Annotated in this window: 63 protein-coding genes (2 of these 63 only partly in view); 23 read left to right on the top strand and 40 right to left on the bottom strand. The window is 34.8% G+C overall.

The window, feature by feature from the left end; all coding sequences use genetic code 11:
- The 21 genes from LS70_RS03400 to LS70_RS09920 all read right to left on the bottom strand — a co-directional run.
- Positions 1 to 862, bottom strand: the 5' portion of a protein-coding gene (locus LS70_RS03400; protein WP_138109330.1) for a radical SAM protein. It extends 146 nt beyond the left edge of the window; the window shows 862 of its 1,008 coding nt (coding positions 1-862); it begins with the start codon at positions 860 to 862; the stop codon falls past the left edge of the window.
- A complete protein-coding gene (locus tag LS70_RS03395) occupies positions 859 to 2,949 on the bottom strand; it encodes a hypothetical protein (protein ID WP_201273956.1) in 2,091 nt (696 codons plus the stop codon). Before LS70_RS03395 ends, LS70_RS03400 begins: the two co-directional genes overlap by 4 nt.
- A gap of 181 nt (positions 2,950 to 3,130) precedes the next feature.
- On the bottom strand, positions 3,131 to 3,367 hold the full coding sequence (locus LS70_RS03390; RefSeq protein ID WP_034291471.1) for an acyl carrier protein: 237 nt from the start codon (positions 3,365 to 3,367) through the stop codon (positions 3,131 to 3,133).
- A 3-nt stretch (positions 3,368 to 3,370) separates the two neighbouring features.
- Entirely contained in the window at positions 3,371 to 4,288 is a 918-nt protein-coding gene (locus LS70_RS03385) for a 3-oxoacyl-ACP synthase III family protein (protein ID WP_034291469.1), read from the bottom strand.
- A 3-nt stretch (positions 4,289 to 4,291) separates the two neighbouring features.
- Positions 4,292 to 4,897, bottom strand: coding sequence for a hypothetical protein (locus tag LS70_RS03380; protein WP_138109329.1), 606 nt, complete (start codon positions 4,895 to 4,897; stop codon positions 4,292 to 4,294).
- Entirely contained in the window at positions 4,887 to 5,519 is a 633-nt protein-coding gene (locus LS70_RS03375) for a hypothetical protein (protein WP_034288157.1), read from the bottom strand. Before LS70_RS03375 ends, LS70_RS03380 begins: the two co-directional genes overlap by 11 nt.
- On the bottom strand, positions 5,512 to 6,402 hold the full coding sequence (locus LS70_RS03370; RefSeq protein ID WP_034288160.1) for a hypothetical protein: 891 nt from the start codon (positions 6,400 to 6,402) through the stop codon (positions 5,512 to 5,514). The genes LS70_RS03375 and LS70_RS03370 overlap by 8 nt, the downstream gene beginning before the upstream one ends.
- 28 nt (positions 6,403 to 6,430) lie before the next feature.
- Positions 6,431 to 7,156 carry a polysaccharide deacetylase WbmS family protein gene (locus tag LS70_RS03365; protein ID WP_138109328.1) on the bottom strand — a complete coding sequence of 242 codons (726 nt, stop codon included), beginning with the start codon at positions 7,154 to 7,156 and terminating at the stop codon, positions 6,431 to 6,433.
- Positions 7,157 to 7,244: 88 nt separating this feature from the next.
- The gene (locus tag LS70_RS03360) at positions 7,245 to 7,607 is read right to left on the bottom strand and encodes an acyltransferase (protein ID WP_138109327.1); all 363 of its coding nucleotides are present in this window, start codon (positions 7,605 to 7,607) and stop codon (positions 7,245 to 7,247) included.
- Positions 7,576 to 7,770 (bottom strand): hypothetical protein, encoded by a 195-nt coding sequence (locus LS70_RS03355; RefSeq protein WP_138109326.1) that lies wholly within the window; start codon positions 7,768 to 7,770, stop codon positions 7,576 to 7,578. The genes LS70_RS03360 and LS70_RS03355 overlap by 32 nt, the downstream gene beginning before the upstream one ends.
- Positions 7,763 to 8,437: a formyltransferase family protein gene (locus LS70_RS03350; protein ID WP_034291431.1), complete on the bottom strand. Its 675-nt coding sequence runs from the start codon at positions 8,435 to 8,437 to the stop codon at positions 7,763 to 7,765. Before LS70_RS03350 ends, LS70_RS03355 begins: the two co-directional genes overlap by 8 nt.
- 24 nt (positions 8,438 to 8,461) lie before the next feature.
- Positions 8,462 to 9,463: a peptidoglycan bridge formation glycyltransferase FemA/FemB family protein gene (locus LS70_RS03345; RefSeq protein ID WP_034291434.1), complete on the bottom strand. Its 1,002-nt coding sequence runs from the start codon at positions 9,461 to 9,463 to the stop codon at positions 8,462 to 8,464.
- A 37-nt stretch (positions 9,464 to 9,500) separates the two neighbouring features.
- Positions 9,501 to 10,442: a sulfotransferase domain-containing protein gene (locus LS70_RS03340; protein ID WP_138109325.1), complete on the bottom strand. Its 942-nt coding sequence runs from the start codon at positions 10,440 to 10,442 to the stop codon at positions 9,501 to 9,503.
- 9 nt (positions 10,443 to 10,451) lie between these two features.
- On the bottom strand, positions 10,452 to 11,327 hold the full coding sequence (locus tag LS70_RS03335; protein ID WP_138109324.1) for a methionyl-tRNA formyltransferase: 876 nt from the start codon (positions 11,325 to 11,327) through the stop codon (positions 10,452 to 10,454).
- Positions 11,324 to 11,941 carry an acyltransferase gene (locus LS70_RS03330; protein ID WP_138109323.1) on the bottom strand — a complete coding sequence of 206 codons (618 nt, stop codon included), beginning with the start codon at positions 11,939 to 11,941 and terminating at the stop codon, positions 11,324 to 11,326. The genes LS70_RS03335 and LS70_RS03330 overlap by 4 nt, the downstream gene beginning before the upstream one ends.
- A gap of 3 nt (positions 11,942 to 11,944) precedes the next feature.
- Positions 11,945 to 13,027, bottom strand: a complete 1,083-nt coding sequence (locus tag LS70_RS03325; protein WP_034287329.1) for a DegT/DnrJ/EryC1/StrS family aminotransferase — start codon at positions 13,025 to 13,027, stop codon at positions 11,945 to 11,947.
- Positions 13,024 to 13,995, bottom strand: coding sequence for an NAD-dependent epimerase/dehydratase family protein (locus tag LS70_RS03320; protein WP_034287327.1), 972 nt, complete (start codon positions 13,993 to 13,995; stop codon positions 13,024 to 13,026). The genes LS70_RS03325 and LS70_RS03320 overlap by 4 nt, the downstream gene beginning before the upstream one ends.
- Positions 13,979 to 14,947, bottom strand: a complete 969-nt coding sequence (locus LS70_RS03315) for a Gfo/Idh/MocA family protein (RefSeq protein ID WP_034287325.1) — start codon at positions 14,945 to 14,947, stop codon at positions 13,979 to 13,981. Before LS70_RS03315 ends, LS70_RS03320 begins: the two co-directional genes overlap by 17 nt.
- Positions 14,940 to 15,440, bottom strand: coding sequence for an acyltransferase (locus tag LS70_RS03310; protein WP_034287323.1), 501 nt, complete (start codon positions 15,438 to 15,440; stop codon positions 14,940 to 14,942). Before LS70_RS03310 ends, LS70_RS03315 begins: the two co-directional genes overlap by 8 nt.
- Before the next feature lie 110 nt (positions 15,441 to 15,550).
- Complete coding sequence (locus tag LS70_RS03305) at positions 15,551 to 16,621, bottom strand: radical SAM protein (RefSeq protein WP_034287320.1); 1,071 nt, start codon at positions 16,619 to 16,621, stop codon at positions 15,551 to 15,553.
- A gap of 91 nt (positions 16,622 to 16,712) precedes the next feature.
- Positions 16,713 to 16,865: a hypothetical protein gene (locus tag LS70_RS09920; RefSeq protein ID WP_161594700.1), complete on the bottom strand. Its 153-nt coding sequence runs from the start codon at positions 16,863 to 16,865 to the stop codon at positions 16,713 to 16,715.
- Between the two features lie 270 nt (positions 16,866 to 17,135).
- Here LS70_RS09920 and LS70_RS03300 point away from each other — a divergent pair, with 270 nt between their 5' ends.
- The 7 genes from LS70_RS03300 (at position 17,136) to LS70_RS03275 (ending at position 25,087) form a co-directional block, all read left to right on the top strand.
- Positions 17,136 to 18,713 carry a flagellin B gene (locus LS70_RS03300; protein ID WP_034291330.1) on the top strand — a complete coding sequence of 526 codons (1,578 nt, stop codon included), beginning with the start codon at positions 17,136 to 17,138 and terminating at the stop codon, positions 18,711 to 18,713.
- 66 nt (positions 18,714 to 18,779) lie between these two features.
- Complete coding sequence (locus tag LS70_RS03295) at positions 18,780 to 20,762, top strand: motility associated factor glycosyltransferase family protein (protein WP_034291332.1); 1,983 nt, start codon at positions 18,780 to 18,782, stop codon at positions 20,760 to 20,762.
- Positions 20,763 to 20,771: 9 nt separating this feature from the next.
- Positions 20,772 to 20,900, top strand: a complete 129-nt coding sequence (locus tag LS70_RS10295) for a hypothetical protein (RefSeq protein WP_268902939.1) — start codon at positions 20,772 to 20,774, stop codon at positions 20,898 to 20,900.
- Positions 20,881 to 21,201 (top strand): hypothetical protein, encoded by a 321-nt coding sequence (locus LS70_RS03290; RefSeq protein WP_161594699.1) that lies wholly within the window; start codon positions 20,881 to 20,883, stop codon positions 21,199 to 21,201. Before LS70_RS10295 ends, LS70_RS03290 begins: the two co-directional genes overlap by 20 nt.
- Positions 21,198 to 22,673 (top strand): sugar phosphate nucleotidyltransferase, encoded by a 1,476-nt coding sequence (locus tag LS70_RS03285; protein ID WP_034291240.1) that lies wholly within the window; start codon positions 21,198 to 21,200, stop codon positions 22,671 to 22,673. Before LS70_RS03290 ends, LS70_RS03285 begins: the two co-directional genes overlap by 4 nt.
- Positions 22,664 to 23,536, top strand: coding sequence for a DMT family transporter (locus LS70_RS03280; RefSeq protein WP_034291238.1), 873 nt, complete (start codon positions 22,664 to 22,666; stop codon positions 23,534 to 23,536). Before LS70_RS03285 ends, LS70_RS03280 begins: the two co-directional genes overlap by 10 nt.
- A 78-nt stretch (positions 23,537 to 23,614) precedes the next feature.
- On the top strand, positions 23,615 to 25,087 hold the full coding sequence (locus tag LS70_RS03275; RefSeq protein WP_034291236.1) for a methyltransferase regulatory domain-containing protein: 1,473 nt from the start codon (positions 23,615 to 23,617) through the stop codon (positions 25,085 to 25,087).
- Positions 25,088 to 25,111: 24 nt separating this feature from the next.
- Here LS70_RS03275 and LS70_RS03270 read toward each other — a convergent pair whose 3' ends face one another.
- Positions 25,112 to 26,434: an MATE family efflux transporter gene (locus tag LS70_RS03270; protein ID WP_034291244.1), complete on the bottom strand. Its 1,323-nt coding sequence runs from the start codon at positions 26,432 to 26,434 to the stop codon at positions 25,112 to 25,114.
- Between the two features lie 208 nt (positions 26,435 to 26,642).
- Between LS70_RS03270 and LS70_RS03265 the strand changes: the two genes are divergently transcribed.
- The 4 genes from LS70_RS03265 to LS70_RS03250 all read left to right on the top strand — a co-directional run bounded on the left by LS70_RS03265 (position 26,643) and on the right by LS70_RS03250 (position 28,639).
- Positions 26,643 to 27,236 carry a DUF4879 domain-containing protein gene (locus LS70_RS03265; RefSeq protein ID WP_034291234.1) on the top strand — a complete coding sequence of 198 codons (594 nt, stop codon included), beginning with the start codon at positions 26,643 to 26,645 and terminating at the stop codon, positions 27,234 to 27,236.
- A gap of 7 nt (positions 27,237 to 27,243) precedes the next feature.
- Complete coding sequence (locus LS70_RS03260) at positions 27,244 to 27,738, top strand: hypothetical protein (RefSeq protein ID WP_034291232.1); 495 nt, start codon at positions 27,244 to 27,246, stop codon at positions 27,736 to 27,738.
- A gap of 18 nt (positions 27,739 to 27,756) precedes the next feature.
- Complete coding sequence (locus LS70_RS03255) at positions 27,757 to 28,272, top strand: hypothetical protein (protein WP_034291230.1); 516 nt, start codon at positions 27,757 to 27,759, stop codon at positions 28,270 to 28,272.
- A gap of 154 nt (positions 28,273 to 28,426) precedes the next feature.
- Positions 28,427 to 28,639, top strand: coding sequence for a hypothetical protein (locus tag LS70_RS03250; protein ID WP_034291228.1), 213 nt, complete (start codon positions 28,427 to 28,429; stop codon positions 28,637 to 28,639).
- A 21-nt stretch (positions 28,640 to 28,660) separates the two neighbouring features.
- Here the strand turns inward: LS70_RS03250 and LS70_RS03245 are convergent, their stop codons facing one another.
- Positions 28,661 to 28,993: an ArsR/SmtB family transcription factor gene (locus tag LS70_RS03245; protein ID WP_034291227.1), complete on the bottom strand. Its 333-nt coding sequence runs from the start codon at positions 28,991 to 28,993 to the stop codon at positions 28,661 to 28,663.
- Between the two features lie 23 nt (positions 28,994 to 29,016).
- On the bottom strand, positions 29,017 to 30,063 hold the full coding sequence (locus LS70_RS03240) for a permease (RefSeq protein ID WP_034291224.1): 1,047 nt from the start codon (positions 30,061 to 30,063) through the stop codon (positions 29,017 to 29,019).
- 159 nt (positions 30,064 to 30,222) lie between these two features.
- On the opposite strand from LS70_RS03240, the gene LS70_RS03235 reads away from it, so the two are divergent.
- Complete coding sequence (locus LS70_RS03235) at positions 30,223 to 30,741, top strand: toxin-antitoxin system YwqK family antitoxin (protein WP_052083399.1); 519 nt, start codon at positions 30,223 to 30,225, stop codon at positions 30,739 to 30,741.
- An 89-nt stretch (positions 30,742 to 30,830) separates the two neighbouring features.
- Here the strand turns inward: LS70_RS03235 and LS70_RS03230 are convergent, their stop codons facing one another.
- On the bottom strand, positions 30,831 to 31,559 hold the full coding sequence (locus LS70_RS03230; protein WP_034289954.1) for a DNA alkylation repair protein: 729 nt from the start codon (positions 31,557 to 31,559) through the stop codon (positions 30,831 to 30,833).
- A 127-nt stretch (positions 31,560 to 31,686) separates the two neighbouring features.
- On the opposite strand from LS70_RS03230, the gene LS70_RS03225 reads away from it, so the two are divergent.
- From LS70_RS03225 to LS70_RS03215, 4 genes are all read left to right on the top strand, one after another.
- The gene (locus LS70_RS03225) at positions 31,687 to 32,514 is read left to right on the top strand and encodes an SDR family NAD(P)-dependent oxidoreductase (protein WP_052083398.1); all 828 of its coding nucleotides are present in this window, start codon (positions 31,687 to 31,689) and stop codon (positions 32,512 to 32,514) included.
- A 132-nt stretch (positions 32,515 to 32,646) separates the two neighbouring features.
- Positions 32,647 to 32,781, top strand: a complete 135-nt coding sequence (locus tag LS70_RS10290) for a hypothetical protein (RefSeq protein WP_268902938.1) — start codon at positions 32,647 to 32,649, stop codon at positions 32,779 to 32,781.
- A 189-nt stretch (positions 32,782 to 32,970) separates the two neighbouring features.
- On the top strand, positions 32,971 to 33,948 hold the full coding sequence (locus LS70_RS03220; RefSeq protein WP_034289952.1) for an aldo/keto reductase: 978 nt from the start codon (positions 32,971 to 32,973) through the stop codon (positions 33,946 to 33,948).
- A 53-nt stretch (positions 33,949 to 34,001) separates the two neighbouring features.
- Positions 34,002 to 34,799, top strand: a complete 798-nt coding sequence (locus LS70_RS03215) for a PhzF family phenazine biosynthesis protein (RefSeq protein ID WP_034289949.1) — start codon at positions 34,002 to 34,004, stop codon at positions 34,797 to 34,799.
- Between the two features lie 23 nt (positions 34,800 to 34,822).
- Here the strand turns inward: LS70_RS03215 and LS70_RS03210 are convergent, their stop codons facing one another.
- The 5 genes from LS70_RS03210 to LS70_RS03190 are packed head-to-tail and all read right to left on the bottom strand — an operon-like array spanning position 34,823 to position 39,320.
- The gene (locus LS70_RS03210; RefSeq protein ID WP_161594698.1) at positions 34,823 to 36,067 is read right to left on the bottom strand and encodes a CDP-glycerol glycerophosphotransferase family protein; all 1,245 of its coding nucleotides are present in this window, start codon (positions 36,065 to 36,067) and stop codon (positions 34,823 to 34,825) included.
- 15 nt (positions 36,068 to 36,082) lie between these two features.
- Entirely contained in the window at positions 36,083 to 37,021 is a 939-nt protein-coding gene (locus LS70_RS03205) for a Ppx/GppA phosphatase family protein (protein WP_034289939.1), read from the bottom strand.
- A gap of 8 nt (positions 37,022 to 37,029) precedes the next feature.
- Positions 37,030 to 38,286 (bottom strand): ATP-binding protein, encoded by a 1,257-nt coding sequence (locus LS70_RS03200; protein ID WP_081949789.1) that lies wholly within the window; start codon positions 38,284 to 38,286, stop codon positions 37,030 to 37,032.
- Positions 38,277 to 38,945 (bottom strand): response regulator transcription factor, encoded by a 669-nt coding sequence (locus LS70_RS03195; protein WP_034289936.1) that lies wholly within the window; start codon positions 38,943 to 38,945, stop codon positions 38,277 to 38,279. Before LS70_RS03195 ends, LS70_RS03200 begins: the two co-directional genes overlap by 10 nt.
- 27 nt (positions 38,946 to 38,972) lie before the next feature.
- Positions 38,973 to 39,320 carry a hypothetical protein gene (locus LS70_RS03190; RefSeq protein ID WP_034289932.1) on the bottom strand — a complete coding sequence of 116 codons (348 nt, stop codon included), beginning with the start codon at positions 39,318 to 39,320 and terminating at the stop codon, positions 38,973 to 38,975.
- 144 nt (positions 39,321 to 39,464) lie between these two features.
- Here LS70_RS03190 and LS70_RS03185 point away from each other — a divergent pair, with 144 nt between their 5' ends.
- From LS70_RS03185 to corA, 5 genes are all read left to right on the top strand, one after another.
- Positions 39,465 to 40,568 carry a flagellar basal body P-ring protein FlgI gene (locus LS70_RS03185; RefSeq protein ID WP_034289929.1) on the top strand — a complete coding sequence of 368 codons (1,104 nt, stop codon included), beginning with the start codon at positions 39,465 to 39,467 and terminating at the stop codon, positions 40,566 to 40,568.
- Between the two features lie 11 nt (positions 40,569 to 40,579).
- A complete protein-coding gene (locus tag LS70_RS03180) occupies positions 40,580 to 40,903 on the top strand; it encodes a rod-binding protein (RefSeq protein ID WP_034289926.1) in 324 nt (107 codons plus the stop codon).
- A gap of 2 nt (positions 40,904 to 40,905) precedes the next feature.
- Entirely contained in the window at positions 40,906 to 41,916 is a 1,011-nt protein-coding gene (locus LS70_RS03175; protein WP_034289923.1) for a sensor histidine kinase, read from the top strand.
- A gap of 71 nt (positions 41,917 to 41,987) precedes the next feature.
- On the top strand, positions 41,988 to 43,196 hold the full coding sequence (locus tag LS70_RS03170; RefSeq protein ID WP_034289920.1) for a phosphoglycerate kinase: 1,209 nt from the start codon (positions 41,988 to 41,990) through the stop codon (positions 43,194 to 43,196).
- Positions 43,197 to 43,274: 78 nt separating this feature from the next.
- Positions 43,275 to 44,231 carry a magnesium/cobalt transporter CorA gene (gene corA, locus LS70_RS03165; protein ID WP_034289917.1) on the top strand — a complete coding sequence of 319 codons (957 nt, stop codon included), beginning with the start codon at positions 43,275 to 43,277 and terminating at the stop codon, positions 44,229 to 44,231.
- A 106-nt stretch (positions 44,232 to 44,337) separates the two neighbouring features.
- Here the strand turns inward: corA and htpG are convergent, their stop codons facing one another.
- The 10 genes from htpG to LS70_RS03110 form a co-directional block, all read right to left on the bottom strand.
- A complete protein-coding gene (gene htpG, locus LS70_RS03160; RefSeq protein WP_034289915.1) occupies positions 44,338 to 46,221 on the bottom strand; it encodes a molecular chaperone HtpG in 1,884 nt (627 codons plus the stop codon).
- A 526-nt stretch (positions 46,222 to 46,747) separates the two neighbouring features.
- Positions 46,748 to 46,936 (bottom strand): hypothetical protein, encoded by a 189-nt coding sequence (locus LS70_RS03150; RefSeq protein WP_034289909.1) that lies wholly within the window; start codon positions 46,934 to 46,936, stop codon positions 46,748 to 46,750.
- 305 nt (positions 46,937 to 47,241) lie between these two features.
- Positions 47,242 to 49,593 (bottom strand): flagellar hook protein FlgE, encoded by a 2,352-nt coding sequence (flgE, locus tag LS70_RS03145; RefSeq protein WP_034289906.1) that lies wholly within the window; start codon positions 49,591 to 49,593, stop codon positions 47,242 to 47,244.
- 73 nt (positions 49,594 to 49,666) lie between these two features.
- Positions 49,667 to 50,956, bottom strand: a complete 1,290-nt coding sequence (locus LS70_RS03140; protein ID WP_081949786.1) for a sensor histidine kinase — start codon at positions 50,954 to 50,956, stop codon at positions 49,667 to 49,669.
- Positions 50,957 to 50,978: 22 nt separating this feature from the next.
- Complete coding sequence (locus tag LS70_RS03135; RefSeq protein ID WP_034289904.1) at positions 50,979 to 51,641, bottom strand: response regulator transcription factor; 663 nt, start codon at positions 51,639 to 51,641, stop codon at positions 50,979 to 50,981.
- Positions 51,641 to 52,225, bottom strand: coding sequence for a metal-dependent hydrolase (locus tag LS70_RS03130; protein WP_034289899.1), 585 nt, complete (start codon positions 52,223 to 52,225; stop codon positions 51,641 to 51,643). Before LS70_RS03130 ends, LS70_RS03135 begins: the two co-directional genes overlap by 1 nt.
- Positions 52,226 to 52,248: 23 nt before the next feature.
- The gene (gene ybeY, locus LS70_RS03125; RefSeq protein ID WP_034289896.1) at positions 52,249 to 52,698 is read right to left on the bottom strand and encodes an rRNA maturation RNase YbeY; all 450 of its coding nucleotides are present in this window, start codon (positions 52,696 to 52,698) and stop codon (positions 52,249 to 52,251) included.
- Positions 52,688 to 53,446 (bottom strand): exodeoxyribonuclease III, encoded by a 759-nt coding sequence (locus tag LS70_RS03120; protein ID WP_034289893.1) that lies wholly within the window; start codon positions 53,444 to 53,446, stop codon positions 52,688 to 52,690. The genes ybeY and LS70_RS03120 overlap by 11 nt, the downstream gene beginning before the upstream one ends.
- On the bottom strand, positions 53,437 to 54,126 hold the full coding sequence (locus LS70_RS03115) for a small multi-drug export protein (RefSeq protein ID WP_161594697.1): 690 nt from the start codon (positions 54,124 to 54,126) through the stop codon (positions 53,437 to 53,439). Before LS70_RS03115 ends, LS70_RS03120 begins: the two co-directional genes overlap by 10 nt.
- A gap of 1 nt (position 54,127) precedes the next feature.
- The gene (locus LS70_RS03110; RefSeq protein WP_034289890.1) at positions 54,128 to 56,677 is read right to left on the bottom strand and encodes a hypothetical protein; all 2,550 of its coding nucleotides are present in this window, start codon (positions 56,675 to 56,677) and stop codon (positions 54,128 to 54,130) included.
- A gap of 163 nt (positions 56,678 to 56,840) precedes the next feature.
- On the opposite strand from LS70_RS03110, the gene LS70_RS03105 reads away from it, so the two are divergent.
- Both LS70_RS03105 and LS70_RS03100 read left to right on the top strand, forming a co-directional pair.
- Entirely contained in the window at positions 56,841 to 57,053 is a 213-nt protein-coding gene (locus tag LS70_RS03105) for a hypothetical protein (protein WP_034289887.1), read from the top strand.
- Between the two features lie 127 nt (positions 57,054 to 57,180).
- Positions 57,181 to 57,671, top strand: the start of a protein-coding gene (locus tag LS70_RS03100; RefSeq protein WP_034289884.1) for a coproporphyrinogen III oxidase family protein. It continues 793 nt past the right edge of the window; the window shows 491 of its 1,284 coding nt (coding positions 1-491); its start codon is at positions 57,181 to 57,183; the stop codon falls past the right edge of the window.

Here is a 57,671-nt window from a genome sequence, read left to right as displayed (position 1 = left end):
CCAATCTATCATCATAAGTAACCTCTTTAATAACACATATTTGTTTGATATTATCGGATTGGTGATAATTTTCTAAAATCGCACCAATTTCTTCCTTATTATCTTCTTGCTTGACAATATTAATTTGCCCATATGTATTTAAATTGCCAATTAATAAGGGGGCTTTGATTGTATTTGTAAAAAGCTTTTCATTTTTACTTCTAATTTTTTTGAAAACTTGATAATCAAGAGTATCAACACTAATTGACAGAATATCAACTCTATAATTTTGTAATTTCTTAACCACTTCTTCAGTCAATAAAGAACCATTTGTTGTTAGAGATACACCTATATTTTTTTGGGTTGTATATGCTAGCAACTCTTCCCAATGAGGATATAGAAAAAACTCCCCTTGAGGAGTTAAACCTATATGCTCCATACCGTATTCCACGATTTCATCAATAATTTTTTTTGCCTTATCTATAGGCATAATCACTTGTTTAAGTTCTGGATTTCGTTTGTAATACTCTTCTTTGAATTCGTTTCCTCTCCCATGCCAAGGACACATTGGACACTCATAATTACAATAAGTCGTTACTTGCAGAGTAATAGTTTTTGGTGTATTTTTAGCAATAAGCCAAGATGCTATCCTATCAATTTTATTTTCATCTAAAAATTTTGGAGGGTCTCCTCTATAATTATTTTCTTCTCTCCAATACTCAACTGATTCAATACACTCTTCAAATGGATAGCGGAAAGAGAGACAAACTCCAACATTTTCAACCAAATCCACACTTTTATTATAATTTTCACTCGTTACACAGAAGGATAATCCTTCTTTACGCCATTGGTCAAATAATTCTTTTAAAATAGGTGGTGTCATAAAAATACTTTCCCTAATATATTTTTAATTTCTTTCAGATTATCTTGTTCTAAAAAATATATCCCAATAGAAACTAAGGCTGACCATGTTAATAATATTTGTTTTTTTGATGTAGATAACAAATCAACGGCAGTTTCAATAGAATGAGAGCATTCTTTTTCATTAAAATACCATAGATTATCCATAAGACAAAAATATTTTTCAAAATCTTCCACATTAAGGTCATTAACAAGACTTCCAACAGCCTCTACATAATGTTTTTTATATTTTTGCAAGTTTTCTCTTCTTTGCTTTATATATTCTTCTCTTGTTATATTTCTATTTAGCATATTGCCAACAATTAACACTCTTCTTTTAAAAGTAGCTTCTGAACGACTCTCCCCTTGGTCCAAAGGGAAAGTATCACAAAATACATCAATAATATGCCCATAAATATGCGCATCTACAAATCCGGGCATAAAGAATCTCTCTGAGATTCCAAGCTTTTCTACCTTTTCTCTAATTACCGGTATATTGCCATTTCCAGCCGCGATAAATATTGTATTTTTATGCTTTTTCATCACTCTAGCGACACACTCTAAAAATTCATCACTATCTACCTTGACAAGCCGCCCAATCACACCAAGCACAACCGTGTCTTTTTTGATAGGATATTTTGCTTTTTCTGCTTCTATGACTTTAGGATCTCTTGGTGGATTATAAAATTTCTCCCTATCTACAACAACAGGGAAACTTAAAAATTTATAAGGAGGTTCAGAAGAGACAAAATGACTTATCCTCTCATCAATCCCAGCCACATCATATCGCCCATTCCCATGACTCCAAAATATCTGTTTAGGCGCACTTCTTGTAGCAAAGAGAAAATCACTACAATCAATCGTTCCTGTGGAGATTAAAATATCAATCCCCTCACTTAAAATGGAATCTCTAATTACCAAAGCCTTTTGCAAATGCGAAACATAATAACTTCTCTCACGCACCATCTTATACGCAGGGCTAAAAACAGATACTCCAATCTGTGCAAAATCTTGCATTACTCGCACATCATCATCACTTTTTTGGATATATGCCATAGAATACACTACAATTTCATATTTCTCTGCAAATTCTTTATCTTGCAGCAATGCCTTGCATAAAGAATATTCCACCTTGTAAGGAGAATTTTCTACGATTCTATCTTTTAAGATTCCAATTTTTATTTTGCGCCCATTTGTTGTATCAATTTTATCTTTACATTTTGGCAACGTTTTGCCATACTCTACAAAATATGGCTCTGTAAGTTTAACAACCTTATCATTATATTCTTGCCAATCCTCTTGTGTCTGCGCGCTATTTCCAAATTTATGATAAATATAAAAGCTCACATACATTGCTAAGTCTAAATTCCCCTGCTTAAGCAAGCGTTCTAAAACTTCAAGCCAAGTTGGAAAATTTTCTTTCCATTTTAAGTTATTATAATAATGTTGCACATTCCAAAAAATATGCATACTCCACAAAAAGACAGATTTTTTATCATCATTTGTCAGCCCTTCATAATACGGACTTTTAAGCGCGTCTCTTTGCGCCTCTAAAACCCATTCAATAGGAATCGCATAATATCCCATAAATGCACTAACAAAATTATTTAAATCTACAATATAATTCTCACGCAAATTTAAATAAATGCTATGTGATAAAAAGAATTTAATCGCGCCATCACTCTCTCCGCTAAGCAAAAGTGCAACACACGCACAATCAATAAATAATAATTGTTCATAATAAGAAATTTCAGTATTTTTTACATATGCTAAACACAAATCCACATAACTTTGGAATCGCGAATCCTTTAAAGCCTCTATCCCCTCTTTTTTTTCAAGATTTTTAAAGATTCCATACGCCCACAAAAAATCTCTATCTGGCACATCACCTTTTGTGAAGATTATTTCTAAAGCCTTTTCTCTAATTAGCCCTATAATCTCCTTAGATTCTTCTGTGCTTAATCCTTCTTGCCACTCTTGTCCAAAAGCTCTAATCAAAGTCATTACCACATTAATTTCTTGCTTATTTTGCGCGACTTTTAAACGTTGCGTTATCTCTTGTAATTGCATTGCTATTCTTTATAATAATCTTAAATTTCCCGATAAATATCGGCAGAATACTAACAAAACTTAAATTAAAACAAACAAAAATTCTAAAAAACATTTATGTGGAATCAAAGCCTTACATAGAAGCGATTAGTAAATCTTGTGTAAAATATAACTCCGCACAACTTAAGCATAACTTTCATAATTATTGTGCTCTTTCTTTTAGATATTCTCTTATTCCATTGATACTTTGCACCAAATGCAAGTCAGAATCAGGTATTTTAATACCAAAATGCTCTTCTAGTTTTAAATATAAATTTGCCATATCCAAACTATCTACACCCTGATCTACAAGCCCTAAATCATCAGATAATTCATCAACTTCACCCAAAATATCAATCTCTTGAAGAATTTCTCTAATTACTTTATTGTTAATTTCCATATTTCACTCCTTTGTTAAAATTGAACTTGCCCAAGAAAATCCTACTCCAAAACCACTCAAAACTATCCTTTTTATATCTTTATTGCAAAGGTAATTTCTCAAGATTAAAGGAATAGATGATGAAATTGTATTGCCATAATCAAAAATTTCATAAGGCACTTTACATTCTTCCACACCTAAGCGTTTCTGGATTGTTTGGACAATATAACGACTTCCTTGATGCAAGATGAATAAATCAATATCTGCAAGATTCAAATTTTCAGCCTCTAAGAGTTGTTTAATCTGCTTTGGGACTTCCGTAGCAGCGAAGCTAAACACTTGTCTCCCATTCATTTCTAATTTTTGATTACGGCAAATCAAAGAATCCCAACCTGCTAAGCCATCAGTGCCAAACAAAGTTCTTTTGGGATAAAATTTTGCATTTTCACTTAAAAGCGTTACAGATGCTCCATCGCCAAAAAGCAAAGCGGTATTTTTATCATTTTTATCCACTATACGAGAATATGGGTCTGCTGTAAAAAGCAATCCTTTTTTAAAGTTATTTGAGTGCATAAAGGATTGAATAATAGACAACCCATAAACATATCCTGAACAACCTAAAGAAATATCAAAACAAGCTGTTTTTTTATCAAATCCCAATTCTTTATGTAATAAAGCAGAAAGGTGGGGAATATTATAATCTGGATTTTGTGTAATTGTTATAATAACATCAATATTTTCTATTTCTATTTTCTTTTGTAAATCCTTAAAAGCTTCTAAACACATGGTCATGGCACTCTCATCTTCACCCATTACAGAATGCTTAATCACGCCTATTTTTTCTTGAATAAAATTTTCTTCTAAACCATATTGTTTGGCAAGTGCATCATTTGAGATTCTATGTGGAGGAATGTAGCCTGCTATCTCTTCTATGCCTATCACTTATCAACTCCTTTTACAAGAAAAATAAATATATCCTATTTCTCTCTTATCAACAAAAACTATTGTCTTCATTAATTGATAATTAAAATGCGATTGATAAAAAAGCTGTATAGAGCTAAAATCTCTTATAAAACCTTCTTTAAGCTCAAGTCGCGAAAAATAAAACTTACCCTTAATATCGTCAAAAATTTTGGAAAGTAAAGATTTATTCAAAGAAACAAGGTGTTCTATAAAAGAATAATTGCTATTTTTTGAAATTATGGCTTGATTATCGCTAAAAGTAGCTTTATTTGTAATTTCATCTTCATTATATGGAATCCGTTTGACAATATTTTTTTCATATTCTGTTGCAAAAATTTTAATTTTCTCTTTTTTATTTTGGCATTTAAGGGTCAAGACAATATCTTCTAAATTTTGTGGTTTTTCCATAGTAAAGCAAAGGTTCTTGCGTGCAAGTTTATGAAACACTAAATCAAGCAACAAATCCCCCCCCCCCCCCCCAATACCACTAATATTGTCTAACAAAAAATCATAAATTGTTGTTCCATGCACATAATCACGCTCTGCCTTAAAAGCAAAATCACTATACAATGAGTTTTCAAGAAACATAATCATTCCTTTTAAGAGAAAAATAAATAAAACCAACACTTATTTGATTAATAAAAATTTCCGTTTTAACGATTTGAAATTCAAACCTAGAACAATATTTGAGTTGGATTTCTTGTATCTCACTTTCATTAATAATTTTATCTAATGTTAATCTTGATAGAAACCATTTGTAATCTTTAATCTCATCTTTGAATAATGTATTAAGCAATTCTTTATTCATTGCAATTACATATCTCACGACAGATATATCTTTTCCTATAAAATGATTTAAAAAGATATTATTCTGATTGATTATTGCAGTTTTTAAAATTTCTTCTTCATCATAAGAAATCCTCTCTTGAATGATTGGAGAATCCTCTTTATGGTAACCATAAAATTTATATTTTTTATCTCTATCTTCTAATTTCATAACAATCTTAATTTCTTTATCTTCTTGCTGCTTGTTAAGAAAAATAAGATTTTTTTGGATAATAGAACGATAAGTAAAATCAAGGTTTGTAGGGGCAGAAAAAATATGTAGGATTCTAGGTAAAAGTAATTCGTAAATTGTTCCGCCTTGAATATAATTGCGGTTGCCTAAATAATATAAATCATCTAATGAAATAGATTGAAGCTTATCCATTTTTGACCTTTATAAAATTACGAATATTTTTAGTATGATTGTAGGCAAAATTTCCAGAAATATCAGAATTTTCAGGGAAACTCTGCACCACAACACTTCCAATTCTAACTCTTGAATTTGAACCTATGCTTATCCCGTCTTTAATCGTTACAGAAGGACCTAAGATTACATTTTCTCCAAGTTTAGCACTGCCTCCTACTAAACAATTTCCAGACATACGAGTTGCTTTACCTATAATACAATTAGCAGCGATATTGCACAAAACGGCAATAGAAACAGAATCCTGTAAATCTGTAACTCCCCATATGGACTTGCTCACCACACTATTATCCATAATATGAACATCATTTGCTATCCTAACTCCCCCATAACGGCGAATCATTACTTTTTCATAACCATTATAGGCTAATTCTAACCCTTGAGCACCTATAACAACACCATTTCCAATATAAGAATTATCACCAATATAAGAATTAGCTGCAATATATGCATGAACTCCAACTTCAACATTATCACCCAAATAAACATTTTCATCAATATGTGCAGTAGAATGGATTTTGACATTACTACCACGATAGCCCTCCACACTATAAATGCGTTCTTTAAATCTTTCTCCATATTGATTATGAATTTTCCAAAAATAAAATCTAGGATTATCTGTAAGAAATATCGTAATTTCTCTTTTGATATAAGATTGCAATTCATAATAAATTTGCTCTGTTGTGAGAAGAATTATAATATTTGGATTGGCAACCGCTTTAAGAAAAAAAGCTTTATTTTCTGCATAGCTCATCGTATTTGACTCCACAGATTCAACACCATCTAGACATTCTATTCCCCATTGCTCTATGGTGATTTTATTCATATTCAAATGTGAAACCATTTTTTATTCTCCTAAATTTGCATTATACTTATGTGCCTAAAAGACTATCCAAGATAGCACGACTACCAAAAGGCGAATTCCCTTGATATTGTTTTAGCAAATTATAATCTTTAAAATAACTCCTAGCACTTTCATAACGATTTAAAGATTCTGTATTCAAAAAGATATGGATAGGGTGGAATCCAAACATAAAATAGCCATTACTCTTAATACTACAAATATCAATTCTTTTTTCATACATACAAGCTACATCATCTGCCCAATGATAAGGGCAACGAATCAATTTATCCCAATTAGAATAAGGCTTCAAAAAGCCCCCCCCCCCCGCACTATTATAGGTCATCATTGGAACTAAAATATTGCTCTCATGTGTAATGCCTAATCTTTTAGCTTCACTCAAGATTCTACTAGAAATTCCAAGACAATGACTTCTCATTGTTTTAGCTTCAGGAACAATATTTAAATAATATTCTAAAACCTTAGCATAATGATTGCCATAACGAAAATCTCCCTCTAGCAAAGGATTAAAATTAGGATGTATGCCAAGCTCAAAATTAGGATTTTCTCTCAACCTATCAAGCAAAGGAGTTTGATGCGTAACAAACCAAGTTACTTTAACATTAGCTTGCTCTAAAATATTAATGCAATATTCTAGCACTGCATCGCTTGCCCAATCAATATCAAAAGTTAAGAAAGTTTTTTTAAAAGAATGCGGTATAGAAGGATTAATCTCACTTACTAATCCAAAATCCATAACTATCACTCTCCCCATAATAAAACATTTTAGCGCGGTATTATATCAAGAATTTCTTAATAAAAATACTCACCATAAAAGCGTAATCTCAAAAATCTTTAAGTTTCCTAAGTTTCCTTATAGGAACTCCTGCATAAACACAATAAGGCTCTGTATCTTTATTAACTAACGCACCAGCTCCTATAATACTACCCTCTGCGATTCTAACACCACCCAAAATAATAGCATTTGCGCCAACCCAAACATCAGATTCCAAAATTACAGGCTTAGAAAAAATACAACTCTCAACACTCTTTAAATCCTTTAAAAGACTATTATTAGGATTAGAATCCGCAATTATACTGATATTTGTAGCAAGCGCACATCTATCCCCTATGACAACTAAAGGCTCATAATTATCGCTAATAATCAATCCCCTATTAATAACTACCCCCCCCCCCGATAGAAACATTGCTCAACCGAAAGAAAAGTTTTCTTACTCTATTATCTGGGTGTTCAGAGCCCAAATAACGCAATAACTTCATTGGCAAATCCTTAACCATATCTTTTATCTCTTCAATAGAGTAAGCCTCCCAATTAAACATAATTTCTTGTATTAGCGCTACTTTATTCATTATTTTCCTTTATTAATAATTGAGAATCTAAGGGATTAAAAAATTTTATCCTCTTACAATCTAAAGTCAAAGAAGGTGTAAAACCCAAAGAAGAATTTACATTAAAACCCTCCAACACTTTAAAATCTTCTCCTAAAGATACTTTGGAAACAAAATCCAAATATAAAACTGCTTGATTAATAAATAATCTATGCGTATAATCGCTTAAATCACTATCACTTCTCTTTAAAGCACATCTTGCTACGATTCCACCACAATCTACTTCTTTTGTTACATAATGAATCGTAGCTCCATAAACTTTATCATGGCTTTCAAAAGAATCTTTTATGGCACTTAATCCAATATATTTTGGGAGCAATGAGGGATGGGTATTGAACATTTTTTTATTATCTTCTCCAAAATACTCCAACAACTCATACTTTAAGATTCTATTGCAGCTCAAAAATACATATTCCACTTCATATTTTAATAACCACTCTAAAGCGTCTTTTTCAAAATCTTTTGAATCAAACACTTCACAAGGAATCAAATCTTTAAAATCCCTAATAACGCCACAATTTCTATCAGAAAATAATAAGATTCTATCAACTCTTTCTAATAAATCCTTATTATGATAAATAAATTTAAAAAACGAACCATTGCCTGTGCAAAAAAATGCAATATTCATAGAATCCTCCTAATTAAAATTAAATTATCCATTTGTTAAATATTTAAAGGGTAGCACATAAAAATAAGGATATTCTGCTAATAATTCTTCTTTAGTAGCATTTAAAATATCTTTTTCATTAAGCAATATATAATAGTAATAGCTCTTATCTTGAGCTCCAAATTTAGATTTGAACTTATAGACTCCATCTAACGAAACCCAAGTTCCACCGAAATTCCACCATTTATAACCCTTATCATAAGCATCATTCATCGCTTTAAAGATAATCAAGGGTAATGCTTGAAATGTGCGATATTCACTAAGCAATGCTGGTGTATAATATTCTACAACATTACCATAATAAAAACATAAAAGCGCAGCAATAGCTTTTCCTTGAAGCTCTGCTACATAAAGTTTATATTCTTCTCTTTCACAGAACTTTGGAATATTCTCAAAAAAATGCTTTTGCTTAGGGATTCCATTAATGCTTGTTATATTTTCAAAATGTGTTTGATACAGAAATTCAAAATCATTGCTTAGCTTAACATCAACACCGCTTCTAAGAGCTTTAGCGATATTTCTTCTCGCACTAGGAGCAAAGCTTTTAAAAAGCATTTCTTCTTTTAGCAATGGAGTGATTTGCCCAATCCTGCTATCCATAAAATCATAGGGCAAAGCTTGAGATATTGTATTATCCAAAAAAGGATTAGTGATATAAGTAGCACTTGCAAAATCTCTTGAGTATTGATTATAAGCTTCTAAAAGTCTATCTTTTGCTTCCATTTGACTTGCCAAAATTCCTCCATTGCTCCCATAAAATGGCAAAGAATTCAAAACTTCTCCATATTTACCTTCCTTTATCATCAAAGGAAGAATCCCATAAACTCTATCTTTATCAGTCGCGATTAAATAATAAGATTTACATTTTAAAGTTTCCTCTAACAATCTTTTAAAAGAAAGGGAGTAATACATCATAGCGCAATCACAACGATTTAAAAATTCATTGTATTGCAAAGTCAGTGTAGAATCTAAGAGGCTAATTTGCATATTAGCCCCCTATTTTTAGCAGTTAAAGAGGTATTATTTACCCCCCCCCCCCCGCAGGGAGATGAATTGGATTTAGCCAATCACTCACATCAAAATTAACAAGTTTTGATAAATCTTCAATATCCTTATAGAAAATATCTTGAAGCAAATTGACGCAATTTTCAGGAATTACTTCCTTGATATTTTTGATATTATTTTTTAATTGCTCATATTTTTCTTTATCTTCTGCTTTAGTGATTAACTCTTCTTCTCTGCGAACAGAATTCATTAATTGTGAAAAAGTCGTATCTCCAAAATATGCTCTAAGCTCTTTTTGTAATTTCGCATTAACCACACTCAAACTTGTATGGCTAGGAGCAAAAGAGGGAACAAAATCTTTTTCTTTTAAGCCCAAAAATTCATAAATCTTAAGCAAAGGAGAAAAATTAGCGTTAGAAAGTGATTCAGATTTAATACATAAAATCTGCTCTTTGGGGAAAAATTCTAAAAATTCTTTAAGCTGTTTAGCGTAAAATCCCCTACCCGTATAATCATAAGGAGCAATTTCTCTCCAAATCCCTTGAGATTCTTTTATTCTTTGCTCTTCTTGTGTGATAGCTTCTTTAAAACTTAATTCTTCCAATCCTTGCAGACAAGTAAAACGATAATTCGCCCAAGTTCTTTGTATAGGATTTCTAAGCATAAAGATAAATTTCATCTTAGGAAAATCTTTTGCGATTCTTTGTGCGACTTTTTTACCGCCATACAAATATGAGCTTGAACGCTCTCCTATTACAATTTTATCGCTAGGCACATCATCAAAATATTGCTTTAAATACCAATCCAATCCTTTGGCATATTCCCAACTTTTATAATAATAATGTGGCTCTGGGATTCTTTGTTGTGGTAAATAAATTTCAGAATGTTGGATAAGAAGTTCATAGAGATAGCTCGTCCCACCTGCGGCTGTCCCTCCGATAATAAAATTTGGAGTTCTCATGCTACCCTCCTATGCCACTTTTTTAGAAGTGGTTTGGAGTGGAGCAAAAAAGCGACTAAATCGCCCCCCCCCCCCCGCAGGGTTGTCAAAACTAGGATTATTAGGAATCCTAGAATCAATATAAGCTTTTTCTATGATTAATCTTTTGCCGTCGCGCGTTTTAATAAACGCTCCGGGATAAGGGAAGCTTTGAGCGCGGATAAAATTATAAAGATCTTCTGCACTTAGATTTAAGTCAATCTCGCCATCTTCAGGATTCCTTGGTGGATAATATTTTGTTTCTCCTTTTTGTTCCGTAAAGACAATAGGTTTGCAAAACAAATCTAAACTCATTTGTATCGCGATTTTTTCTGCTTTTTTCAACACTTCATTAATACTATCTTTAAAATCAATGACAAAACTCTCTTGACTAATAATATCCCCACAATCCATTTCTTCATTCATTTTAAAAAGCGTAACGCCACTTTCTCTCTCTCCCTTTATCATAGCCCATACCAAAGGAGCACTACCAGCGTATTTCGGCAAAAGAGAATTATGAAAGCCAAAAGCCCCCATTTTGCTCAAAGTATAAATTTGATAAGGAATCTTGTAATACCAATTTGCAACTAGAAAAAAATCAACCTCATATTCTTGAATCTTGTCTTTATAAGATAAAAGCGTGTTTGTTGGGCTTTCTACCCAATAAAAAGGTATATTATATTCTCTAGCCAAAGAAGAAAAGTCAAAAAAATTACAATTTTTGACTTTCTCTTGCGCATAAGAAATAGAAAAATATTCTGGGATAGAAAAAATGGCTTTGGGTAAATAACCCTTTTGTAAAAGATTTTCTAAAATAGCTTTACTAAAATGCGTAGTTCCAAAAAAGATATAAGACAACCGCTTCACGCTACCCTCCTATGCGACAAGAGGGTAAGCTTGATAGGATATTCTAAATACCCCCCCCCCCCCGCAGGGTTATTATTATTTTGATTCATAATTCCTCCAATAATTCTTGCTGGACACCCAGCGACTTTTGTATAAGGTGGGACATCTTTATTTACAAAACTACACGCCCCAACAACTGCCCCTTTCCCAATCCTAACACCCATACTTATCACAGAGTTTGGACCAACATAGCAATAATCCTCTATAATCACAGGTGAAAACTCAAGAGGTTCTTTACCTCCTTGATTAGACCACTGCACACTATTATGTGTATAAATCTGCACTCCAGCAGAGATAGAGCAAAACTTACCAATCCTTAACCCACCGCCACCATCAAGAATGCAAAAAGGACCAATAAAAGTATTTTCTCCTACTTCCACATCACCAAAAACATAAACACTATCATAGCAATTACTTCTTTCTCCCCATTTCAAATAATTTGCTTTTTCCCAACGATCATTGAGATATTCATTAAAGGGTAAAACTCTATTATATTCTAACTTTTTATTATCTCTTAATTGAGAAAAAAGATGAGATATTTTTCTTTTTAGTTTTATGATATTTTTCTTTTTCATTATTTAAGCCAAAAACTTTTTTATAATTTTAGAGATATATTCTACATCAACCCCTTGATAGCAAGGAAGTGTCAAAGTAGAATCCTCCAAAAATTTTGCATTTTTTTGAATGTCTTTGTATTTACTCTTACAAAAGCTTGTTCCACTCAAACAATAAGTTCCCAATGTGCTTTCTACACCATTTTCATATAAATAAGCTATCAAGTCATTCCTACAAATATTTTCAGGAACAACAAAAACCATAGATTGGACATTAAAAACCACTTCTTGCCCAATTTTTTGCTCTTGGAATCCTAGAGGTTTTAAATATTGAATATACATTTCTCTAATTTGGTTTCTTTCTTGAATAATTTTATCTAGTTTTTTTAGTTGCTTGATACCCATAACCGCTTGTAATTCAGGAAGTCTATAATTATAGCCAAAATCTACAAAATCAAGTTTTCCTTGGCGGCAAACTGCTCCATGGTTTAATTTAATCTCAAAAAACTTCTCAAAACATTTATGATTAAAAACGACTGCCCCTCCCTCTCCTGTTGTTAAAAGCTTACGAGGATGGAAACTAAAACAACCCAAATCTCCAAAAGCACCAGCTTTTATGCCAAACTCACTACTGCCGATTGCACAAGCGGCATCTTCTATCAATGGAATCTTATAGTGTTTGCAGATTTCTTGAATACTTGAAATTCCACTAGGATTCCCTAGTGCATGCACAAAAATAACTGCTTTTGTTTTATTGGATATTTTCTTTTCAAGTTCTTCTGGCAGCATATTAAAGGTAGATAGACAAACATCTGCAAAGATAGGCTTAATATTTAAATCCTCTAAAACATTTGAAGTAGCTGGAAATGAAAAGTCTGAAACAATCACTTCATCTTGACTTTGAAGATTCAATGCTTTAAGACAAATACTCAAAGCAGTGGTTGCCGATGTTGTCGCATAGGAATATTGAACATTTAAAAATTCACGCAAATCTTGCATAAATTGCTGAATATAATTACCTTTTGTTAGCCAACCTGAATCAAAAATCTTTTCAAAATCCTCTCTAACTTCTTCAAAGCTAATATAAGGTTGGATAAGTTTTATCATCTTATAAATCCTTTATACCATTGTATGCTTTTCTTAAGCCCCTCATCAAATGGAGTTAATTGATAATCAATCAATGATTTAATTTTAGCATTGCTAGCATTATGACACTCCACATCAGAATTTCTAGCAGGCTTTTCTAAAATATTTCCTTGATAGTCCATAAATTCTGCTATCTTATGGATAACTTTTCTGATAGAAATTTGTCCATCTGTTGAAATATTAATACTTTCTCCTTTGGACATTACAGGATACACTTTAATAATCGCATCAACCGTATCTTCAACATAAATAAAATCTCTACTTTGCAAACCTGTTCCATGAATTTCTGGCTGCAGTCCCTTTAGGATTCTATAAATAGTAATTGGAATCACGCCCGCTAAATAACCTTTATAATTTTGCCTTGGTCCATAATTATTAAAAGGACGCACAATAAAAGAGTCCAAGCCAAACATAGAAACCCAGGATTTTAGTGCTATATCTGCGGCTGCTTTACCTGCGGCATAGGTCGTTGTGGGATTAATAGGGTGCTGCTCGTCCATTGGTTCATAAACTGCACTTCCATAAACTTCTGAAGTTGAAAAATGCACAAGAGTTTTAAACAAACATTTTCTTTGTGCTTCTAAAAGATTAAGTATTATATTGCTATTGACACTAAAACTATTTTTTGGATTCATAAAAGAATAATTAAGAGCCTTTGTTGCACAATTAAAGACAATATCTATTTTGTGCCGTTCAAAAATATATTCTACAGAAGAAGCAATTTCCATATCATCTTTATAAAGAATAATTCCTTTCCCAATAGCAGATTGTAAATTCTCCTCACTACCCAAAAAAAAATTATCCACTACAATAATTTGCTTAGCTTCTTCTTTCAAAAGCCTATCAACCAAATGACTACCGATAAAACCAGCTCCTCCTGTAACTAAAACTACACTTCCTTGAATCGGTATTCTAATATGCTGTTTCATTGTGGTGCTTTTTAATTTGAGATTGAATATCACAGGCAATTTCCATAGCCTTTAATGCGTCTTGTGCCGTAGCAAAATCTGTTTGATTTCCTCTGCACAATTCAACAAAATCTATCAATTCTAAAAAGAGTGCTTCTCTAGGTTTCACATCAATTGTCTCTGTCTTAGAAACAATGGATACATTTTCAAGATATTGCTCCAAAGATTGCTTATTTACAAAAACTTCTTTGCTTAAAAGATTGCAATCTATATACATGTTATCGCAAGTAGCACTAATTTTTCTCATGCGCTTTTCTGTAATACGACTAGCAGTTATAGTAGAAAAAACTCCATTTTTATGAGTTATAATGGCTCTTGCAAACTCTATCATATTGTTTTGGTAACAACCATAAGCATAAACCTGTTTAACATCTCCATTTAAGCTTAAAGCCAAATCAATATCATGAATCATCAAATCTAAAACAACATCAACATCTGTAATGCGACTACTAATCTTATTGGTTCTTGTGAAATCCATATTTATAATAGTATTACTATTATCAATAGCTTTTTTTAGAGCCGTTACTGCGGGACTATAACGTTCTATAAAACCTACCTGCAATGAAATATTATGCTGACTAACATAATGAGCAATCTTTTGTGTCATTTCTAAAGTATGTGCTAAAGGTTTTTCAATAAAAATATTTTTAACAAGAGGAGCAATTTTGAAAAAATACTCGCCATGCGTAAAAGTAGGTGTTACAATAATAACACCATCTACTTTTTTTAAATCTTCATCAAGATTATTAGACAAAGGAACTTGATATTGTGTGGCAATATTTCTAGCGGCATCTGTTGCAATGTCATAAATGAAACATATTTCAACATATTTCAACATAGACAAAATACGCAAATGATTCTGCCCCATTCTACCGATACCCAACAAACCAATTTTAATACTTTTGTTATTCATTTGGTTTAGTTTCCACTTTATTGCCCATTTTATCAATGTAACTATAATGTCTAGCGGGATTCCCCATTACAAGACTATAATCTTCCACATTTTTCGTTACTACACTTCCTGCAGCCACCATTGCATATTTGCCAATAGTAATCCCACACACAATCGTAGCATTAGCCCCAATGCTTGCACCCTCTTTAATAAGAGTTGGGACAATCTCCCAATTTTCATTAAAGGCTCTCGGGACTTTATCATTTGTAAAAGAAGCATTTGGTCCCACAAAGACATCATTTTCTAGCGTAACGCCTTGGAATACAGAAACTCCATTTTGAATCTTACATCTATCACCAATTTGAACATTTTCCGCAATATACACATCTTTAGAAATTATACATTTTTGCCCAATGTGGGCAAACTCCCTAATTTGAGCATTTTGCCAAATTTTAGTTTCTGCCCCTATTTGCGCTCCTTTTGCAACATTTGCTGTTGGATGAATAAAAACCATTTGTAAATAAACCTTCCTTGCATCAATAATTTTATTATTCCACAAAATCACTTAAAAAATGCAAAACAAACAACTTGCGATTCTACTTTCTTTCATTTGATAATAAATTTTTATAAAATTTTATCCTGCTTCATTTTTGATACAATGTTATTTTGATACATCCAAGAAAGAATATTATTAGGTATATTTTCTAATTCTTTTGGTATTCTAAAATGAGATTCGGATATTGTTTTTTTAATTATAACATAATTATTTTCAACCGAAATTTGATTTTTTGATTCAAATGCAATTTGATACAAATCACAACTACAACACAACTTCATAACATCTTCATCCTTATTAGCCATTAAAGAATGTTGGTAGGATAATACTTCGCAGATAGAATGCTCTCGCAAAGAAAAGGCATCCAGTTTTGGTTTTATATATTTATAGCGATTAGCAAAACCGCAACATGAAACGAGATTCCCATCTATTAATATTACTAGATTATTATATGCGCCACATAAACCATGGATATATTCTTTTCTTTCTATAGGCATAATTGTTAATTCTTTGTTTTCTTCTGTGTGCAACTCAATCCCAAAAGTCATTGAGCGAATATTTTGCATTTTATAAAAAGAAAAGACTGCATCTTTTTCCCCTCTATTTGGCTTTTGTTGGGTAAAATGCACTTGCACATAAATACCCGCCTCTGTTGCAAGAATAGGAGCTGAAATTGCAGTTTGATAATCTTTCTCTTTTGAGCTCCTTACTTTTGCATAAGTTTCTTGATTAATAGAATCTATAGAGAATATTAGCTCATCAAAACCAATATCTTTTAGTTTTGCAATCACTTCTTTAGTAACAAAAGATCCATTAGTGGTAGCACTAATTTTTAATCCCTTTTGTTTGATATAGCGACTGATTTCCTCCCAATAAGGATAAATAAAAAACTCTGCTGATGGAGACATTGCGACCATATTAGCTCCATAATCAACAATCTTATCAATACATTTCTTTGCTTCATCTAATGGCATATTTTGAGGTTTTAAGCTTGGATTATCTTTAAAATATTTCCCCTCATAGCCACTTCCATGAAATGGACACATTGGACATACATAATTACATTTTGTTGTTATTTGTAAATAAACTACCCGTGGCTTTATATGTCCTACCAAATAAAGTGCGATTTTCTCTATCAATTCTTTAGATAAGAATAATGGCGGCTTTCCATGATAATTATTTCTTTCTTCCCAATACCCTGATGATTCAATCAGATGTGCATAAGGATAGCTAAAAATCCCCCCCCCCCCCCGCAGAAGTGGTGGAAGCAGAATCTTGCTCACCCAATAAATCACTTTTATTATAGTTTTCGCTTGTTACACAAAAAGAAAGTCCCTCTTCTCTCCATTGTTGAAAGAGTGGTTGTAAAATTGATGGTGTCATTTATACCTCACTTATTTTTATATTATTTGCTTCTCCATAATATTATGTCTAAGAATAACAAATATTTATCAATAATCAATATAGATAGCAATCTTCTCTTCCTTAAAATTTTAAGACTTAAAAATATCGGCAGAATACTAACAAAACTTAAATTAAAACAAACAAAAATTCTAAAAACATTTATTTTAGGGATTTCACTAAACAAATTTAAAAAGTGGAACACCATTTGCTTTACACCTTGCAAATTCAAATTTTTGCAAAGGATGCACAATGAGTTATAGGATATACACCAACGTTAATGCGTTAAATGCGCATACTTCAGGAATTGTGAATAACCGCAATATGGCAAATTCACTTGAAAAGCTAAGTTCAGGGCTTAGAATCAATAAAGCAGCTGATGATGCTTCTGGTATGGCGATTGCCGATAGCTTACGCTCTCAAGCCGCAGCTCTTGGACAAGCAACAAGAAATGCTAATGATGCAATTGGTATCATTCAAACTGCTGATAAAGCAATGGATGAGCAAATCAAAATCTTAGACACAATCAAAACAAAAGCAGTTCAAGCCGCACAAGATGGGCAAACCAAAACTACAAGAAATGCTCTCCAAAGCGATATTTTACGCCTTATGGAAGAGCTTGATAATATTGCAAATACAACAAGCTTCAATGGTCAGCAAATGCTCTCTGGTGCTTTTACAAACAAAGAATTCCAAATTGGTGCATATTCTAACACCACCGTTAAAGCTTCTATCCAACCAACAAACTCTCATAAAATCGGACATGTTCGCTATGAAACAGCTGGGGATTTATTGCCAAGTGCTGGTGCTACAAACTTAAGCGAAGTTACACTTAAATTCTTAAATACAGATGGAACAAATAATTATGCTATTGAATCTGTGAAAATTTCAACTTCAGCGGGAACAGGAATTGGAGCATTAGCAGAAGCAATTAATAAAAACTCTGATACATTAGGAGTGCGTGCAACCTATAATGTTATGGGACAAGGTTCTGCACCTATTGCCTCTGGAACAATTCGTGGCTTAGTGATTAATGGAATCTCAATTGGTGATATTAATGATGTGCAAAGAAATGATTATGACGGAAGATTAATCAATGCAATCAATGCACAAAAGGAGCGCACAGGTGTGCAAGCATCGCTTAGTATTTCTGGTGCATTACAACTTACAAGCACAGATGGACGTGCGATTTCTCTTCATGTTGCAGATGGTTCAGAAATTATGACTGGAAAAAATTCTGCTGGAGCAATTGTGCCCGGAAGTTCATTTGATGGTATTTCAGGAACTGCACATGCGATTGTTGGACGCTTAACACTAATCCGACTAAATGCAAGAGATATTCTAGTCTCTGGTATCAATTTCTCTCAAGTTGGCTTGCACTCAGCAGCAGCTTTCCAAGGAGGAACTGGGTTAGCACAATACACTGTAAATCTAAGAAGCGTTAATGGCGAATTTGGCGCAAACATTGCATCGGCAATTGGAGCAAATGCAAATGGTGCAGTTGCTAAAGTTAATTCTAATGGAATTGGGGCTGGAGTTACAAGCTTAACAGGTGCAATGGCAGTTATGGATATGGCACAATCTGCACAAGAACATTTAGATAGAATCCGTGCAGACTTAGGTTCTGTGCAACAACAACTTGTTGCAACAATCAACAATATCACTGTAACGCAAGTTAATGTTAAATCTGCGGAATCTCAAATCCGTGATACAGACTTTGCAGAAGAATCTGCTACATTCTCCAAAACAAATATTCTTGCACAATCAGGAAGTTTTGCAATGGCACAAGCAAATCAAGTGCAACAAAACATTCTTAAACTTCTTCAATAATTTAAGCCCTTTTTTGGGGCTTTTTACCTAAAATATTTCATAATCGCATATTTTTAAGGATACATTATGCAAAATCAAGAATCCCTAAACCCTCGTTTTGATAGAAATATAGAAGCTCTTGCAAAAGTCAATCCCCTACTTGTAGCACAGCTTAAAATACTAGAAGTCAATAAAAAATACGAAGTCTATATCGGCAAAGACCCTCTTAATATCAATATTTATGATAAGGAAAATAAAGTTTCTCTTTATCAAAAAAGTCCTTTAGAAGAAACAACCGAAAAAATTGAAGAATTTGAACCTTTTAAACTCTATCCCTTTTTCTACTTTTTTGGTTTTGGAAATGGTATCTTTTATAGAATCTTACTCAATCAAAACAAATCCATTAAAAAACTTTTTGTCTTTGAACCAGAGTTAGAGCTAATCTATATTGCATTAAATTTTGCAGATTTTTCTGAAGAAATTGCAAGCAAAAAACTTCTAATTTTTTGGACACCTACAACAGATTTTGGAGGGCTTGATGAGTTTTTAGTTGCAGAGGGACAATGGATTTACTCACGCATTTATAGCCTACATCTACTCAATAACTATTATGGACGTTATAGTGAGGAATGTTTAAAAATAAATGGAATCTTAACACGCAGTTTAGAACACCATATCATTTCTGTTGGGAACGATTCCAAAGACGCACTCATCGGGCTAGAACACCATTTACAAAATCTCCCAGAAATGATTACCACACCTTCTTTTCTTAATTTAATTAACAATGCAAAAACAACAGACACTGCTGTAATCGTCTCTACAGGACCTTCGCTTTATAAACAGCTTCCATTGCTTAAAAAACATGCGGATAAAATCACAATTTTTAGCGTAGATGCTTCTTTTCCGATTCTTGTTAAACACGGAATCAAACCCGATGTTGTCGTAACATTAGAGCGTGTAGAACCCACTGCGGATTTTTATATCAAAACACCACAAGACGCACAAAAAGGAATCATTTTTGCAATCACAAGTATCGTGCATAAAGCGACAACAAATGCAATTACGCAAGGCACAAAAAGCTTTAGTATGCGCCCATTTGGCTATACAAGATTCTTTGACTTAAAAGAATATGGCTATGCAGGAATCGGAATGAGTGCGGCAAATATGGCATACGAACTTATTGTGCATAGCAGATTTAAAACTTGTATTTTCATAGGGCAAGATTTGGCATTTTCTGCTGATGGTAAAACACACTCCAAAGACGCAATTTTTGGTGAAAAAGAGGCTCAATACAAACCCAAAGACAATGTTTTAGAAAAAATTTTAGTGCCAGCTTATGGCGGAGAAGGTGTTGTTGAAACAACCAAAATTTGGAGAATGTTTTTGAATTTCTTTGAAAAAGATATTACTGAAACTCCTTATCCACTAGAAGTCATAAACTCCACAGAAGGTGGTGCTAGAATCGCAGGAACAAAAGAGATTCCATTCCAAGAAATCTTAGAATCTCTGCCAAAGGTGAAAAAATCTCCTATCAAGCTCACACCACCCACTAAAGAACAAATTGCTACAAACAAAAAACACATTGAAAAAAAAGTCAAAGAGTTTTTAGACTATGGCTATAAAAGAAAAAAAGAAGTAGAAAAGCTTTTCTTAAAAGTTGTCAAAATGACAGAAGAGCTAGAAAGGCTAAACCACCAAAACAAGCTAGAGAAAATCAATTTTGCCAAAATGGACAAACTTATGGACGAAATTGATGATATTAAAAATTTCTTTTTAGAAGATACTTTTATCAAAGTTTTCATTGATGCAGTGCAATCTTATATCGTGCATCAAGAATTAGAATTTGCTAAAATTGTCGTGCGTCCGATTAAAAGTATCACTGACAAACAAGTTAAGCAAATTGACTGGCTCTATTCTCATAAATTTTGGCTCTTTTCTCTAGCTGGAGGAATGGACGCGACTTTAGAAATCGCTAAACGCGCAGCTAAAACATGGATGAAGATTCCTAAAAAATACGACCAAAATTCAAATCAAGAAGCAAAAAGCACCCAAAATTCAAATCAAAAATAAGGAGAATTTATGCAATTAGTTTATGCCCCAAGCTTTAGAGAATCGCAAGATGTTTTACATGCAAATGTGCTTTGCTCTTATGATATTTCTGTGCTAGAAAATTTAGTTTGCACAAATAATGGGGGGGGGGGGGCATAATGTAATTTTCTATTTGCAAAACCCGCAAACTCCAAAATCCTATCATAAAGTCATTTTAGATTCTTTAAAATCTTACCCCATAACCCCGATTAAATCCCTATCCAAAGCCAAAGATTGTGATTGTCTCATCACAGATACTTCCGCACTTGCACTTTTGTTTAATCTGCAATTTCAAACCATTAATTTTAAAACACACAAGGAGTTTTGGCAGAATCTGCGCGAGAAAAATATTTACAATATCGGTTCATCATCTGAAGCAATCAAAGAGGAAATTGATAAGATTCTTAAAGGCAAGCAATGAAAGCAATCATTTTATGTGCCGGAAAAGGCACACGCTTGCAACCCTTAACACTGAATAAACCTAAACCACTTTTAGAGATTAAGGGCAAAAGTTTGCTAGAAAATATGATTTTGCATTTAAGAAAATGTGGCGTAGAAGAAATTATCGTTGTTACAGGATATAAACATCATCTTTTTGACCCTTTGGCAGAAAAGTTAAAGTTTGAAAAAATAGTCTTTGAAAATTACGCTTCTACAAACTCTGCTGCATCGTTAAAATCTGTGCAAGATTCCATTACAAAAGGCACTTTTATCCTAAATGGAGATTTGTTTTTAACAAACACTTTTCAAGATTCTTTTGAAACACAAATCAAATGGGGTGCTTCACAATTTCTAGCACAAAAGATTCTCAACCAAACGCCATCTTGGGGATACATCACAGATGAAAATTGCAAACTTTTAGATATTGACACTAATGCAACAAGTGGCTATGGAGATGGAATCGCATTTTTTGATAATGCGCAAGATTTGGACATTATAAAAGATTCTCTTGCAAAATGTGATGATACAGAGTATTGGGAAACCTGTATTTTAAAATCTATGGATAAAATTGACTTTTATGTTTTTGGGCTAGATTCCTTATATACCGAGATTGATTCCTTTAATGACGCGCTTATATCTAAACTTATCACTCCAGAAGAGATTGCCAAACAATGCTCTGATGACAATACAGCCCAAAGACTCTTTAGCGTTACAAATATCAACTATAAAATCAAATTTTTAGGAGAAGATAAGGTTATTAGGATTCCGCGCAACCACAGAGAAGAAGTGATTGATACCAAATTAGAGCAGCAAATCACTAAACTTTTAGGAGAACATATCGCGCCACAATCTGAATTTTATCCAAGCGATATTAAACTCACTGCTTACTTGCAAGGCTACCAACCTTTAACAAAGAAACAGCTAAACTTTTCTACTTTAGAAAAAATTGTCAATGCAATTCAAACTTTACACAGCTTTAAACACAAAGATTATTCCAACTTTCCAAAAATCCTTTTAAACGATGAGATTAAAAACTACGAATCCCTAGCTAAGATTCCACTTCTTAGCAAACAAGAGCATAAATTCATCACGCAAATTGCAAAAGAAGCGGACTCAAAAGAGCTTGTGCTATGTCATAGAGATTTGCAGCTTCCAAATATTCTTTATAACGCGCAGGATTCCACAATCAAACTCATTGATTTTGAGTTTGCAAGCTTTTGTTCTCCTATTTGGGAGTTTGGAAATTTAGCAGGAGAGTTAGAGCTAAATAAAGAGCAAATTTGTCATCTCTTAAGCTTTTATCCAAATATTACCTACAAAGAGATTCTACATGGTAAGCTAATTTCTAGCTATGTTTGGGCGTTATGGAGTTGGTATTATGATTGTATCACTTTAGGGCGGGAATATCTTATGCGCCTCTCTAGCACGCTTAAGGAGCTTCAATGCAGTTAATGGGGCATTTTCTAGCCTTTGCTAGTGTGTTTTTTTGGTCTAGTCTTTATGTTTGTGTAAAAATTCTTTTAGAAGTTTTTAGCCCACTTGAGCTTTTATTTTTACAATTTATAATCGGCTATTGTTTCTTGCTTCTTGTGCGTCCAAAATTTTTAAAATCCACTCTTAAAGAAGAGATTTACTTGATTCTAGCTGGACTTAGCGGAATCACTATTTATAATCTCTTTTTAAATCTTTCAATGGATATTTCTAAAGCTTCAAATGTCAGCGTTATTATCGCAACCGCTCCACTTTTTACCGCATTGTTTGCAGCCTTTTTTAAGATTGAAAAACTTTCTTTTGTCTTTTTTATAGCTTTTGTGTTGTGTATGAGCGGAATCGTGCTTTTAAGCTATGAAGAAGGTGGATTTTCTTTTAATCCATTAGGCGACGGATTAGCACTTTTATCTGCACTTGGTTGGGCAGCTTACTCGCTTTTGATTCTTAAAATTCTACAAAAGACAAACCAGCTTATCCTAGTTACGCGGCGTATTATCTTTTATGGAATCTTAGGAATGTTGCCTAGCTTTTTATTTTTAGAATTTTCACCAAATCTAGCACTTTTATTAGAACCAAAAATTGCTTTAAATCTACTCTTTTTATCGCTTTTTGCTTCAGGATTATGCTTTTTATTATGGAATCGCGCAACGCTACTTATTGGGGCAGTAAAAACTAATGTCTATGTCTATTTAACTCCCCTTATAACTATTATCACTTCTTTATTTGTCTTAGATGAAAAACTCTCTTATATAGCTCTTTTTGGTGCATTTTTAACCTTATGTGGAGTAATTCTAGCAGAATCCAAATACTCAAAACATTCATAGAGAGAAATACTAAAGCTATCTTGACAAACACTAAGTATAATGCTCTATAATGGCAGTTTTACTTCTTAAGGAAAAATTATGCAAGATGACGGATACGCAACAGAGCTAGAATATGTTGATGATTTTAATAGCGCGCTCAATCCTTTGTGGATAGATTTTTGTTTAGATATTGCAGGAATCAAAACGTACAAAAGAAGCGAGGATTCTAATTTTTGCTACCTTGAACTTGGCTTTGGAATGGGAAATAGCTTCGCCTTGCATGCAAGCGGAAGTGAGGGAGAGTTTATCGGCAATGACTTTATATCCGCGCATTGTGAGCACGCGTTAAAATTTCTAAATGCTTCTAAGCCCAACGCAAAAGCTTATCAAGAGAGTTTTAAGCAAATCAAAGAAAAAGCTTTAAGAGAGAATCTTAAGTTTGATTATATTGTGCTACACGGAGTTTGGAGCTGGATTAGTCAAGAAAATCAAACAATTATTTTAGAAATCATTGCGCATTGCTTACACCAAAATGGAGTGCTATTCATTAGCTACAATTGCTTTCCGGGTTGGGAGGGCAAATACTCTATGCGGCATTTGCTAAAACTCCTAGAATCGCACGCAAATGGCAATCAAAAAGAACGCATACAAACAAGTCTCGCATATGCGCAAAAATTCTTTGCTTCTGATTCTTTGTATGCAAAAGAAAATCCGCGCACGCAAGAGGTTAGAAAAGAGCTGCAAACACGCGAGATTAACTATTTATGCCACGAGTTTTTCAACAAAGATTGGCATTGCTTGTTTTTTAGCCAAATGGCAGACCTTATGCGCTCTGTGCAATGCGAGTTTGCATGTAGCGCAAAACTGATGTGGCACTTTGACCCTTTGACTTTTAACACGCAACAAAACGAACTTTTAGCAAGCACTAAAGATTCTATCTTACAAGAACAATTCAAAGATTTCTTTTTAAACGAATCTTTTAGAATGGATATTTTTGTCAAAAACAACAAAGAATCCGCGCAAGAAGAATGTAACCAAAGGCTTTTGCGCACTTCCTTTGTGCTACTAAAACCACCCTTTGGATTCCAAAGTGCCGCAGAATCGCCACAAGAGTTTCAAGCCTTTTGCCAAAAGATTTTAGAGTTTTTTGCCAAAGATTCCTACCAACCAAAGAGTCTTCAAAGTTTGGTGGAATCGTTTGGCGTTGGAATGGAAGTTTTATTGCCGATTCTGTGTGCAATGATTACACAAGGCTTTTTACACCCAACCAAACCAACCACCCCAAAAACCCTAGCGCAAACCAAAGCACACAATGCGATACTTTTCTCACAACCTAAACAAAAAGGCACAAGAAGATTCCTTGCTTCTGCGCTAATTGGTGGTGGCTTTTATTTAGACGAAGCGATTTGGACTTGCCTAAAAGCCTACACACAAGGAATCTTAGATAAAGATTCTTTATTAGAATTTGTAAAAGCCGAGATTCCAACTCTTTCAAATGCAGCTTTAGAGAATTACATCGGACAATTTTTACAAACAAAAGCACTTTATCAAAGGCTTGGGGTTTTGGATTAGTCGCATTTAGAATCTTTAAGATTTTCAAATAACCTTTTTTAAAGACTTTTTAATTAAAACAATGCTCAAAACCACGCATAAACATTCCGCGACAACAGCGGTTAAGAAAATGCCCTTTAACCCCCAAAAATAAGAAAGAGCAAAGATTCCAGCTAAAGGAATCAAAAGGTTTTGAGATAAGCTTAAAATCAGAGAAAAAGTAGGCTTGTTAATCGCAGTTAGAAGCGAACTTGTGGAGATGTTAAACCAAGTAATGAGATAATTAAACGCATACAAAAAAAGCGCAAAAGAAGCAAGTTGCAGCAAACTTCCATCATTTTCTTTGGCAAAAAATTGCACAAGATTATCGCCAAAAGCCATACAAACCGCAAAAACAAGCATACAAAATACAAAAGCTGCCGCAAAGGTGTGAAAAATCAAGGATTTAAGCCTTTCTGCATCTTTTCTTGCATAGTTAAAACTAATAGCAGGTTGGATTCCTTCATTTAAACTCATCAAAAGCAAAATCACAAAACTATCAATATATGAAATAATACTAAAAGCCGCTATACCCACAGCACCAGAAATTTTAAGCAAAATGGCATTTGCAAAAAGTGCGTAAGTAGAGCCTGAAATATTGCCAAAAAACTCGCTACTGCCATTATAAAAAATATTTAGCAGAATCTTAAAATGAAATAAGACTTTAGAAAATTTTAACTTTATAGGCATAAACAAAAACGGAAACAATCCAAAAAGTGTCGCAAGGCTAAAGCCTATACAAGTCGCAAGCGCAGCAGAATAAAGCCCTAAACCAAACTCCACAATAAAAAGATAATCCAAAAAAATATTTACAAAAGCCAAAATCACATTCATAAGCATACTATAAATATTTTTCTCACAAATTCTTAGATAATTATCAAGCGCAAAATATAGCGAAATAAAAGGCATAAAATACAAAAACACTCTACTAAATTCAAGCGATAATTCTTTAAGGCTTTCTTCTGCATTCACAAACCCCAAAAGAAAGGGAGTTATAAAATAAAAAAGCGCACTCATCAATAAAGCAATCGTAAAAATAACAAGTAAAGAAGTGCTAAAAATAATCCTAGCTTCTTTGATTTTGCCCTTACCAAGTCGCATAGATACTTGCACTCCAGCACCCACTGCCACCATATCGCTAAGCGCAAAAGACATCATAATAAAGGGCATCACAAGCCCCATAGCAGCAAGGGCTTGTGCGCCTAAAAACTTCCCAACAAAAATCCCATCAACAATATAATAAAAAGAGAGCAAAACCGCCCCAACCATATTTGGCAACGCACAACGCAATAGCAAATACAAGGGGGATTTAAGATAAAGATTTGTCATGGATTTTCTCGTATTTTTAGGATTCTGTGTTTTAGAAGCTTGCAACCGTCTATGCTTCTTTTGAATGTGGGAATTATAGCATATCAAACAAACCACACAAACCCCTTGACAGACACTAAGTGTCATGCTTTATAATGCTAAGATAGTCAATAAAACTATGGAATGATTTTTGCTTTATATCTCGTATCTTAAATTTTAAGGAGTTAAAATGACAAAAAAGTTCTTTAGTCTTGCATTGGCAAGTGTTTTAAGCTGTGGAATCGCATTTGGTGCGGAGGGTTATACCACAGAGGGGAAAGAAAAGGTTACAAGAAATGGAATGAGCTTCTATGTAGAATCTAATTCTCCAAACAAAGAAAAAATTTTAAATGGGGAATTTGATAATATGCTAGAGACAATAAAAAAGAATAATGGGGAAGATAAACAAGATAAGATAACAAAAGCAGCAGCTCCTGCTGTAAGCAAGGTTTATATTTTATCAGTTTGCTCTTCTGATGTTGGATATTGTGAGGATATTAATGAGGGTCAAACAAGCACAAATTTAAATCATGGAGGAAATCCATTTTTTGTATGGACACAAGTTAATGGTTATGGAGGTAGCAACACAGATAGTGCAACATTCTCAGGTAATCAAGCTAGTATGCTAGATTGCATAGGTATAGAAGGCGACAACAGGGTCATTATAGGCTGGTTAGAACAATGGGATATTACTAAACCAGCCAATACTAATGGCACATTTACCTATACTGCGCGCTCTATTAATGTTGGTCCTACAATGAGCACAAGCATTTATATTAAGTAGGCTTTTTATGCAAATTGAAGCAAATTCATTTACGCAAGGAATCCCCACATATAAAAGCACAGCAGAAAAAAATCAAAATAGCGCAACTTCCTTTAATACGCTTTTATCTTTGCAAAGCAACCAAAATGCTAATGAGATTCAAGAAACACAAGAGGAATCGCCACAGCGATTATGGGATATTTTTAAGTGGGATATTCAAGATACAGGCAGCTTTATGGCTTTTGCGGGTTTAGTGCAAGCAGCGACACTAGAATCCCAAAGGCTTTATGGCACTACTGATAATGGATATAAAATTCTGCAACAATGGCTTAATGAAACAGATTCTACTAAATTTGAAAATATTTTAGAGAAGTCAATTAGCGCATCAAAAAGACTTTCAAACAATGGTGGATATTTAGATGAATTGGGAAATTGGAGTCCAAAGCCCCAACATATCTTTGAAGCACAGAAAGCAAAAGCCATAGATATTTTAAGCGAGATATTGCGGAGTATTAAAGCATAATTTAACCAAGGAGTGCTTATGCAAATCAACACACAAAATTATCAATACCAAATGTTCGCCAACAAAGCAAATCAAGAAACCACACAAAAGCAAGAAGAAGCAAAAAACTTCGGAGAATATCTAGGGATTGTCGTGCCAACTGATGAGAAACTAGAACAATGGGAGAAAAATAAGCAAAATGCAGAAAACCTAACAGAAGATTCTACACCTACACTAGATAGAAAATCACGCTTGCTTGCCATAGGCGCAAAGTTTATCAACGACATAGACGAGGCGATGAGGATTCAAGGGATTAGCGATGTTTCTAAGCTAGATAGCAGAATCCTAAACCAAGTGCGAACGAAAAACAGCCTAGAATCTGATTCTACAAAAATCCAAGAATTGCTAGAGCAAAACATAGCAATCTTGCAAAATAATAGGATACAAAACGGCTATCTACACGAGGGCAAATACGAATCCCAAGCGCATTTTGAAGAGCGTAAAAACAAGACGATAGATATTTTAAGCGAGATATTGCAGAATATTAAGGCGTAAAAGGAAGTGTCTATGCAAGTTAGCAATACTTCTATTTATTTTCCACATAGAAATTCCCTCTGTGTGGAGAATCCCAAAAATCAAGAATCCACAAAGGATTATGGCACAATCTTAGAAGAATCCATACAACAAGAAATGCAGGATAAAGATTCTTTTGTATCAAAAATCTATCTTACAATTAGCCAAAAAACCTTATATTGTCCCACTTTTTGGCACGACAAATGTAGAACATTTGCACGAAGATATTGGTGCATTGCAAGTAAATTTAAGCCAAAAAGAGCTTGCAAATCTTGAAGCAAAACTTGCAAAAATAGAAATTAAAGGCGATAGATACCCACAGGAACAAGCAAAACGCGTAGGGCAATAACAAAAAAGCTAGTTTAGGATTCTAAACTAGCTCACATTGCTTATGCGGTTTTAAAGGGGGCAAAGGTAACCCTAAAAACTCAATATGCTTTAAAATATCTTTGTGAAAGTCTGCTAAATCTTTTTTGATTCCATAATATGCCCACACACCCTTTCTTTGTAGTTCTAAAAATCCTGCATCTTTTAGAATCTTAAGATGACGCGAAAGGCGGGATTGATTCATTTCTAAAGATTCTACTAAATCGCAAACACAAAGCATATTTGGCGAATGCAGAGATAAAAAGGCAAGGATTTTAAGCCGACTTTCATCATTGATTGCCCCTGTAATTTTTAAAAACTCTTCTAGTTTTTGCATTTTTTCTCCTTTTATAAAATCTTTTAAAGCCCAAATGCCAAAACAAAAGAGCCAAATCCTATGGCGATACTAAGCACGATTAGAATAAAAAGCAATAAAAAACGCATTGTAAAAATGGATTTTAGCAAAATGAGTTCGGGCAAACTGCAACCCCCACCAGCAATAAGCAAGCTCATCACCATTCCTAAAGGAACGCCTGCATTGATAAACCCTAGCCCAATAGGGATAATTGCCTCAACGCGAATATAAAGCAAAAGTGCAACAAATGCTGCAATGACTACTCCAAGATAGCCAAAGTCTTTTAAAAAAGATTCCAAACTTCCTTGCGGGATAAAATCGTGAATAAACGCTCCAATGCCCATACCAACAATAAGATAAGGCAAAAGTTTTTTATAATCTCTAAAACTTGCATAGAAATAGGATTTTAGGCTCTGTGATGGATTTTTAGAATCTGTGCAACACGATTTAGATTCAGTCTCTTTTTTGGGTTTTGTGCAGCAACTTTGTGTTTTTTGGAGATTATTTTGCACTAAATTAGGGATTTGTGTGCTAAATTTTATTGCATTTTGTGCAGGAAAATTTATCTTAAAATCTGTGCAACAAGAAATTTTAGGATTATTTTGGGTGAAAAAACTAGCTTTGAGTAATGTTTCTTGATTAAGCGATTCTATATAAAAAGAAAATAGCACGATGACAAGCATAACAAAGATAATATAAGCTAAAGTGAGATTAATCCCAAAGGATACAAGAAGCATAACCAAAATGATAGGATTAATAAGTGGAGAAGTCATAAGGTAGGCAAAGCTCACACTTAGCGGGATTTTGTTGCGCAAAAATGCAATAAATAGTGGAATGGTAGAACACGAACAAAATGGCGTCATTGCCCCTAGTAGCATTGCTTTAAGATAGCTTGCTATGCCTTTTTTATGCAAATGCTTTTGAATCGTGCCAGAAAATCGGGCATTGAGACAGCTAACAAACATATTTAAAGCAAGGAATAATACAGAAAGTTCAACAAAATACACTATAAAGCTTTGCAAGGCGTTTAGAAGCTGTGTTGTGATAGACATGGGTTTCTCTCCAATATTTCAAATTCAGAGGTATTGTAGCATGAATATTTTAATATATCAATATATATTGATATATTAAAATATCTTATATAACTCCATTAATCAAAATTTATAGTCGCGGTGTTATAATACTTAGAAAATAGATTTTATGGAGAGATGATGCGGGTGAAATTTATCTATTGCTTAGGAATCATTTCGGTTATGGCTGGTTGTAGCTCCCACATAGAAGAAGCAAAAACAATGGAATCTTATGATAACAAACAAGTTGAGATTCCTTGTAAAATCAGTAAATACGGCATAGAAAAAGAATACCATAGCAATGGCAAACTTAAAGCTGAGATTGGCTACAACGCAAAACACCAAAGGCATGGCGCAACAAAAGTGTATTATGAAAATGGCAACTTAGAATCTCTCTTTTGTTATCAAAATGGAGAGCCACAAGGTGGTAAGCGGTATTATGAAAGCGGGGCATTGCGTATGGAGGTAGAATTTTCAAACGACAATACAAAGAGTTTTCAAAAGTATTATTATGAAAATGGGAATCTCAAAATGGAGCGACCGCTCACAAAAGACGGAAATAAAAGCTGGGTAATCAATGGAATCTTAAAAGAATATAATGAGAATGGTGAGCTTAAAACTGCGACTCAATACATAATGGGCGAAAAACAAGTAAAATAACTTTTAGAAACCATATAAAATACTTGCTAAATTAACTATGCAGAATCTAAAAGCTTTTTGCTTATTTTTAGCCTTTTGCTTTTACTTGCTTACTTTTGATTCCTTCTTGCGTGTTTGATAATCCACGCTTGTGCTTTGCTATTGCCGCTCTTCTCCCATTGATTGATGATAAAATCCGCTTTCTGCGGTGCATCTTTGTATAAATCATTTAAGTTATTCCCCACGCTTTTTTGCACAAATTTTTCTTTATCGTCTTTGAGATTTGTAAGAATTGTTGTGTATTTTTCAAACTCATCAAGTGCGACATAGAGCTTTTGCGACCAAGGCAAGCGGATTCTAACGCCCTCACTTGCAAGCCGCCGCACATGCACATTAGAATCCAAACTCCATTTGATAAGCTCGTCCATTACTTCTTTGGGGTGATCTTTTAGCAAAGGACGAATCGCATATTCACCCGTAAATCTTTTAGTAAGCTCTTTTAAAAACGCTAGCGACAAACGCCAATTTTCATTCCCACACCGCTCTACATACCGACTAATAGGATAAAGCCACCAACCAAACTGAAACATTCCCTCACTCTTGCTTAATTCTTCCCCAAGGATATTAAAAAATGCCTCAATATTTTTAGAATAATCATCGCTCATACTTTTTTGCATTGCATCAACAATACAATCAAGCCTAGCAAAAAGCTCTTTATCATCAAGTTTGCCACTCAAAGAATCCACAAAAGTTTTTGCCTTAAATTCTGGTATTACTGCAAGGATTTTTGATGATAAATCGATAATATATTCATCATTATAATGGTCTTTGTGTTTCATAGATTTCCTTTGGAAAATTTCTTTCATTATAGCAGGATTTGGTTATGCCCACAACTTTTGCCCCACCCTCTTGACAGACACTAGATGTAATGCTTTATAATATCACAAATTTATACAAAGGAGCAAAATGGACAAAGACAGACGCAAGATTCTCAAAAACACCACAATATTAGGCGTTGCAGGAGGATTGGTTGGAATTTCTGGAATCTTAGGATTGCAAGGTTGTGATTCAAAACAAAAAAGCCAAACCACTCAAAGCAATACGAATAATGCAAATAACGCAGATTCAAAACACACAACTCAAGGAGAAAATATGAATACAAATTCGCACGTTTGGTATATCACAGGAGCAAGCGGAGGCTTGGGGCTAGAACTTGCCAAATATTTATTGGCAAAAGGTGATAAAGTCACAGGAACTTCGCGTAATATCGCCAATATCACCGCAAAACTTGGCAGCCAAAGCGAGAATTTTCTGCCTTTGGAGCTTAAATTTAGTGGCGATTTAAACGCACAAATTGCACAAAATTTAGAATCTGTGCAGCAAAAGTTTGGGCGGCTTGATAATGTAGTCAATAACGCAGGGTATGGGCTTTTAGGATTTGTTGAAGAAGTGAGCGAAAAGCAGCTAAGAGAACAATTTGAAGTTAATGTCTTTGCGCCATTTCTTGTCGCACAAAACGCACTCAAAATTTTACGCCCACAAAGCCTAAAAGAGGGAGGAAATGCGCAAAATATTAAAGCTAGAATCTTCAATCTTAGCTCCATTGGCGGTTTTCGTGTTAGCAATAATTCCACACCTTATTGTATGAGCAAATTTGCCCTAAGTGCGTTAAGCGAGGGATTATTGCTTGATGTAGGCGAATATGGAATCCACACAATTAATGTCATGCCAGCGGGATTTCGCACTGAATTTTTAGGCACAAGCTTAGTGAAAGGCGAGCTAGAAGTTGAATAATATGCACAAAGACGCAAAGCTGCACTAGAGAATATCGCACAATACAGTGGCAAACAAGCAGGAAACCCACAAGAATTTGCAAAGATTCTCTATGAAGTCTCACGCAATCCTAAGCCACCATTTAGCCTTTTTATGGGTGAAGCAGCATTTAAAAGTGCGGAGAATAAAATCGCGTGGGTGCAAAAAGATATGCAAGCCACGCAGGGTTATGCAGGCAAAGCAGCAGATTTTGCAGACGCGGGAGGAAGCGTGTTTGATAAGCGATGATTGGCATTGCCACACAAAAAATCAAAAGGAGAAATAATGAAAAATCACAACAAAAACCGCCGTGAGTTTTTGGCAACCTCTGCAAAAATCGGGGGATTGGTTAGCTTAGCAGGTTTTGGAATATTGAGCTTAAATGCGTGCAAAGATTCTAAGAATATACAAAATTTGCAAAACACAAAAGGAGTAACAATGCAAAAACGAAAGCTAAGAAACCTAGAAGTAAGCGCGCTTGGGCTTGGGTGTATGGGAATGAGCTATGGCTATGGTGAAGCAAAAGATGAGAATGCAATGATTTCTCTTATTCACAAAGCCAAAGATTTGGGCATTACATTCTTTGACACCGCCGAAGTCTATGGACCGCACACCAATGAGATTCTTGTTGGCAAATCCCTCAAACCCTTTCGCAATGAGGTTATTTTGGCAACCAAATTTGGAATCCAAGTCGAAAATGGCAAGCAGGTTGTAACCAGCGATTTGGCGCAAATGCGCAAATCTCTTGAAGGAAGCTTGAAGCGGTTGCAAACGGATTATATTGATTTGTATTACCAACACCGCGTTAATCCAAATATCCCCGTAGCAGAGGTTGCGGGGCTTTGTGCAGAGTTTGCCAAAGAGGGTAAAATTAGAGCATGGGGAATGAGCGAAGCGGGGATTGAGAGTATCAAAAAGGCAAACGCTGTGTTCCCACTAAGTGCGGTGCAAAGCGAATATTCAATGTGGTGGCGTGAGCCAGAAAAGGAGCTTTTGGGTGTTTTAGAATCGCTAAACATTGGCTTTGTGCCATTTTCGCCACTTGGTAAAGGATTTTTGGCAGGAAAGTTTAATGCGGATTCTACTTTTGACAAAGATGATTTCAGAAGCACCGTGCCACGATTTGAAAAAGAAGCACTCAAAGCAAATATGGCTCTTGTGGAATTGCTAAAAAACATCGCAAAACAAAAAGATGCGACACCAGCACAAATTGCTCTTGCGTGGGTTTGTGCGCAAAAGCCCTTTATCGCGCCTATTTTTGGGACGACAAACCCAAGTAGGCTTGAAGAAAATATCGGCTCACTTGCGATTGTTCTAAGTGCAGAGGATTTGCGCCAAATCAATGCGGAACTTGAAAAAATAAAAATTGTGGGCGATAGATATAGCGGAGAGGCAGCAAAAAGAGTGGGGAAATAACAAGATAAAAGTGTTATAATTTTTACGCTAACACGACAAACAAAGGAAACATAATGCAATGCTATGTTATTGACGCATTTAGCGATAAAATCTTTAGCAGGAATCCTGCTGCTGTGTGTTTGTTGCAACACCAATGGCTAGAAGATTCTCTAATGCAAAAAATTGCAAATGAGCATAATCTTTCTGAAACCGCTTTTTGTCTGTGCCAAGACAAGCAATATAAATTGCGCTGGTTTACTCCTGCTGGAGAAATTGAGCTTTGTGGGCATGCAACACTTGCAAGTGCGTTTGTGGTGATGAATTTTGTTGATAGCGCGCTTAAAGAAGTTGCGTTTGAAACCAAAAGCGGAATCCTAAGAGTGCGAAAAAATGGCGATAAATACGGACTTGATTTGCCAAGCTTTGCTCTAACTCCGCTTGAACTAACAAAAGAGCGCGTTCAAAAGATTGAAGAAGCTATTGGATATAAGCCCATTGAAATTTATCTAGGGCGCGATTTGATTTGTGTGCTTGAAAATGAAGAGCAAGTGCGCAGCTGCAAACCTAATATGTCAAAAGTGCTTGAGCTTGAAGGTGTGCTATGTCATATCACTACAAAAGGAATAGAAGATTTTGATTGTGTAAGCCGAAGCTTTGCACCAAAACATGGCGTTGATGAAGACCCCGTTTGTGGCTCTGGGCATTGCCACCTTGTGCCATTATGGAGCAAAAAGCTAGGCAAAGCACAGATTCTTGCCTATCAAGCAAGCAAACGCGGAGGTGTGTTACTTTGCTGCGACAAAGACGAGCGCGTAAGCCTTGCTGGAGATGCAGTGTTGTATTCGACAAATACGATTGCGCTGAAAGAATAAATCTTTAACGCAAAGTAAAATACTCATAAAGGCAAATTAATGCCCCCTCCCCGCTCACCAAAAATTTCTTCTTTAAGATTCTCAACAAGAGCAGCCCCTGCACTTGAAAGATTAAATCTTATATGTTCTTTAGCAAAATTTATTCTTTTTGCACACAAAGTATCTTTTCCACCAATCACAACCTCATCTATAAAAGCTAAAATATTTTCTTTACAAAATGCAAGATACAAATGGCTTAATACTTCAAACCCATAAGATGAAAATGTATGCTGATATGTATCCTTTCTAAGCATATAGCATACAGGATTGTCTGTATATAAATATTCTGCGATATAAGACCCACAATCATGGATTAGCGCATCACTTTGCACAAAAAGATCCAAATAATCATCTGCGTTATGGTAGCTCATATTAGGAATTGCTTCAATTTTTTTCAAATAATTTTCTTTAGTATCATTCCACAAGCTAGGATTCTTATCTAATACCTCAAAAACTAAAGGATGTGGTCTAAAGATAAAATCAATTTGCGGATAAAGTTTAGGCAATTCCAAGAAAAACTCACTATAAGTTAAAAAATTTGAGAGTTGCAATTCTTTCCAATCTGTCATTGTGTGGTGTGGGGAGATTATCACCTTTTTTCTTTTGCTTGGAATCTTATGATAACGTGTTATTGTATCCATTTTCGTATAACCCACAGCGACAACATTATTAGGATTTATATTAGGATTTTGCAAAGTTGCCTGCAAACCTTTTTGATTTTCTACATAAATTCTCCAAAATAAAGCATATTCAAGACAAAGAATAATTCCCTTAAAATCATAATTTAACATTCCTGTAAATCCATAAGGCACATAGACACAAAGCACTTTTTGCGACAAATTAACAACTCTATAATAAGGATGCACACCTACATCATACACATTACAAAATAACGCAATATCCATTAAATGCGAAATCTCATAATATTCTTTTTTATCAAAATCATATACACAAAAAACATTTGCATATTTTTCTTTTAGATTCAAAAAGGTTCTTTGCATCGTTTCAGAAATCCACTCTAATGATTTTGTAATCATCGGCACAACAAAAATATACACACAAAAGCGAGAATCCTTAGCCAACTCTTCAATGACACTATGATAAGGAAAAACTTTATCATCAATCACTAAAATCCCCACGCGAATTACTTCTTGCGTTTTTAAACGCTCTTTTATCTTAGTGTATCTGATAGCTGTATTTCTCAAATAAGTGTTTAACTCTATATCCATAATCATTTCTTAAAACTATATCATTCCCAATGTATGTGCTATCACTGCTCCTTCTCTAAGTCCTTCGTCCATTACCAAACATTCTTCAAACCCCAAAGCCTCCATAAAACAAGTAAAAAGCGCAATACCAAAAGGCACAACATCTGCTTTATATGTTCCAACTAGAGAAATTTGCGATTCTTTGTTTAATGCCAAAAATTCTTCCAACATCGCATTAAAATCCGCATTCACAAGCTCTTTTCCAAAAACAGCGCGTGGATTATAGGTTTTTAATCCAAGTTTAAAAGCACAGACAAGCGTTGGTGTGCCACTATTTGCGACAAGAAACTTTGGAATCGCACCCTTTTTTCTACAAGATTCCACAAACTCCACGATAGGCTTTAAAAACATATCCTTGCATGCCTTTAAATTTTCTACACTCTTAAACCTATCCTTAGCACTCACAATGCCTATTTCAAAGCTTTTTGCAAATTCGATATTTTGGGAGTTACAAATAATAAACTCGCTGCTAGCCCCTCCCATATCTACAAGCAAAAAACAATCTTGTTGGTATTTATGCTTTTGCAGTTTTAATCGCTCTAATGCAAGCTTTGGAGCTAAAGCAGTAATTTTTGCTTCCATTTCCCCATTAATCACCCTAAAAGATATGCCGCTTTTTTCAAAAATCTCTTGCAGCACAGCTTTTTGATTCCGTGCTTTGCGCATCGCTTGTGTTGTAAGCGCGACAACTGTATCTTCACTAGAGATTCCTAATTTCTCGCGCATTTGTAATAATCCCTCTACAATACGACAAACTGCTGCTTTGCAAATCTCTCCACTCTCTTCTAAACCCTCTGCTGCGCGCACTGTGGAATCATATTCCTTAATAGCGACAAATTCTTTCCCATTATTACGCACTTCCATACGCACACCGCGCAAGGAATTACTCCCTAAATCAATCCCTATAATCTCCATTGCTTCCCTTATATTTCAGATTCCACATTACCAAATACCATGACAAAACAATGCATATTATCCTTATAAGAATACTCTAACCTAAAATTATGCAATTCTAGCACTCCTTTAATAATCCCAAGTCCAAGTCCATAGCCTTGAATTAACTCATGCGTTTTATCGCGCGAGAAAGGTTCGAGGTAATATGCAATCTCTTGTTGGAGTTCTTTTCCATAATTCTTTACTGCGATTCTGCATTCTCCATTGCTTTTATAAGCTTGCAATACAATCTTACCTTCACTTTTATATTTAAACGCATTATCAATAAGATTCTTTAATGCAATGGATAAAAATTGCAAATCCCCATGAATTTTAAAATTTTCATCTAGCACAATTTCTAGTATTTCTTCTTCTATAAATAACTGCTCTAAAGTCTTAATCAATAGCGTTTCTACATCAAAATCTTCTAAAAAAAGCAAATCCTTGCCTTCTTGGATTTTTTCAAACATTAAAATCTGGCTTGTTAGATTATCAAGATTATAAATACATTTGCCAACTAGCTCTTTTTGGGGGTTTTCTGGCATTAATTCTAATGCAATCTTTGCTTTAGAAATTGGTGTTTTTAGCTCATGTCCGATATTTCTTAGCACAAACTCTCTTGCTAACATTAGCTTAGAAATCTTTGCGCACATCATGTTAAAACTCTCTGCTAATTTCGCTTGTTGTGGTTCTTTTGACACAGGAATATGGATTTTATAATTTCCTTGTCCAAAAGCTTCTAAGCTACTTTGTAGAATTTTCAAAGGGTGCAATAATGCTAAAATCACAGAAAATGTCAAAAGTAGTATCAAAAAATCTAAAAATATCCACACATTTAGCCCATCATCACTTACAAGCTCTGCGCCAAAGTTTTTAAATGCCGCTAAATCCATACCCAAATACTCAAGATAGAATCCGTAATTTTGCCTCTCTTTAAAAATCTGTATTGTTCCAAAAGTTTCTTTAGTGCTGAACAAAATTCGTGCATTAGGTGGAATCTCTTTAATTATCTCAAAACCAAACTCTTGTGCCGCATTTTTCAATCGCACAATATCACCACGTATAAAATTCATTAAAGATTGTTGCGCAATAAAAACCGTTTGTCTTAAAACCGCTTCTTCATTCTTTTTTAAAGAATTGAGATTTGCAAGATAAGCAATAATTCCACCTACACCAAGTGAGAGAATAAAAAGTAAATAAATTTGGACAAATAAAGGTGGAATCCAAGATTTTATTTTTAATCGCAAAACTTATATCCTATTCCCCAAATAGATTGAATGTATTTGGGTGTTTTTGCATCATCTCCTAGTTTTGCGCGCAAATTCCTAATATGCGTATCAATGCTTCTTAGTGATGAATCAGGAGCAATACTTGCGATTGCTTGTGATAAGGAATCGCGCGAGAAAGGTTTTCCTTTGTGTGAAAATAACAAATCTAAAATCTCAAATTCTGCTGGCGTTAAATCGACAACAACTCCATTAACCTTAACCTTTCTTCTTGTTCTATCAATTTCTAAATCTTTATAAGTTACACATTCTGTTTGCGCATAACGTTTTAACAAAGCATTAATACGCATAACAAGTTCCAAAGGCTCATAGGATTTTGCGAGATAATCATCTGCTCCATTTTTAAAACCTAGCATTTTACTACTAATATCTCCGCGCGCAGAAGACATAATAATTGGAATATCACTCACTTTTCTGATTCTCTCACACAATTCTAATCCATCCATATACGGTAGCATAATATCAAGCACCGCTAAATGGAATCCTTTTTGTTGCTTAATCCATTCTAATGCGATATTTGGATTATCTGTTGTTATAGCTTCCATTCCATTTTGTTTCAAATAATCTTGCAAAAGTTTTTGCATATCCAAATCATCTTCTACAATCAAAATCCTATACATTGCTTCTTTCCTTAAAAAATTTTTAGGCTATTTTGTTAGAATCTCAATTAATTCTTCTGTTTGCTCTTCTCCTAAGATTCCAACCACCTCTTGATAAAACTCAGTTTTTGCTGCAATATATTGTTTGCTAACTTTTTCAAAAGATTCTGTATATTGTGTAAGATTTGTTTCACCTTGCGCTAATGCAACTAACATTCTATCTCTAATATGATGATTATTTCGTGTATATGCGTGATTCTCTGCATAAAAATCCCCCATAGCCACCTTTAATAATTCTTGTTTTTTTGTATCAAATTGCATTGTTTGCAAAGCCTCAAAAATATCTCTTGCACCAACTAACTGTGCTACAAAACACAAGGATAAAATCCATCGCATAGTCTTCCTTTGAAAATATAAAAATTTCTCAAAATTTTACCCTATATCTGTTAATATTTTATCAACAAAAATACCGAATATCATTTTGGAATAGATATTGCTTTAGATTTTAGAAAGATTTTAGCGAAATAAGGACATTACGCAATGAAAACAACAAAATTCTTCAAGCTTTTAGTGCTTTGTCTTATCTTTGCACTACCTGCATTTAGCGCAAAGATAAGTGATTTAGCAAATATCGTAGGTGTGCGCGATAACCAACTTATTGGCTATGGTTTGGTTGTAGGATTAAATGGAACAGGAGACAAAACGACTTCTACTTTTACAATGCAATCTATCTCAAATATGCTAGATAGCGTGAATGTAAAAATTGATGCTAACGATATTAGCTCTAAAAATGTCGCTGCGGTTATGGTTACTGCTAAGCTTCCTGCTTTTGCAAGACAAGGGGATAAAATTGATATTCTAGTTTCAAGTATTGGTGATGCAAAATCACTAGAAGGAGGAACATTGCTTTTAACTCCACTTAGCGGTTTAGATGGCAGAATCTATGCAGTTGCACAAGGTGCTGTTGGAATCGGAGGAAAAAGCGAGCGTGGCGGAAGCGCAAATCACCCATTAGCAGGACTTTTACCAAATGGAGCAACGGTAGAAAGAGAAGTCAGCTATGATTTATATAATAAAATCAATGCCACACTAAGCCTAAAAGAATCTAATTTTCAAAATGCAATGCGTATCCAAAGAAGCATTAATGCAGCTTTTGCGCAAGAACAACAAGCACAACCACAAGAAGGACAAGCTACGCAAACTCCTCCAACTCCCGTTGCAACTGCGATTGACCCACGCACAATCAAGCTACAACGCCCACAAGAAATGAGTATGGTAGAGTTTCTAGCACGCGTGCAAGAAATTGATATTGACGCAATTAAAGAAGATAAAATTATTATTAATGAGCGCACAGGAACGATTATTGCGGGAATGGGCGTAGAAGTCTCCCCTATTGTTGTTACACATAATAACATTACAATTAAAGTTAGCAATGAAGCAACAACAGACCCAGAAGCTGTTAATATGGGTAATGGGGCAACCTTTAGTGCGGCAGAAGCAACACTAAGTGCGCAAAACAACCCAACAATTTCAAGCGTAACACGCGCTTTACAAAGAATGGGCGCAACACCAAAAGATATGATTGCAATCTTAGAAACAATGAAAAAAGCAGGCGCATTTAACGCTGACTTAGAAATCATTTAAAAGGAGAAATTATGCAAATTGATTTTAATGGAATTAGTGGATATTCTAAAGAGTTGCTTGAAGCGGCAAAATCCGCTCCTACAATCCAAAAAACAGATGACGATTCAAGGTTAAGAGAACAAACAGACGCTTTTGAAGCACTGATTTTAAAGCAAATGCTAGATATTTCTTTGAAAATGGACGATTCATTGTATCCAAAAGCACCTGGACATGATATTTATGAGTCAATGTATCGCGATACGCTTTCAGAATCCCTAAGCGGTAGTTTTGGTTTTAGTGATTTACTCTTTGATTATCTCAAAGATTTACAAGGCAAACAAGGCGTTAAAGGCTAATTGTGATTGACCAAAATTTATTAAAATCTCTAAGCAGTAGCGATAAGGAATCTTTCGCTAAAGGCTTAAAAGAGCTTATCACGCAAACTTATGAAGTCGAAAAAGAATTTGTAGAGCTAAAAGCCCTTTTTGAAGAAGTGCTAGATGTTTTGCCAACTGCTATTTGGGTGCTAGAAGAAGAAGGGGAAATCTTTTATCAAAATAGCTTAGCTTGCGAGATTCCACAAATTTTAGATAAACTTGATTTTTCACAAGAATTACGCCAAGAAATCGAGCTAGAAACTAATAAAGTTTATCTTGTCCAATCTAGCCAAAAGCTCAACAAACGCATTATTTCTGCGACAGATATTACTGATGAAAAAAGGCGAGAACGCTTAGCCTCTATGGGGCAAATCTCTGCACATTTAGCCCATGAAATCCGCAACCCAATAGGTTCTGTTGCCCTGCTTGCTTCTACACTTATTAATCGCGTAGAGCTTAAAAACAAATCTCTTGTTTTAGAGATTAAAAAATCTATTTGGAGAGTTGAACGCATTGTCAAAGCAACGCTACTTTTTTCTAAAGGCGTGCATTGCAACAAGGTAGAAATTAATCCACAAAATATAGAAGATGAGCTTAATACTTCTATTAGCCACTACACTTATACAAAGGATATTGCATTTCATTTTGATTTTGCAAAAGATACTTTTGAAGCAGATTTTGACCTTCTTTGTATTGTGTTACAAAACTTCTTATTCAACGCAATAGACGCTATTGAAGAAAACGACCAAGAAAAAGGAATCGTAGAATTACAATACACCAAAGATTCAGAGTTTGCAACCTTTAGAATCTTTGATAATGGCAAACCCATAGAAAATCCAGAAATTTTATTTGAACCCTTTAAAAGCACAAAACTTAAAGGCAATGGCTTAGGGCTTGCACTTTCTTTACAAATCATTGAAGCACACAATGGTAGCATTACACTTTTGCAAGAAGGCAAAAAAGGATTTGAAATTAAAATTCCACAAAACTAAGATTTTTTTCACTTTTTCATAAGGCATTTTTAGTTAAGATTCTTTTAACTCTCTTAGAAAAAAGGATAAAAATGAGTGAAAATATCCAAAAAATGCAAAATACAAAAAGTATCCGCGAAATTAGCCTTAAAGACAAACGTGTTTTAATCCGCGTAGATTTCAATGTTCCTATGGATAGCGAACTCAATATTAGCGATGATACAAGAATCCGCGAAGCGATTCCAACGATTAATTATTGTATTGATAATGGTGCTAAATCCATTATTTTAGTAAGCCACTTAGGAAGACCAGAGGGCAAAAGCGAAGAGTTTTCCCTAAGACATATTCTAAAACGCCTAGAGAGATTGCTATCAAAAGATGTTGTATTTGTCGATAGTTTAGAAAATGCACAAGTTACTTTAAATACGCTTGTTGATGGTAGTATTGTGCTGTTAGAAAATATCCGCTTTTATGCAGGAGAAGAAAAAAATGACCCAGAGCTTTCTCAAAAGCTTGCAAAGCTTTGTGATGTGTATGTTAATGACGCTTTTGGAACTTCTCACCGCAAACACGCTTCCACTTATGGAATCGCACAATATACACAAGAAAAAGTCGCGGGCTTACTTCTAAAAAAAGAAATTGACTCTTTTGCAATTGCTCTTTCTAATCCTTTGCGCCCTTTGCTGCTTATTGTTGGTGGTTCTAAAGTTTCTTCCAAACTCACTTTATTAAATTCTATTTTAAATGTTGTTGATAAAATTATTATCGGTGGGGCAATGAGCAATACTTTCTTAAAAGCTATTGGTTATGATACACAAGCATCTTTAACAGAAGATAATCTCCTAGAAGATGCGCGCAATATCCTAAGAAATGCAAAAGAAAAAGGGGTAAAAATTTATCTACCCGTAGATGTTGTCGCAACCGATGATATTAAAGACCCAAAAACGATTAAAATTATTCCTGCACAAGATATTCCAGAAGGATTAATGGCAGTAGATATTGGACCAGCAACCGTGAAACTCTTTAATGAAGTGATTAAGGATTGTGAAACAATTATTTGGAATGGACCGCTAGGGGCGTATGAAACACAAAAATTCTCACGCGGAACTTTTAGCGTTGCGCATGCTATTGCTGATACTTATGCATATAGCATTATTGGCGGTGGAGATACAGCAGACGCAGTAGATAGAGCAGGAAACAAAGATAGTATGAGCTTTACTTCAACAGGTGGTGGAGCAAGCTTAGAATTGCTTGAAGGTGAAGTTTTACCAGCGTTTGAAGTTTTGGACAAAAGAGCATAAGAAAATGGACGAACCCTCGATTATTTTAACCCACAAAAACTAAAGGAGGTTATCCTCCTTTAGGCATAAGGAGCGATAATGTTAAATTTATTTATTAAACGCAATGGAATGGTTGTTAGAGAGAGCATACATTCCATTGAAGCCATTGAAGTTAGTGCAGATATTTTATGGATTGATTTACTACACCCAAGCGCACAAGAGATTGCCTATATCTCCAAAACTTACTTACTAGATATTCCAACCAAAGAAGAAAGGGAAGAAATCGAAGAATCCGCGCGTTATTGGGAAAGCAGTGAAACAGTTACGATTAACACCTACTTTTTAACGCGCCCTAATGAAGAAAATACCCTACACAACGAGACCATTACTTTTTTGATTACGCATAATATCCTTTTTACAGTGCGTTATAGTGAATTTAAAGTCTTTGATGAAATCCAACAACGCGTGCTTGCAAGCCCAAAAAACTTTGAAGATGGATTTGATTTAATCGCAAAAATCTTTGAATTGCGTGTCGAAAAAGACGCGGATATGCTAGAGAGTATCGCTAAGCAAACACGCCTTTTGCGCCGCGCTGTTGTGTTTGATAAAAAATTAGGTGATGATATTTTGGAAAATCTATCAATCTTGCAAGAAATGCACTTAAGTTTGCGGGATAGTCTTTTTGATAAAAGGCTTGCAATCGCTGCACTTTTGCGCACAAACAAAGCCGACTTAGAAGTAAAAAAAGGCTTAGGAATCGTGCTAAAAGATATTAACTCTCTTGTAGAATTTACAAATGTTAATATGAATATTTTAGATAATATCCAAACGCTTTTTTCTAGCCAAATCAACATCGAACAAAACAAAACGATTAAAATCTTTACCGTTGTAACTGTCGCGATGATGCCTCCAACACTGATTGCTACGATTTATGGAATGAACTTCCAACATATGCCCGAGCTAGAATGGACTTATTCTTATCCGATAGTTTTAGGCGTGATGATAATCTCAACTGTGCTTCCTATTTTGTATTTCAAAAAGAAAAAGTGGCTATAAGATTCCATTATGGAATCTTATAAGAAGATTTTTGCAAGCTAAAGCACTACTTTACATTTCTTTGTTTTAGTGCTTCCTGGTTTTAACGCTTCTTTGGCAAATGTTTTTAAAGTGTTTCTTGCAAAAGCGTATTTAAGCGTTTGACAAACGCATTCACATCTTTAAGCTTACCACCCGCAAGCAACTTTGCTTCCTCTAACAACAAATGCGCAATTTCTTTTGTTTTTTCACTCTCTTGATTTTCTAAAAGACGCGTTAAAATGCTATGGTTTGGATTAAGCTCTAAAATCGGCTTTGGCTCTGGAATATCACCACCCATACCCATTGCGCCCATTTGTTTCATCATTTTTAGCATTGCGCTATTTTGGTCTTCAGGCTCTACTACGCATGAAGGTGCATCGACTAATCTAGCACTTAAGCGCACTTCTTGCACTTCCTCACCCAAAGCTTGTTTAAACACTTCTAATAAGCCCTTAAATTTCTCTTGCGTTTCTTCTGCAATACTAACTTCGCCCAAATCCTCCAAAGCCTCTTTAGAAGTAATCGCGCGCAATGGTGTTTTGTCATACTCGCCTACCATTGGCATTACGATTCCATCAATCTCATCGCTAAAGAATAGCACTTCAATCCCTTTTTGCTTAAACGCGTCTAACAAAGGAGAATTTTTTAGTAGCTCTAAATCTTCGCCTTGTAGATAATACATCGCTTTTTGCCCCTCAATCATACGTTCTTTATATGCTTTGAAGCTAATCTCTGCCCCCTCGCTCTTGCTAGATTGGAAGCGCAAAAACTCTAACAACTTTTCTTTATTTTCAAAATCGCTATAAACTCCCTCTTTTAGACATCTGCCAAACTCTTTATAAAAAGTTTTGTATTTTTCTTCATCTTTTTGCAAAGCTTCAATCTCACTTAAAATCTTTTTTGTAGAAGCAGATTTGATTGTTGCTAGGATTCTGTTTTGTTGCAGAATCTCACGACTTACATTAAGTGGCAAATCCTCGCTATCAATAATCCCACGCACAAAGCGCAAATAAGGCGGTAAAAGCTCTTTATCATCATCAGTGATAAACACGCGCTTGACATAGAGTTTCACACCACTTTTATAATCCACACGATACAAATCAAAAGGCGCACTTTGCGGAATATAAAATAAAGTCGTGTATTCTAATGTCCCCTCTACTTTTGTGTGAATCCAAGAAAGCGGATCGCTAGAATCATAGCTTAAATTTTTATAAAACTCTTTATATTCCTCGTCTTTTAAGTCCTTTTTCGCCACACGCCAAAGCGCAGACGCTTTATTCACTTGCTCATTTTTCTCTTCTATAATCTCTTTTTTGCTCTCACCCTCGCCCTCACTTTTGGTCTCTGTGTAATGCAAGAAAATCGGGAATGGAATATGGTCAGAATATTTTTTGATAATCTCTTCAATCCTCCAGCGGCTTGTCCATTCCTTTTCGTCCTCTTTGAGATAAAGTTTAATCTCGCTTCCATGCGACTCTTTTTCGCATTTTTCAATCTCAAATTCTCCGCTTCCATTGCTAATCCACGCATAAGCTTGTTCTTCTCCAGCTTTTTTGGTTGTTACAATGATTTTGCTTGCAACCATAAATGCAGAATAAAATCCCACACCAAATTGCCCAATTAACGCGGAATCCTTTTTCTTATCCCCGCTAAGTTTGGAGAGAAAATTTTTCGTCCCACTTTTCGCAATCGTTCCTAGATTCTCAATCAAATCTTGCTCGTTCATTCCGATTCCACTATCGCTAATGGTTAAAATATTTTTCTCACTATCAAAGGAAATATCAATTTTTGGGGTGAAGCTAAGGGATTTTAGTTTTTCATCAGTTAGTGTTAAATATTGTAGTTTGTCAAGCGCGTCTGACGCGTTGCTTATAAGCTCTCTTAAAAAAATTTCTTTATTAGAATACAAAGAATGTATCATCAAATCTAAGAGTTGATTCACTTCTGTTTGAAAAGTATGCTTTGCCATAATTTAATCCTTTTTAAAAAATTTTGGCGCATTATAGCAAAAAATACAAAAAAATCAATAAAGTTTATACTACTAATATCAAGTTTATTTAGTTTAATACTATAATATTTAGTGCATTATACTAGCTTAAAGTAGGATTCCAAATCAACTCAAAACAGCCTTTTATTGAGATTTGCAAAAGCTACGAAGCTTATTCCTACAATTCTTTTAGATTTGTATCTTTCGCGCCAAATTCAGTGGCAAGAAAATAACCAAACCGAGCATAAGCGCGTTGCATTTTCATTTTTGCGGTTTTTATGTAATGAGCTTCGCAGAGTTTATTTGATTTTAGTTAAAAGAGTTTATCTTTTGAAACATAAAAGCCTATCCTACATTTCAGAGAAAACTATTAATATTATTCTTTAGCTATACTTTTAGCTAGAAGCCAAACGCAAACGCCCAATGCAATAAGACTAGATACGATTAAGATGATACCATTTATCATTATTCTAATTCCTCCAATAATTTTATTTGCTCTCTATGTTTTTTAATAATAAAAGCAAATATAGAAACTAAAAAAAATTAAAATTATAATTCCTGCAAACATTTTAAAAAAGTCCAAAGATTCAAAATTAGCTACAGCATATCCCAAAACACCAAAGATTGAAGTTAAAAATAATATAGCAAACGCTCTTAGTGTTCCGATATTTTCTTTTATGCTATCTTTTTTACTCATAAAATTAAATCCTTGTTATACCTGCTTTCTTATCAATCTCTTCTCTAAAATACCTGTAATAGCTTGCGACTTTGAAATTTTGTAAGGTTAATTCTAGCTTAAAACTATATTAAAATAAATTTTAAAATAGATTTAAAACGCCTGTAAAATATATATAAAATAATTACAATTTATAAAAACAAAAGCCCCACGATTCCAAAAAGATAGAATCTAGGGGCTAAAGAAGATTGCTACTTCACGCCAGCCAAAGAGTTAAACTTGGTTGGCTATGGTTAGGGATTTTGCGTTAGCGCATTACCTTAAAATTACTGCTTCAAGCCTAGCAGTGTATTTAGGATTTGGTCAGCTGTGGTTACAGATTTTGAGTTGGCTTGGAATCCTCTTTGGACGACAATAAGTTGTGTAAGTCCTCGAGATAAGTCTGCGTTACTCATTTCAAGTTTAGACGCTGCAATATCAGCGCGCCCACCTGTTCCGGCTGTTCCGATAGTTGCTTGCCCAGAGTTTGCGGATTCTGCGTATAAATTGCTTCCGCTCTCTTGCAAGCCCTCATAGTTTGCAAATGTCGCGACTGCTACTTGTGCTAAAGCGAGATGCACTCCATTATCAAAGCTTCCTATCATTGTTCCTGTTTTGTCAAAATAATACTCTTTTAAGACTCCAGAAGCATAGCCATCTCCATTGACTTTTTGCGCTTGGGATTCCCTAGCTGTGCTTGTAATCCCGTCAAATCCACCACCTTTTCCAAAGTTTAATTCAATATTTTGAGGAGAAGAAGCTCCTGAGTTTGGTTTAAACTGAATCGTAGATGGATTTACTCCTAATAACTCTCCATTTTCTCCAAAGGTAATGCTACCTCCTTCTAAAATATTAGTGCGTTGTGCAGTAGAACCAATAAGCTCAGCAGGCTCTGGGACAATAATACGGAAGCTCCACTCAGATGTTCCTTCTTTTTGGAACTGCATTGTAAATTCGTGTTTATTACCCAAACTATCATAAATATCAATCGTTTGTGCAAATGTCGCCATTCTTAAGCCAGAAGTTGTTGTTACTTGCCCACCTTCGACCAACACACCTGTATTCATCGCTTTCATTTGGTTTTTAAACAAGACATTGCTTGAGGTATTTGCATCATGGAATGCAGAGACAAAAATATTTAAGCTATCAAATGCTGCATCTCCGATTACCCCAGTAGAGTTTGCACTATCTGCTTTATGACCATCATCTTTGTTCATAATCTCAAATTGCCCTAAGCTATTTAAAGTAACCTTGACCCCATAAGCACTATTATTAAAACCGATATTATTTGGACCCCTAGTTGGAGCAAGTTGAGAGCCTGAATCTGGAATCCTACCTGGACCATTTGCTGCATTGGTTGCACCATTGCTAGCAGCCCTTTGATATGCACCAGAATCCCCACCAAAAATCTTCACACGATTTGCATCTGCTTGCATGATTGCGCGTAAATCCTCTGTGGTTCTAAACTTCCCAGCATCTAAATTAGGTGTTGTTTGTTGATTATACTCATATCTAAAAGCAGTTGTAACTTTGGTAGATGTGGAATCTCCAGGAGCTCCTTGCACAAATCCACCACCATTAAAGATTCCATTATCAAAACCACTTGCATCAATATTTTTAGTTTTCTCACTTCCATCAGTTTGGTTTTTGTTTTGCAAAATAAGCCTATTATTTTCAATAATCGCTTCTACACCCGTTTTGTCTTTGAAGTTATTAATCGCTCTTTGAGCAGCTAATAAATGGTTAGTGCCATTTGCAGTAGTATCATTTGTCCAAGTGATTGTTTCACCATTAATCGTTACAGTAGTAGAAATTGGACCATTGCCAAGGTTGTTGCCTATGTCGATAGGTCTTGATGTCGCTGTTTGGTAGCTAATCCATACCCCTTGCCCTTCTTGGAGACGTAGTGCCTCTCCTGACTCATTAAACATTACACCCATATCTTTAGGAATCTCATGCTGTTTATCGCTTGTATCATAAACTCTATCTAATCCCCCTGCGATATAGTTATTTGAGCCAGAGCTATCTAGCGGACTTGGACAAGTAATGTTTTCTGTTTTATTACCACTTGTTAGGTTGATATTCCCTGTAACCACACTTGTCTTTCTCGCTGGAATCGTAAGACGTGGGTCAATCGTGATATTCCCAACCGGACCTGTGGAATCCACTCTGTTTAAAGCATCCCCACCACAAGCACAACCTAGCTTAGATAAATCCCTAACCCAACCTTGCACGATAAATCCGCTTGTATTAACGAAGTTTCCAACCGCGTCAAACATAAAAGCACCATCTCTAGTATACATATTAGAATATCCGCCATTGTTACTAACAACAAACAATCCTTGACCACTTAGTGCCAAGTCTCCTTTTCTATCTGTATTTTGCAAAGAACCTTGTTCGAAAACTTTAGTTGTTGTTTCAATCCCTGTTCCTAAACCGACAGAATAATTATTCACTCCTCCATATCCTGCATAAGGAATCGTAGCAGCACGTTTTGTCTGACTAATCATTGTAGAAAAATCTGCTCTTGCATATTTAAAACCATTAGTATTAACGTTTGCAATATTGTTTGACTCAACATCTAATGCAACTTGATGTGCTTGCATACCGCTTACACCTGACCATAATGAACGTAACATTTGCAATCCTTTTAAAAAGTATTTTGCAAAGTGTTAAGCAATTACTATTCCAACTTTTAGTTAAAAAGGTGAATTACCATTCTAATTGAAATGTGCTTCCCTCTCCCTCTACGCTAGTGCATGTGATTGTGATTTTATAAAGTGCGCAAATTTGCTGCACTAAGGCAAGTCCGATTCCAAATCCGCCTTGGTCTGCATTAGCACGATAATAGCGTTTAAAAATCTTATCAAGATGTTTTTTATTTATCCCACAACCATTATCTTTTATGCGTAAAAAATTCTGTCCTAAGGTTACTTCCACGCTTCCGCCATTTTGCGTGTATTTTAGTGCATTATCAAGGAGATTATCCACTACGCGTGAGATTCTGCTATGGTTTGCGCTAATGCTACTTTTGGTGCAGCCTTTTAGAGAAAATGTTATTGCGATATTTTTTTGCTTAAAAAAAGGCTCGAAATATGCAATACGCTCTGCGATTAACGCTTCTAGGGCGATTGTTTCAAGTTTTGAATCTTTTGCTTCATCAAATGCGTTAAAGAGCAAATCTTGGTAAATCTGCTCTAATGTTTGCGCTGCTAGCTTTATGCGTTCAAACTTTTTTTGCTCTGCAGTGCTTAATTCTTGCGTTTTAATCCGCTCAATGCTCATTAAGATTATGCTCAAAGGTGTGTTTATCTCGTGTGTGGAATCTTTGATAAACGCGTTTAAATGCTGGATTTTCTCTCTTAGGGGTTTTAGGCTTAGAGAGAGTAAAAAATATGCAACCACGCTCATCGCTAAAAGCGCGCCGATAAAGCTTGCAAAAATCACGCCTAAAAGCGCGTAAAGCTCGGATTGTATGCCTTTTGAATACACTAGCATATAGATTGCATTTGAAGATTTGTCTCTAAAATTGCGTTGCATTAAATGCCAAAATCTCCCGCCACGCTGTGTGATGAAATACATTCCTGTATCAGCAAATACGATTTTATCTCTTCTGTGGTTTGATGCTTTTAAGAAGCTTTGCGCATCTAAAATTTCTCGCACTTGATTAGGTGTGTTAATCTCTTCTAACGCGCTAAAAATAATTTCTCCATTGTCTCTAACCAGCAAAAAAGGAATCCCAAGTTCTCTATACGCGCTTTTAAAAAGCTCTTTGTAATCTAAGGCTTTTGCGGGGTTATTTTGAGATTGTTCATACAAATACACAACCAAAGTATGCGCATTTTCAAAAAGTGCATTGATTTTAGATTCTAGGATAGAATCCTTTTTTGTCTGATACCAACCATAAAATACAACCACCAAAAACACGCAACTTGTTAGCATATATAATGCGAGAATCTTAAAAGCGGTTTTTTTACTGACATCTATTTGCGCTTTTTGCATTTTGAACCTTTTTATACCCTTTTTATGCTTTTTTGTAGCAATAGCCCTCACCGCGCCTTGTTAGGATATTATCTTTTCCTACGATATGGCGTAGATTCTTAATATACACGCGCAAGCTAAGCTCACTTGGCTCTTCATCATATCCCCACAATACACTATAAATCTGCTCTAAGGCTACAAATTCTCCTTCATGCTTTAGTAGAATCTTTAATAACTCCCTTTCTTTTGCGGGGATTTTTTGGATTTTATTGTCTAAATATAATATTTCTGTTTTGCTATCAAAGCAATAGCCATTGCCAAAATCAAAGATAGTATTTTTGCCTTTGCGCTTGAGTTGCGCTTGTATTCTTAATAAAAGTTCTGAAAGCTCAAAAGGCTTCTTAAGATAATCATCACAGCCACTTTTAAAGCCAATTTCTAAGTCTTTTAATGTGTTTAATGCGGTAATAAAAATCGCGGGCGTGTCTTTTCCGCTCTCTCTAATCTCGCGCAATGCTTCAAACCCGCTCTGTCCGGCAACCATTACATCAAGCAATAAAATATCAAAATCCATTTCATAGGCTTTGTTTGCTGCGTCTAAACCATTATTACAGCAAACAACCGCGTAACCCTCTTCTTCTAAACATTCCGCAATAATCTCTTGCAACGCCATATCATCTTCTAGTAACAAAATTTTCGCACGCATTATCTAAATCCAAAATACATTACATTTAATATCCCAAAAACACTAAGACAAAAAGCACCTACTGCATAATCCCAGATTCCACCTGTTTTAAAGCGCAAAAATGCAGGCGTGAGATGATAATTTTGTGTTTTAAATGGCAAAAACAAAGGCACGCCACTAATTGTTAGCATATCTCCAAAGAGATGAAACACGCAGCCAAGCAGGATTCCAAAAATGAAAATTTCTAGCGTTGCGCTATCTAAATCTTTGACAAAACTATTCACAAGCGGAATCCCTTGTAAAGCCTCAACACCAAAAACGCTTAAAACTAGCAATAGGATTCCAACAAACACGATAAAAGTAATGCTATGCGTTAGCCCTCTATGCCCAAAGAGTGCTTTAATCGCATTTGAGATTCCAATCGTTTTTCTACCAAGCGTGGAATTTGGCTCATCAATATCGGGCAATAAAGCACCTAAGGTTACCGCTCCATAAAAAACACTAAGGTCTTTTGGGTTTAAAGGGGTATTTGAAAGTGCAGAAAAACCTATCGCACTTAATGCACCAAGTCCAAGCGCAAAGCTAATATGTGTTTTTCCTAGCATTTTTAACCCTTTTTACCTTATATTTAACCTTGTGTGCGCACAATCAGACTTGTAGGCAAATGGAAGTGCTCTACAAGCTCCGCTTCTTTTTCTCTTTGTTCGCCGTTGTCTGTTTCGTGATTAAAACCCGCTAAATGCAAGATTCCGTGGATAAAAAGTAAGGCAATTTCATTTTCTAGGCTGTGTTTAAGCTCTGTTGCGGCTTTTTGCGCGTATTCTACAGAGATAACAATACTTCCAAGCAAAGGAGAAAACTCGGATTCCAAAGGGAAGGATAGCACATCTGTTGGCGTGTCTATTCCCCTAAATTCCGCATTAAGTGCTTGTATCGTTGTATTATCTACAAGCAATAATTCACATGTTTTGTGTTGCAATTCTAAATTTTCTAAAACGCCTAAAAATAGGGATTCTAAGGATTCCAAAAATGCAGAATCTAGCGGGATTTTGCTTTGGTTATCAATATCAACACGCATTAATCTCCAATCCCACAGGGCAATGGTCGCTTCCTAAAATTTCTGGATAAATGCTAGCACTTTTGAGTTTAGAATCCAAAATTTTAGAGCATAAAAAATAATCAATCCGCCACCCAGTGTTGTTTGCTCTAGCTTTTCCCATATAGCTCCACCAAGTGTAAGCCCCCTCTTTGTTGGGATAAAAGTAGCGGTAAGTATCTGTAAAACCAGAATCTAAAAGCGCGCTCATTTTTGCTCTTTCTTCATCAGTAAAGCCAGCATTTCTACGATTTGTTTTTGGGTTTTTCAAATCAATCTCTTTATGCGCGACATTTAAATCCCCGCAGACAATCACAGGCTTTTTGGATTCTGCTTGTTTTAAAAACGCCCTAAAATCATCTTCCCATTCCATTCTATAGTCTAATCGCTCTAACTCACGCTTAGAATTTGGAGTATAGACATTGACAAGATAAAAATCTTTATATTCTGCTTTGATGATACGCCCCTCTTTATCGTGGTGGGCAATCCCCATATCATATTCTACGCTTAAAGGCTTTTGCTTGCTAAAAATCACAACGCCAGAATAGCCCTTTTTCTCCGCACTATTCCAATATTCTTCGTAATTTGGGAAGCTAAAATCTGCTTGTTCTTTTTGCATTTTGGATTCTTGAATACAAAAAATATCTGCGTCAATTGCATTAAAAAACTCCATAAATCCTTTATTCATACAAGCACGCAAGCCATTGACATTCCAAGAAATTAATCGCATTTTTTTCCTTTTTGTCTAAATTTTGCAAAAATTGCGCCAAAGGTTGCTAAACTTATAAAGATTCCAAGTAAAACCCACATTGTGTTTTGCCCAAAATATTTAAGTTTAGAATCCAAACGCTCCAACAAATATGCCCAACATAAAATCGCAAGATTTGTCCCGCTTAGAACGATTAACAGATTTAGCCAAACCTTTAAACGCATAAAATACCCAATAGCCGCACCTACAATAGGACCTGTGAGCCAAAAGGGTAACCATACAAACAAAAATAAACCAATGATTCCATATCTCTTAAGCAATTTTTCGTATTTTTGCGCCACTTGATTTAAAGAATCAAAAAACCTTTCTGCTCTTTGAAAAGTGCGCATTCCTTGAATACTCCACACAAACAGCGGATAAAGAATAAGAACCATTGTGTTTTCAATATAAATATTAAGAATAATCGCCCAAAATGTGCTTAATTCTAACGCTAAAGCTAAGGAGATTCCAGCAGCTCTACCAAAAATCAGCGAGCTTAAAACAATGCTTAGAAGTTTATCGCCTAAGCCATTTTGGAGAAGCAAACACACCAAAATTGCAAAGCCATAAAAAATAAGCAATATAATTCCGCATAAGAAAAGCTTTGCTTCTATGCTGTCAAATTGTGTGCTAATAAAGCGATAAAATGCGGAATCTCTCATCTTATTTTGGGTGTCGGACGCTTCCATGATAGAATGGAGTGCAAGCCTTAGCCTCTCCTTGTCCTAAAACCGGTTCTGTTGCAATTTCTGCTCCCTTTTTTAGCTGCTTAAAGATAGAATTTGCAAGATTGACCGCAGTTTTTACCGTAGTTTGCGTAATCTCAATTTTAGGATTATCTAATGTGCCTTTGATTTTTTGGGAATATTTTGCACAATCTTTTTCATCTAATAACCCAATGCTAAAATTTTCAAACACGTTATTGTTAAGGTTTATTGCGCCAATTGCTGCGATTCTTGTTTTGCCTGTCGCAAACGCAACATCTTCTGCATTTGCAATTCCATTTTTAAGCGCAAACTTTGCTTCTAGCTCTTTAATCACGCTTTTGGTATCTACGATTGCATTTAACCCCATCATTCCTACACTACTTCCTTTTGTCGCTGCGATACCCAAAGGACCAGCAAGCACAAATGCCCCTACATCAAGGAGATTGATATTGTTTGTATTTTCAAAATTTTTAGCAAGTGCGTCAATATCAATGCTATAAATTTCTAAATTTTTAGTGTTAAGCTCAACGCCTCCATTTAAATGTTTGATAATACTTTTTGCGTCATTTCCTTTGACAACTAAATCCGCATTTAAATTTGCGATTCCACCTTTGACAAACTTGCCATTATCTGTGAAATTTGCAATTTTCTTAATATCTAAATTTGCACCTTTAAGTAAAAGCTTTTCATCTTTTAGCACAACATCTAAATCCCCAAAATCTCTATTTTGCACAATTAGGCTTGGGATATTGTTTGCATAGCCTGCGCTTCCACTAAGTCCAAAAGCTCCTTTTAGCGTCATAGACAAAGGATTGATATTTGCGATTTCTGGTGTGCTTAGCGCAAAATCTGTGGAATATGCGTTATTTTTTAGATTGATTTTTGCATTTTTGATTGCTGCTTTAATCTCTTGCCCATCTATATTTAACGCCGCTGTGCCACTGCCATCTTTTAGCTTTCCTGAACCCTCTAATGCAAAGCTTAAATCCTTTTTAAACTCCATTCCGCTAAGTTTGTTTAAAGTCGCTTTTGCTAGGGTGATTTGTGGAGAATTTAGGCTAAAATCTGCATCAAAACTAGAATCTTTAAAGTTTGTCAAATCTGCTTTTGCATTTAAAACACCTTGTGCGTTGTATTGTAAAAGCCCTGCAAGTTTTTGTAAGTTTAGCCCTTTAATATCTGCTTGCACACTTTGTGGAGCATTGTTTTTTAAGACTGCATTTGCAAGCAATTTAGAATCAAACAAATCACTATTTGCCTGCACTTTTAAATCTTTAGAGTCCCCACTTACAGAAGCTTTAAAGCTGTTATTTTGCGCTAAATGCAAGCCTTGATAAGTCAAGTTTGCGAGATTTGCGTCTAATTCTCCTTGCACTTGATAATAGAGTTTTTGTAAATCAATCTTATCAACAACTGCATTTAAACTCACGCTACCATCTAGCACATAATCTTTCATATCGACATAACTAGACGCGAGATTTACAAGTTCTTTTAGACTTAAATCTTTTGCATTTACTTTTATATTCTTAGGTGTATAGTTTGGCATTACAATATGCGCTAAAATTGGATTTGTAACTGCTTTTAGTGCGAGGGTTGCCTCTTGGTTTGTGATTTTGCTAGATTTTAAATGCACATCAGCAAGCAGCGGAGTTTTTAGCATAAAATCGCCAAATCCGATATTTTTTAGGCTGATTGCTATATCTCCATTGCTTGAAAAGTCTTTTATATCTGCTTTTAAATTTTGGGATTCCACATTTAAATAACTAGAAGCCACAAGCAATGCAGTCGTGATACTATCGCTTTTTGCTGCACCATTAATCGCAAGTTTAATAGAATCGCTAGGAAGCACAAGCCCATAAGTTTTGCGCAAAAGTGCAATATCTGGAGTAATTGCATTTGAAGCGATATTAAATCCTCCACTTGGGGCTTGTAGGTTTGAAATATCCATATCTGCATTTAATAGGATTCTACCTTTTGCATATTTTGGTTGCCCTAAAAAGGTTAGCAAGGATTCTACATTGATTCCCTCTTTACTATTTAAAAATAAGCGTTTGGGCTTAAAGTCTTCCAAACTCACATCTGCTACAATCTTGCTATTAAACGCATCAATATCTGCTTTAACTTCTAAATTCTTAGATTGCTTTATCACATTACCATTAATACCAACACCACCATTTAAGCGCATTCCTATAAGCTTTTCATAAAGTGCTAAATCTTTAATCACTGCGTTAATTTTTGCATTTGTGTTGAGCGTAAATAAAGAATAATCCCCGCTTAATGCAATTTGGGATTTTTGTTTATCTGTAATTGCAAACGCATAAGAGCTAAACCCTAACTCAAAATGCGTAAATTCTAAACCAATAGGGGCTTGTTCATTTGCAATTTGTGTGATTTTGTCTTTTAAAAACGCATTCCCACTGCTTGAAAACAACCAAAAAGTCACTCCAAAAAGAATGACCAAAACTGCCACAATGCCTGCTGCAAAAATCTTTAAAAATTTTTTCATTCCATACCCTTAATAACTAACTTAAAGCGCAATTTTAACAAATTATTGCAAACAATTCGCTACATAAATAAAATTTTTATCCTTTAGTATTTTCTAAAAAGTGTCGATATATAATTTGTCTTTCTTTTTAAAGAAATGATAAATCATAAGAAAGGAGTCTATTATGATTTCAGGTATTGACAGCGGAGCAGTAGCATCAAGTGGAAATCTAAACGTTCTTAAAAAAGCAATGGATAGTGAAGAAGCATTGATGAGTTCCATTATTAATGGCATGCAAGGTGCGCAAGGAAATCTACAAACAGCACAAACTCCGAGCCAACAAACACAAACACAAGCTCCGAGCCAAAGCACAAATATGCTAGATATTATGGCATAACTTAAAGCACTTTAAGTGCTTTAAGCAATCCTTAATATCAGATTCTTCATTTCTACTTATTTTAGTTTAAAAATATCCTTATATAATTCCGCGCAAATTAAATCCTTTATATAAGTTTGATTCTTTAATGATACGACAAAATTTTTCGACTTTGTTAGTAAATTCTGTAATGCGCTATGCGACAGAAAAATATCTACACTTACAATTAAGCGAATGCACAACACTCCCAAAGCCAAATCCTAAAAAAGTGCAAGATAAAAGCTATCTGCTTTATATGCACATTCCCTTTTGTGCGACACTTTGCACATATTGTTCTTTTAATCGCTTTTTGTTTCAAGAAGACAAAGCAAAGCTATATTTTGAAAATCTGCGCAAAGAAATGCAAATGGTAAAAAATTTAGGCTATGATTTTAGCGAAGTTTATGTGGGGGGCGGCACAACTTCTATTATGCCTGATGAACTTTGCAAAACTTTAGATTTAGCTAAATCTCTTTTTAGTATCCAACAAGTTTCTTGTGAATCTGACCCTAATCATTTACAAAGGGAAGTCTTAGAGCAATTCAAAGGAAGAATTGATAGGTTATCTGTGGGCGTGCAAAGCTTTGATGATGGAATCTT

The organism is Helicobacter sp. MIT 11-5569, assembly GCF_000765695.2.
Classification (GTDB): domain Bacteria; phylum Campylobacterota; class Campylobacteria; order Campylobacterales; family Helicobacteraceae; genus Helicobacter_D.
This window is presented reverse-complemented; position numbering and strand designations above follow the sequence as displayed.

Bases quoted from the DNA above. Each gene is read 5' to 3' on its own strand.
- LS70_RS03330 (WP_138109323.1), bottom strand. From the start codon at position 11,941: ATGAAAAAGAAAAATATCATAAAACTAAAAAGAAAAATATCTCATCTT.
- LS70_RS03255 (WP_034291230.1), top strand. From the start codon at position 27,757: ATGCAAATCAACACACAAAATTATCAATACCAAATGTTCGCCAACAAA.
- LS70_RS03375 (WP_034288157.1), bottom strand. From the start codon at position 5,519: ATGGATAAGCTTCAATCTATTTCATTAGATGATTTATATTATTTAGGC.
- LS70_RS03220 (WP_034289952.1), top strand. From the start codon at position 32,971: ATGCAAAAACGAAAGCTAAGAAACCTAGAAGTAAGCGCGCTTGGGCTT.
- LS70_RS09920 (WP_161594700.1), bottom strand. From the start codon at position 16,865: ATGACACCATCAATTTTACAACCACTCTTTCAACAATGGAGAGAAGAG.
- LS70_RS03360 (WP_138109327.1), bottom strand. From the start codon at position 7,607: ATGTTTCTATCGGGGGGGGGGGTAGTTATTAATAGGGGATTGATTATT.
- LS70_RS03280 (WP_034291238.1), top strand. From the start codon at position 22,664: ATGCAGTTAATGGGGCATTTTCTAGCCTTTGCTAGTGTGTTTTTTTGG.
- LS70_RS03390 (WP_034291471.1), bottom strand. From the start codon at position 3,367: ATGGAAATTAACAATAAAGTAATTAGAGAAATTCTTCAAGAGATTGAT.
- LS70_RS03180 (WP_034289926.1), top strand. From the start codon at position 40,580: ATGCAAATTGATTTTAATGGAATTAGTGGATATTCTAAAGAGTTGCTT.
- flgE (WP_034289906.1), bottom strand. From the start codon at position 49,593: ATGTTACGTTCATTATGGTCAGGTGTAAGCGGTATGCAAGCACATCAA.
- LS70_RS03190 (WP_034289932.1), bottom strand. From the start codon at position 39,320: ATGCGATGGATTTTATCCTTGTGTTTTGTAGCACAGTTAGTTGGTGCA.
- LS70_RS03205 (WP_034289939.1), bottom strand. From the start codon at position 37,021: ATGGAGATTATAGGGATTGATTTAGGGAGTAATTCCTTGCGCGGTGTG.
- LS70_RS03230 (WP_034289954.1), bottom strand. From the start codon at position 31,559: ATGAAACACAAAGACCATTATAATGATGAATATATTATCGATTTATCA.
- LS70_RS03290 (WP_161594699.1), top strand. From the start codon at position 20,881: ATGGGGGGGGGGGGGCATAATGTAATTTTCTATTTGCAAAACCCGCAA.
- LS70_RS03365 (WP_138109328.1), bottom strand. From the start codon at position 7,156: ATGGATTTTGGATTAGTAAGTGAGATTAATCCTTCTATACCGCATTCT.
- LS70_RS03215 (WP_034289949.1), top strand. From the start codon at position 34,002: ATGCAATGCTATGTTATTGACGCATTTAGCGATAAAATCTTTAGCAGG.
- LS70_RS03245 (WP_034291227.1), bottom strand. From the start codon at position 28,993: ATGCAAAAACTAGAAGAGTTTTTAAAAATTACAGGGGCAATCAATGAT.
- LS70_RS03140 (WP_081949786.1), bottom strand. From the start codon at position 50,956: ATGCAAAAAGCGCAAATAGATGTCAGTAAAAAAACCGCTTTTAAGATT.
- LS70_RS10295 (WP_268902939.1), top strand. From the start codon at position 20,772: ATGCAATTAGTTTATGCCCCAAGCTTTAGAGAATCGCAAGATGTTTTA.
- LS70_RS03370 (WP_034288160.1), bottom strand. From the start codon at position 6,402: ATGGTTTCACATTTGAATATGAATAAAATCACCATAGAGCAATGGGGA.
- LS70_RS03340 (WP_138109325.1), bottom strand. From the start codon at position 10,442: ATGAGAACTCCAAATTTTATTATCGGAGGGACAGCCGCAGGTGGGACG.
- LS70_RS03315 (WP_034287325.1), bottom strand. From the start codon at position 14,947: ATGAATAACAAAAGTATTAAAATTGGTTTGTTGGGTATCGGTAGAATG.
- LS70_RS10290 (WP_268902938.1), top strand. From the start codon at position 32,647: ATGGGTGAAGCAGCATTTAAAAGTGCGGAGAATAAAATCGCGTGGGTG.
- LS70_RS03150 (WP_034289909.1), bottom strand. From the start codon at position 46,936: ATGAGTAAAAAAGATAGCATAAAAGAAAATATCGGAACACTAAGAGCG.
- LS70_RS03235 (WP_052083399.1), top strand. From the start codon at position 30,223: ATGCGGGTGAAATTTATCTATTGCTTAGGAATCATTTCGGTTATGGCT.
- LS70_RS03320 (WP_034287327.1), bottom strand. From the start codon at position 13,995: ATGAAACAGCATATTAGAATACCGATTCAAGGAAGTGTAGTTTTAGTT.
- LS70_RS03130 (WP_034289899.1), bottom strand. From the start codon at position 52,225: ATGCTAGGAAAAACACATATTAGCTTTGCGCTTGGACTTGGTGCATTA.
- corA (WP_034289917.1), top strand. From the start codon at position 43,275: ATGTTAAATTTATTTATTAAACGCAATGGAATGGTTGTTAGAGAGAGC.
- LS70_RS03110 (WP_034289890.1), bottom strand. From the start codon at position 56,677: ATGAAAAAATTTTTAAAGATTTTTGCAGCAGGCATTGTGGCAGTTTTG.
- LS70_RS03115 (WP_161594697.1), bottom strand. From the start codon at position 54,126: ATGAGAGATTCCGCATTTTATCGCTTTATTAGCACACAATTTGACAGC.
- LS70_RS03270 (WP_034291244.1), bottom strand. From the start codon at position 26,434: ATGACAAATCTTTATCTTAAATCCCCCTTGTATTTGCTATTGCGTTGT.
- LS70_RS03275 (WP_034291236.1), top strand. From the start codon at position 23,615: ATGCAAGATGACGGATACGCAACAGAGCTAGAATATGTTGATGATTTT.
- LS70_RS03210 (WP_161594698.1), bottom strand. From the start codon at position 36,067: ATGGATATAGAGTTAAACACTTATTTGAGAAATACAGCTATCAGATAC.
- LS70_RS03395 (WP_201273956.1), bottom strand. From the start codon at position 2,949: ATGCAATTACAAGAGATAACGCAACGTTTAAAAGTCGCGCAAAATAAG.
- LS70_RS03350 (WP_034291431.1), bottom strand. From the start codon at position 8,437: ATGAATATTGCATTTTTTTGCACAGGCAATGGTTCGTTTTTTAAATTT.
- LS70_RS03345 (WP_034291434.1), bottom strand. From the start codon at position 9,463: ATGCAAATTAGCCTCTTAGATTCTACACTGACTTTGCAATACAATGAA.
- LS70_RS03185 (WP_034289929.1), top strand. From the start codon at position 39,465: ATGAAAACAACAAAATTCTTCAAGCTTTTAGTGCTTTGTCTTATCTTT.
- htpG (WP_034289915.1), bottom strand. From the start codon at position 46,221: ATGGCAAAGCATACTTTTCAAACAGAAGTGAATCAACTCTTAGATTTG.
- LS70_RS03225 (WP_052083398.1), top strand. From the start codon at position 31,687: ATGGACAAAGACAGACGCAAGATTCTCAAAAACACCACAATATTAGGC.
- LS70_RS03240 (WP_034291224.1), bottom strand. From the start codon at position 30,063: ATGTCTATCACAACACAGCTTCTAAACGCCTTGCAAAGCTTTATAGTG.
- LS70_RS03325 (WP_034287329.1), bottom strand. From the start codon at position 13,027: ATGATAAAACTTATCCAACCTTATATTAGCTTTGAAGAAGTTAGAGAG.
- LS70_RS03300 (WP_034291330.1), top strand. From the start codon at position 17,136: ATGAGTTATAGGATATACACCAACGTTAATGCGTTAAATGCGCATACT.
- LS70_RS03285 (WP_034291240.1), top strand. From the start codon at position 21,198: ATGAAAGCAATCATTTTATGTGCCGGAAAAGGCACACGCTTGCAACCC.
- LS70_RS03260 (WP_034291232.1), top strand. From the start codon at position 27,244: ATGCAAATTGAAGCAAATTCATTTACGCAAGGAATCCCCACATATAAA.
- LS70_RS03265 (WP_034291234.1), top strand. From the start codon at position 26,643: ATGACAAAAAAGTTCTTTAGTCTTGCATTGGCAAGTGTTTTAAGCTGT.
- LS70_RS03135 (WP_034289904.1), bottom strand. From the start codon at position 51,641: ATGCGTGCGAAAATTTTGTTACTAGAAGATGATATGGCGTTGCAAGAG.
- LS70_RS03195 (WP_034289936.1), bottom strand. From the start codon at position 38,945: ATGTATAGGATTTTGATTGTAGAAGATGATTTGGATATGCAAAAACTT.
- LS70_RS03170 (WP_034289920.1), top strand. From the start codon at position 41,988: ATGAGTGAAAATATCCAAAAAATGCAAAATACAAAAAGTATCCGCGAA.
- LS70_RS03120 (WP_034289893.1), bottom strand. From the start codon at position 53,446: ATGCGATTAATTTCTTGGAATGTCAATGGCTTGCGTGCTTGTATGAAT.
- LS70_RS03355 (WP_138109326.1), bottom strand. From the start codon at position 7,770: ATGAATAAAGTAGCGCTAATACAAGAAATTATGTTTAATTGGGAGGCT.
- LS70_RS03310 (WP_034287323.1), bottom strand. From the start codon at position 15,440: ATGGTTTTTATTCATCCAACAGCAAATGTTGCAAAAGGAGCGCAAATA.
- LS70_RS03105 (WP_034289887.1), top strand. From the start codon at position 56,841: ATGATTTCAGGTATTGACAGCGGAGCAGTAGCATCAAGTGGAAATCTA.
- ybeY (WP_034289896.1), bottom strand. From the start codon at position 52,698: ATGCGTGTTGATATTGATAACCAAAGCAAAATCCCGCTAGATTCTGCA.
- LS70_RS03295 (WP_034291332.1), top strand. From the start codon at position 18,780: ATGCAAAATCAAGAATCCCTAAACCCTCGTTTTGATAGAAATATAGAA.
- LS70_RS03380 (WP_138109329.1), bottom strand. From the start codon at position 4,897: ATGTTTCTTGAAAACTCATTGTATAGTGATTTTGCTTTTAAGGCAGAG.